Source organism: Streptomyces sp. NPDC050433, assembly GCF_044458565.1.
In the GTDB taxonomy this organism is placed as follows: domain Bacteria; phylum Actinomycetota; class Actinomycetes; order Streptomycetales; family Streptomycetaceae; genus Streptomyces.
The window spans coordinates 1-57,406 of the sequence record NZ_JBITIB010000022.1 but is presented as its reverse complement, the minus strand read 5'-3'; the positions used below and the strand labels follow the sequence as shown (position 1 = coordinate 57,406).

The following is a 57,406-nucleotide window of genomic DNA, read 5'->3' as shown; positions in this document are numbered from 1 at the left end:
TCGTGATCGGTGTCACCGGCCTGCTGTGGATTGTGGGCTGGGCGGCGGTGTACCGCGAGCCCGAGGAGCATCCGCGTGTTTCCGCGGCCGAACTGGCCCACATCCGCTCCGATCAGGGCGCGAAGACCTCAGCGGAGTCGGTCGGTGACAACGCGCCGTGGCGGGAGTTGCTGAGCGATCCTCAAGTGTGGGCGCTGATGACCGGCTATGTGTTCCGCTCGCTCGCCGGGGCGTTCTTCCTCACCTGGTATCCCAGCTTTCTGCTCGACGACCGCGGATTCTCCGAGAGGGATTTCGGCATGGTGGGCTGGATCCCGGCGCTCATCGCGATCGGCTCCACCGTGCTCGGCGGCATCGTGTCCGACCGGATGCTGGCGTCCGGAGCCTCCGCGAATTTGGCCCGGAAGGTTCCCATCGTTTCCGGGCTCGCCCTGAGCGCGTGCATCGGCTTCGCCCCGTTCATCGAGAGCAATCTGGTGTTGATGGTCGTACTCACCGTCAGCAGCGCCGCGCACTCGTTCGCGGGAGCGGCGATCCTGAGCCTTCCGGCGGAAGTGGCGTCCTCGTCGGAGTCCGTCGGCGCGGTGGCCGGCTTCCAGAACTTCGGCTCCCAGGTGGGCAACCTCCTCAGCCCCATCGCCATCGGACTGTTCCTGGCTTCCAGTAACGGGTCCTATGTGGGCCCCTTGCTCGGCGCGGCGGCGTGTTCTCTGGTAAGCGCCGCGATCTACCTGTTCTGGGTACGCGTCAAGCCCGTCACGCACCATCACGATCTTCCCGCGGAACTTCCCGAGCACGGTGAAAGGACCACCTCGTGACCACCTCGTTGAACGCCGGCCGCCTGGTCGAGCAGCTCAGCACCGTCATCGGGATCCCCGTCGTCCCGTACGACGAGGACGGCGCCGTCGACCATGACCTGACGGTCGCTCTGACCGCACGTCTGATCCACAACGGTTTGACCGCGCTGACGCCCAACGGCAACACCGGTGAGTTCTACGCACTCTCCCCGGACGAACGCCGCCACGTTCTGACGAGCGTCCTCTCGGCGCGCGGGAGCGCCACGACGATCGTCGCCGGAGTGGGGTTCGACCTCGGGTCGGCCATCACCGACGCACGCTTCGCCCGCGATTCGGGTGCGGACGCGATCATGATTCACCAACCCGTCCTGCCGTATCTGACGCCGAACGGCTGGGTCGAGTACAACGCGAGGATCGCAGCGGCCGTACCCGATATCGGAGTGCTGCCCTACCTCACCAATCGCGCGGTCACCGGTGCCCACATCACACGCCTGGCGGAACGGGCGCCGAACGTCGTCGGGCTGAAGTACTCCGTACCCGATCCGGTCGTGTTCGCCACGACGCGGGCAGAGGCGGCAGACGGGCTGCTGTGGGTCACCGGCCTCGCGGAGTCGTACGCCCCGGCCTACTGGCAGGCGGGGGCGCGGGCCTTCACCTCGGGCCTGGTCAACGTCGCTCCGGCCGTATCCCTTGAACTGCTCGAAGCGCTCCGGCGCGGTGATTACGACGTCGCCACGCAGGTCTGGCAGCAGATCCGGCACTTCGAAGAGCTGCGGGCCCGCGACGCCTCGGCCAACAACGTGTCGGTGGTGAAGGAGGCCATGCACCAGCTCGGGCTGTGCCGTCGCGATGTCCGTCCGCCCAGCCACCCGCTGTCCGACGCGCTCGCCCGCGAGGTCACCGAGTCCATGGCGCGGTGGCGCTCCGCGGTGCCCGAGTCGGCCGGGGAGCGTGCGGCGTGAGGATCGAGTCACTGCAGACCTTCCGCCAGCGGGTCGGCGACCGGCCCAGAGTGCTGGTCAAGATCAGCACTGAGGACGGGGTCGACGGATGGTCGGAGGTGTACAACCACGGCCCCGACCTGGCCTACCCGCCGCTGCTGGACTACCTGTTCGAGCAGATCAAGGGTATGGATGCCCGGTCCCCGAGCCGGGTCAACCAGTTCCTCCTGCAGTCGGGCCGCTTCCCCCAGGGGGCGCTGGGCCTCGCCGCCATCGCAGCCGTCGACCACGCGCTGTGGGACATCGCGGCCAAGGCTGTGGGTGTGCCGGTCTACCAGCTGCTCGGCGGTGCGGTACGCGACCGGGTGCGGGTCTACGCGGGTCTGTACTCCGCACCGGACATCGGCGAACTGCGGGACACCACCGCGGCGTTGCACGACCGGTTCGGCTTCACGGCGTTCAAGCTCAGCCCCTACCGGACGGAGCCGCACCGGACCCGGTTCGGGCTCGTGGTCCGCGAACTGGGCGAGTACTTCAGCGAGGTCCGCGACAGTCACCCTGCGGAGTGGGACTTCGCGTTCGACGCGCACGCGTGTCTGTGGGAACCGCGGCAGGCGATTGATCTCGGCGCCGCGCTCGCCCCCAACCAGCCACTCTTCCTGGAGGAGCCCGTACGGCCCGAGCACATCCCCGCCTGGGGCAGAATTCGGTCCGAGATCGCGGTGCCGCTGGCGACAGGTGAGTGCCTGTATTCCCCGCACGAGTTCCTGGCGCTGCTCGGCGCGGACGGAGCCGACATCGTGCAGCCGGACATCTGCGTGGTTGGGGGGCTCACACAGATGCTGAAGATAGCCACCATCGCCGACGCGCACTACGTCCCGGTCGCGCCGCACAACCCGCTCGGTCCGCTCGCGACCGCGGCGAATGTGCACTTCGCGGCAGCGACGACCAACTTCAGCATCCTTGAGTACAAGCCGGACGACGTGTCGTGGTGCCCCGACCCCTACCTCCCGGTCGACGGCCACCTCGAACTGCGCCCGGACCGCCCCGGGTGGGGTGTCGAGATCGACGAGGCCGCGCTCACGACCGACGACTGGATCAGCTGGAAGCGGAAGGTGCCGGTCCGATCCGACGGTTCGACGGCATGGATGTGAGGAGGGCGACCGCCGCGGTATGAGCGGCGCCGCACAGGGGCGTCGCGGGCACCCATGGGCACCCGCGCCGCCCTTGTGCGGGTCCGGCGATCGGCTCGCGCTCTCTGGCTCACGGTACGTGCGCCGTCAGCACCACCCCGCCCGGGACCAGCATCGCCTTGGGCGCCTCGCTCTCGGGCCAGCCCTCGAAGCTGCGCCGACCCGCCGTCTCCTCACCGTCGGCCAGCGAGAGGCTGCGCATGTCGTCGGTGCCCGCGATCAGGACCCGGTCGTCCGCCACCACAGCGACGCTGTCGGCCGCCCACTCCGCGGTCGTCCAGCGGCGGTCGCCGCGTCGAGTGCGAAGGTGCTGCTGGGGCTGTTGAGATGAAGTAGCTCGCCGTCGGCAAGGACGTCCAGGGAGTACGGGTACGCCCTGTTGATCACGCGCTCCCACATCAGCTTCCGGTCGTCGGCCGAGAACGCGCGGAACACGGCCCCGGGGAACAATGGAACAGCGGTTGCTGATCTTGCCGTCCAGCACAGCGTCCAACGGCTCTGCCGAGGTTCGGCAAAGCTCGGTTGAGCAGGCCGAGGCGTCCGGCGCAGATGACTGACAATGCCGGGATGACCCGACCCAGAATCCGTGTCGCCGCATACGTAATCCGGAACCGCGCCGCCCCCGAAGTTCTGGTGTTCGACCACGTCGGTATGCCCGAGGCCGGCACCCAAGTCCCTGCGGGAGGAGTCAGATCAGGCGAAGAACTGGAAGAAGCGGCCCTTCGAGAAGTCGCAGAGGAGACCGGTCTGCTGACAGCCACGGTCGTCCGACAGATTGCCGTGGAGAACAAGCCTCATCCCGATACAGGTCAGCCACGACGAACCAGTTTCTTTTTCCTTCAGGCACCAGCAGAAAACCCCGATGCGTGGGACCACCACGTCAACGGCGACGGAGATGACGCCGGCCTCACCTTCACCTGCCGGTTCCTCCCCCTTCCGCTGAAGCAACCACTGGCCGACGATCAAGACGCATGGCTGGGCCACATCGATCCGCGCTGGACCACCGTGAGCGGCGACAGTCAGTAATCAGAAGCCTGACCCATCCGCTGAATACGCGACACCTCAACATGCAGGCTTACCAGTCAACTGCCGCGGTCTGCGCCGAACCCTCAGCCGCGCCTGCTTGACGGAAGGTCTGTGTCGTCCAAGGCGGCTCGCGCCACCGACGTGAAGCTGCCGAGGCGCTCGGAGACCATGGTCACCTCGACGGCGTGACGCTCAACGAAGTTGACGTTGCGATCCAGGGCACCCGAGGAGTCGCGCCAGGCGAGAAGAGTCGTGTGCATCGAGTGGAGCCCTAGGTGGACGCTGTGGGCGGCCTGCTCCACTGACTCGGGTCCCTCTACTGCGAGGCTGGCCCAAGCTATCTGCACCAGAACCAACTGATCTTGCGCGATCTGGAGCCGCCGATCAGCCTCCGCCACATCTGGGGCATCGCCTACCAGCGCTCGTGCAGCCACCTTGAGAGCGCTGCGCGACTCGTTGGCTGGGGCTAGGAATGCGCTGTACGCGTCTCGCCGCAGTTGTCTGCGCCACTGGGCGTGCTCGACCTTGGCTTGCCCCTCCAACTGCCGCCGAGTCGACCCACTGGAGATCGCCGACGCCGCAACCGTGCCGAGAACGCCAACCGATGCACCCAGTAGCGCCGCAAGTCCCTGATCCATATGGGGGATTATTCACTCTGGCGACCACACACGGTCCCTGGCAGAGCGGGTTCCACGAGGAACTGGCGACAGTTTAGGCAGCCCCACCAGTATCAACCCCCATCAACCTCATGACCCGCCGACTCACCCACGAATCCACCCCCCACACGGCGCGGCACCTGAACCACAATGAACCCGGCAATACGGGATCAAACACCGGGACAAAACGCCCTCCAAAAGAGCGTTTTGTCCTGCCGAGGTTGTTTGGCGTCGATTCGCAGACCGAGCCGGTATGAGGCTCTCGGGACAGACGTGTCTGATGCGGGGCAAGGGATTCGCGTCGTCGTTCGGCGACCCGATTCGTCGCGTTCGCTCCTGTCTGATCCCAACGCGCCCCCGGTTGACCTCGTTTGCGCCCTGGGGAGGCGGCCTGCTCGACGGTACTACCGAAACATGACGCGACACCGCCCGTATCCCAGCGACCTCTCCGACGCCCGCTGGAAACTGATCGGGCCCACGCTCACCACCTGGCGGGCCGAGCGCAGAGGCAAGGGTCTCGACATCGGTCGCCCGCCTGAGCATGACCTGCGCCGCATCATGGACGCCATCCTCTACGTCGACCGCACCGGCATTGCCTGGCGTTACCTGCCCCACGACTTCCCGCCGTGGGAGACGGTCTACGGCTACTTCGCCGCCTGGCAGAAAGAAGGCGTCTTCGGCCAACTCAACGGTCTCCTTCGGCGCCTGGTCCGGGAAGCCGAAGGCCGCGACGGCGAGCCGACCGCCTGCGTCCTGGACGCGCAGAGCGTGAAGACCTCCGCGAACGTACCCGCGACCAGCCAAGGCATCGATGCCGGCAAGAAAATCGCAGGTCGCAAGGGCCATCGGGGTGGACACCCTCGGCCTGCTCCTGGCTGTCCGGGTCACCGCGGCGAGCATTTCCGACAACGTCGGCGGCATGCACCTGATGTCCCACATCGCTGCCACTCACCCGCGCGTGACCAAAGCATGGGCCGACACCGGCTACCGCACCAAAGCCATTGAACACGGCGCCCGCCTCGGCATCGATGTGGAAGTCGCCCAACGCGCCCCGGGCGTCAAAGGCTTCAAGGTGATCCCGCGACGCCGGGTCGTCGAGCGGACCTTCGGCCGGCTGATGCATCACCGCCGACTGGCCCGCGACTACGAAACCCACCCCCACCGTTCCGAAGCCATAATCCACGTCGCGATCATCGACCTCATAAGCCGGAGACTCACTCGCGAATCCACCCTGAACTGGCGCGACACCTGAACATCGAACCAAACAACCTCGGCAGGACAAAACGCTCTTTCAGCTTGCTCTTTTTCTTCCGGGCCTCGAGCGGCGACTCGAGCTGGGTCGCTCACCTGGGGGGTTCGCCGGACGTGAGGGCGGCCTTCCTCTGATCCTGTGCTCCGACCAAGGTGCACGTGACCAAGACGAAGGCCGTGGGGGTGAGTCTGCTACCTGATGCTGTCCGGAGGGAAGCGTTCGCGGAGGCGTCACGCTTCCGGGGAGAGTTCTACGAGTGTCTGACCGCTCGGCGCGACGAGTTGTCCGAGCTGGCAGACGCGGTGCTGTGTGCGGACGGTGCGGTGAAGTCCCCGGTGGACTTGACCCTGGTGCCCGAGCATCGGCGTGGGCACGGAGCGATGTACGGCGGCCTGAACAACGGCCTGATCGACGCCGAACGGCTGCGGACGGTGCTGGCCGGGCTGCCGCTGCCGCGTTTCGACGGCAGGCGCCTGGTCCTGGCGGTCGATGTGTCGCCTTGGCTTCGCTCGGACGCGCCATGCTCGGCGGAGCGCCTGTTCTGCCACGTCTACGGCCGGGCGAAGACACACTCGCGGTTCATCCCGGGCTGGCCCAACTCCTTCGTCGCCGTTCTGGAGCCGGGCGCCACGTCCTGGACTGCGATCCTGGACGCGGTCCGGCTCGGCCCGACGGACGGCGCGACCGCGATCACCGCCGGCCAGTGTCAGGCCGGGACCCTCACATCGTGATCGTCAGTGACGCCGGCCACGACGTCACGCGCCTGGCCTGGGTCCTGCGTGACCTGCCGGTCGAGCTGTCGGCCGCGTCCGTTCCGACCGCTTCATGCGCCTGCCGAAGCCACCGCGGACGCATGGCGTCAACGGCCGGCCGCCCAAGCACGGCCCGGAGTTCCGCATCACCAAGCCGGAGACCTGGCCCGAGCCCGGCGATCATCACGGTCACCGACACCACCAACTACGACAAGGCCGAAACCCGGGCATGGGACCGGGTCCACCCCCGGCTCACCCATCGTTCCTCATGGCTTGACCATGATGGTGAACTACCCTTGGTCGAGGGGACGTTGATCCGGTTGAGGTCGAGCACCTGTCGAAGGACCGGGACGCGCCGCCGGTGTGGCTGTGGTCCTCGAAGACCGGCGCCACCCCGGACGACGTGGGCCGCTTCTGGCAGGCGTTTCTCCGCCGATTCGACCTGGAGCACACCTTCCGCTTCGCGAAACAGACCCTCGGCTGGACCACCCCGAAACTCCGTACGCACGAGGCGGCGGACCTCTGGACCTGGATCCTGATCGTCGCCCACACCCAGCTCCGGCTCGCCCGGCCGCTCGCCGCGGACCTCCGCCGGCCCTGGGAGAAACCCACCACCTCCGACCGGCTCACCCCGGCCCGGGTCCGCCGGGGATTCAGGAACATCCGCGCCCACCTCGCCTGCCCGCCCCGTGTTCCCAAACCCCAGGGCGCCGGCCCCGGACGGCCACCCGGCGCCAAGAACAAATACCGGGCACCCCGCTACGACGTCGGCAAAACCGTCAAACGCCCCGAGACCCTCAAGGCCATCGGCAAGCCCGGAAGATCTTGGTAGATAAAGAACACGCTCAGCCAAGCGGAGGTCCCACGCGGGGCTGGGAACCATCACTTACTCACCCAGCGCGGGCCACGAGCAGCGGCTGGAAGAAGCCGGTCTCCTGCGGCGTCCGCCACCCGGAGCGGACGAACCCGGCTTCGGCCACGAGGCCGGCAAGCTGGTCCCGGCCGAGTGCCCAGTAGGTGGTCCGGCGGACCTGGACGTGCCATTCCCCGTCTGCCGGGCGGAGTTGGAAGTGCTCCAGGTCGTAGTGCTCGCCGTCGTCATGCCAGTGCCAGAGCTGGAAGGTGATGGTCCGTTCTTCGCCGTCGGCATGGTCGGCGATCCGGTGGACTTGTGGAGGTGTCGAAGCCGGGCGGTCTCGCAGCAGGTCGTCGTAGGGACGTGTGCTGACCAGCAGCTGGCCGGCGGGACGCAGAACGCGGCGCATCTCGGCCAGGGCGGCGTGCGCATCCTGCTCGGTGAGCAGATGAGGCAGCGAGTTGTCGGCGCAGACGACGGTGTCGAACCGGCCGTCGGGAAACGGGAGGCGCCGCATGTCGGCGGCGGCCGTGCGCAGGCTCAGGCTCCGGCGGGCGGCCTCACGGGCAGCGCGGGCGGCGGCGCGGGGGCTGATGTCGGTCCCGGTGACGCGGTGCCCGCGCAGCGCGAGGCCGATGGCCTGCGTGCCGATGCCGCAGGAACAGTCGAGCACCTCCGCGCGACCCTGGTCGATCACGGCGTCCAGCGCGTCCCCCTGCCGACGGATGCTCGCGTCCCAGTCCGAGTAGATCAGGTGGTAGTCATCGGCAAGTTCGTCGTAGAAGTGCGCCACCGATGTCTCGGGCATGGCCCGAGATTACCGTGCCTGTTTCTCCAGCGGTGCCTGCCATCCTGTGATCGACGCGAACGCCCTCGCTGACGACAGTGCCGTCGTTTCCCGTGAACATCTGCGAGCGCGCTGATCGTCAACCGCTGTTGAAACTCATAGACAAACGCTGCTGCTGAACGTGAACGAAGCCAGACGGGGCATCAGTGTCTGCGCGCCGGCCGTCAGAGCATCGCGTCAAAGACACCGGCTCTCGGTCCCGCCAGCACATCCGGTTCGTACGTCGTAGGCTGTGCAGGTTCGGGGTCCACACGTATCGACGCGTCACGCCTGAAGAGATCGGTCGCGCTTCCGAACCGTGCCTTCACCAGTGGCGGTGTGCGTTCCGCGATCGGCTCCGGCGTTCCGGTGTGCTGCACGAGTACGGGTGTGAGAAGCCGCGTTCATCCGTGTCGGAAGGTTGTGGCCTGCGTCCGGTGCGGACACGAGTTCGGGTGGGTCCGGCACGTGAACCGCCTCGTCGCAGTGGACTGTCTCCCGGAGGCGCAGCGGCCAGACTATGTCACCCCGAACCGAAGGGCCACGCCCTGCGACTACGCACAGATCTGCCGGCGATGCGGCGAGACGGACAGCGACGTCGTCACGAGCACGACTGGGATACCCCATGGTGGGGCGGCAGGTGCCGATGCTGCGGCCGGCGGTGGGTCGACGACGGGGACTGACCCGCCATGCCGTCGGGAAGCCCCGCGAGCGCGCGAGCCGGCAGCCTCGTCGGACGGCGGAGCGGGCTTCGTGGGCCACGCACGAGCCGCGGTCGGCGTCGGACACCCTGCCCTGCGATGCGGCTCCGGCACGCTGCCTGTCTCAGGTGCGGGCCGGCGGCGATTCGTCTGCCCGGCCCCGTACGAGACGCGGGGTCCGCCCCACTTCGGGGGCACCCGCGCGAGTCATTCCGACAGCCGTGAACGTCGCCGCAGCTGCTGTGGCGGCAGCAGTGAACGCGACGACCAGCCAGACACCCCCGACAGGGGCGTTCGCCTGCGGCGCTGCGAACCCTCCGGGCACCACGTACACCACGAGCCGGTCTCCTGCCTCCGCGTCGGCGGGGCACGCCTCCCCCATCGGGACGAAGTCAGACTCCCTGAGCGTCCGTTCGAGTTCCGTACCATCGAGCCGCTCCAGCGAGCACTCCCACCAGGATCCAGTGGCCTTCCCCGTCGGCGCGTTCCTCTCATGCCGAACGGCCTTCGTGACGACGGTCTCCAACGGTCTGCCCCACACGTCGAGCACGGCCTGGTCGAGAAACGTCAGCAACCCCACGGCCAGCAGACACTCCACGATTGCGGCCACCCCGAAGTGCCAAGGACCAAGACGGATGAAACACACGGCGATCAGGGCGAACCCCACGCCGAGGAGCAACAGCCCGGCAACGACGGCCACCGCCGGGTGAGGCCACCACGCGGGAACGAGCACTACCGCGACCACGGCCAGCCCGCATGTCAACACCGAAGCGGTGACCCCCACCAGCGCACCGGCCCCCCAAAGCCGTACTCTCCCGCTCACCGACACCTCCCCCACTGCCCAAACGTCCCGTGCTCTTCCCTTCCCGGCCTGCGGGCGGTCCGACCCAAGTGCCGAGCGACTATCCGATGCCATGCAGCAGGTTCTCGGAGGAGTTCTTCGGTTTCGGCGTCCATGTCGACGCCCCCGCCGAGGCGTTCGTTGATTTTCGCGAGGGTGGCGGCGGCGAGCCGGAGGGCGGGCATGTCGCCGGCGGCGTGGTGGGCGAGGGAAGTGGGCGTTGCCGTCGGGGTCCTTGTTGAGCCAGGAGCGTGTACGGGAGATGACGGAGTTGCGCATCTGCTTGTTGCCGGGCTGTCCGGGCCAGAGGGCGTCGTCGATGGCGTGGTGGTCGACGCCCGGGTTCAGGGCGAGGAAAGCGGCGAGTTCGATGCCGCGGCGGCGGTGGTTGGAGTCGAGCCGGCCGGTGGTGCCGTCGACCGCGATGGGCCCAGCAGCAGAACGGCCGGGCCGATGCCGCTGTCCGCTGCCAGCTCCGGTGCGGGCGCGGCTGGTGTGGCGACCGCGACGGAGGCCCCCCTCGGCGGGAACCCGGTGGTTCGTTCGTCACCGTCGCCCCAGGGCGACGGTGACGAACTCCCCAACCACCAGGCCCCATTCAGCCGAGTCGGGCAGTCAGTACCTCTGTTCCGGGGCGGGCGGTCAGCAGCGTGCTCTCGCCCGAGGGCCCGGAGAGCTGTACATGCCAGAGTCCCGTCGCGCCTTCGGCCCACACGGTCAGGTCGTCGCCGTCGCGCCGGGTGTGGAAGACCGCCGCGGTCGAGCCGTCGGGGGCGGGGATCCGCGTGGTCGCGTGGTCTCCGTCCGCCGGTTCGTGGACCCGCAGGGTGACTCCGTCCGCCCAGTCGTAGACCGCGCCTTCGGCGCTCCTCCCGAAGGGGACGACGGAGCCCGGCCGGGCGAACAGGGGCAGACTGTCGAAGCCGTACGTCTCGCGCCGCCAGACCGGGCCGCGCACCCGCTCGCCGGTGAGGAAATGGGTCCAGACGCCTTCGGGCAGGTAGTACTCCACCGTGCCGTTCTCGCTGAACACCGGCGCCACCAGCAGATCGCCCCCCAGCATGTACTGCCGGTCCAGGGTGTGGCACGACGGGTCGTCGGGGAATTCCAGCACCATCGCGCGCATCACCGGTGTGCCGTGCCGGGCCGCCTGCCGGGCCGCCTCGTAGAGGTAGGGCATGAGCCGGTGCTTGAGCCGGGTGAAGTCGCGGGTCACCGCGACGGCTTCCTCGTCGTAGTCCCAGGGCACCCGGTAGGACTTGCTGCCGTGCAGTCTGCTGTGCGAGGAGAGCAGGCCGAACTGTGTCCAGCGTTTGAACACGGCCGGTGTCGGCGTCCCTTCGAAGCCCCCGATGTCGTGGCTCCAGAAGCCGAACCCGGACAGCCCGAGGGAGAGCCCGCCGCGCAGCGACTCGGCCATCGCGCCGAACGTGGACTCGCAGTCGCCGCCCCAGTGCACGGGGAACTGCTGTCCGCCGGCCGTGGCGGAGCGGGCGAAGAGGACGGCCTCGTTCTCTCCTCGTTCCTCGGTGAGCACCTGGAAGACGGTCTCGTTGTAGAGCTGCGTGTAGTAGTTGTGCATCAGCTCCGGGTCCGAGCCGTCGTGCCAGACAACGTCGGTCGGAACGCGCTCGCCGAAGTCCGTCTTGAAGCAGTCCACGCCCTGCCGGGTGAGCGCGCGCAGTTTGTCGGCGTACCAGTCCCTGGCGCCGGGGTGGGTGAAGTCCACCAGCCCCATGCCGGCCTGCCACAGGTCCCACTGCCAGACGGCTCCGTCGGCCCTGCGCACCAGGAATCCCCGCTCGCGCGCCTCCTCGAACAGCGGGGACTTCTGCGCGATGTACGGGTTGATCCACACCGAGACCCGCAGGTCCCGCTCCTTCAGCCGGCGCAGCATCCCCTCCGGGTCGGGGAACACCTCGGGGTCCCAGGTGAAGTCGCACCACTGGTACTGGCGCATCCAGAAGCAGTCGAAGTGGAACACCCCGAGGGGGATGTCACGTTCGGCCATGCCAGTGACGAACCGGTTCACCGTCTCCTCGTCGTAGGAGGTGGTGAAGGACGTCGACAGCCAGAGCCCCAGGGACCAGGCCGGGGGCAGCGCGGGGCGGCCGGTGAGCGCGGTGTAGCGGTCGATGATCTCCTTGGGCGTCGGCCCGTGGATGACGAAGTACTCGACCGACTGGCCGGGGACGCTGAACTGCACCTGGCCGACGGACTCGGAGCCGATCTCGTAGCTGACCCGGCCGGGGTGGTTGACGAAGACGCCGTAGCCGCGGTTGGTCAGATGGAACGGGACGTTCTTGTACGCCTGCTCGCTGGCGGTGCCGCCGTCGGCCTGCCAGATGTCGACCGTCTGGCCGTTCTTGACGAAGGGCGTGAAGCGTTCGCCGAGCCCGTAGACCAGTTCACCTACGTCCAGGGCGAGTTGGCCCACCGAGTGGTGCTCTCCGTCGGGGGTGGTGGCAAAGCCCGTACCGCGCCTGCCCGCCGAGGTCAGCGGCCGGCCGCCGGCCCGGAAGTCGAGTCGCCACGGCGCATCGGTGTCCACCCGCAGGGACAGCGCGCCGCTGGTCAGTTCCACCGCCGAGCCGTCGCGGGTGATCTTGGGGGCGTGGTCGGGGCTGGAGTTCAGTGTGAAGTGGGGGCCGCGGTCGACGCCGCCCGTGTGGTGGCTGGAGCGGACGCCGATCACGCCCTCGGCGGGCGACCAGCATTCGACGGTCAGCAGCGGGCTGTTGAGGGTGTGTCCTCTGTTCTCGACATGCCGGACGGGGGCGTAGAGGGTGAGGCGGCCGTCCTCCACGCGGGTCTCGGCGACCTCGGTGGCGTACGACGCGCTGACGCCGTCGCGCATGAGCCAGTAGCCGTCGGTGAACTTCATCGGTGGTGCAGCTCCTGAGCGGTGGTTCGGGTGCCGGAGTGGGTGCGGTCACGGTCGCCCCCGCGAGCGGGGTGGCGGTCGCGGTGAGCGGCGATCAGGTCGCGGTACCACCCGTAGCTGTCCTTCGGGACGCGTTCCAGAGTGTCGTAGTCGACCCGGACGATGCCGAACCGCTTGCTGTAGCCGCGGGCCCACTCGAAGTTGTCCAGCAACGACCAGACGTAGTAGCCGCGTACGTCCACCCCTTGGTCCATGGCGTCGGCGAGCGCCGCGAGATGGTCGCGCAGGTAGGCCACCCGGTCGCTGTCGTGGATCTCGCCGTCGGTGTCGACCCGGTCGTCCTCGGACGAGCCGTTCTCGGTGATCAGCAGCGGCGGCAGGGCCGGGTAGCGCCCCTTCAGTCCGACCAGCAGATCGGTGAAGGCGTGCGGGACCACGGGCCAGCCCATGGTGGTGCGGCGTACGTCCTGGCGCCACGACTCCTCGGCGCGGATGTCCACGGCGGTACGGGTGGCCGGGTCCCGGTCCCGGTACGGGACCGCGGAGACGGTGATCGGCCGGTAGTAGTTGATACCGACGAAGTCCAACGGTGCCCCGACGAGGGCCAGATCACCGTCCAGCCGGTACGTCCCGTCCACCAGTTCGCCCCACGTCTGTGCCTCGTACGGAGCGTAGCGGCCCGCCAGCAGGGGCTCCAGCCAGACGTCGTTGTGCATCGTCTCCGCGCGCCGCACCGCCGCCAGGTCGGCCTCGCTGTCCGTGGCGGGCAGCAGGACGTCGGGGTTGAGCGTGATGCCGACGTCCGTGGCACCCGCCTCGCGCAGGGCGCGGACGGCGAGCCCGTGGCCCACCAGCAGATGGTGCGCGGCGGCGAGCGCGCCGCGGCCCTCGCGGGCGCCGGGGGCGTGAGCGCCGGCGCCGTAACCGACGAAGGCGCTGCAGTACGGCTCGTTGAGGGTGATCCAGCGGTCCACCCGGTCGCCGAGCCGCTCGGCGGCGATCCGGGTGTAGTCGGCGAAGCGTTCGGCGGTGTCCCGGACCCGCCATCCGCCCCGGTCCTCCAGGGCCTGCGGCAGATCCCAGTGGTAGAGGGTCGCGGCGGGTGAGATGCCGGCCGCGAGCAGTTCGTCCACCAGCCGGTCGTAGAAGTCGAGCCCCTCGGGGTTGCCGGGGCCCGTGCCGTCCGGCTGGACACGGGGCCAGGAGATCGAGAACCGGTAGCTGTCGACACCCAGTCCGCGGAGCAGGGCGACGTCCTCGCGGTAGCGGTGGTAGTGGTCGCAGGCGATGTCGCCGGTGGCGCCGTCGGCGACCCGGCCGGGCTCACGGCAGTAGGTGTCCCAGATGGACGGGGTACGTCCGCCCGCGTCGTGGGCGCCTTCGATCTGGTAGCTCGCAGTGGCGGCTCCGAAGAGGAAGCCGCTCGGGAAACGGGTGAATCCGCGGGTGTCGGCGGTGTCGGGGCCGGCCGGGGCGCTGCGCACCCGGCGGTCGTCGGTGGAACTCATCAGGGGGAGGTGCCTTCACTTGATGGAGCCGCCGGAGATACCGGCGGCGATGTACTTCTGGGCGAGGACGAGCAGGATCGCCGCCGGCAGGGCCGACAGCACGGCGGTGGCCATCACGGCGCCCCAGTCGCTGACATGGGCCCCGACGAACTGGTAGATGCCGAGGGTGATCGGCTTGACGTCGTCGGTGGTGTTGAGGGTCAGGGCAAACATGAAGTCGGACCAGGCGAAGAGGAACGTGAACAGCCCCGCAGTGATCAGCGCGTTGCGGCTCATCGGAAGCACGATGCGCACGAAGGCGGTGAATCGGTTCGCTCCGTCGACCAGCGCGGCCTCGACGACCTCGCCCGGTACGGACACCATGAACGCGCGCAGCAGCACGATCGAGAACGGCAGACCCAGCGACGCGTCAGCGAGGATCAGCCCCAGATAGGAGTTGACGAGGCCCAGTTCCGCGTAGGCGCTGTACAGCGCGTTGGCGATCACGATGCCCGGCACCATCTGGGTGATCAGCGTGGTGAAGACGATGCTCCGGCCGCCGCGCAGGCCGAACTGCGCCAGCCCGTACGCCGCAGGGGCGGCCAGCGCCAGACAGACCACGACCGCGCCGAGCGCCACGACGAGGCTGGTCAGCAGGGACTTGCCCTGGCTGCTGACGGCCGCGTCGAAGTTGGACAGGCTGAGGGAGGTGGGGAACCACTCGGTGGCCGTGATGCTCGTGTCCGGCTGGAGCGCGGTGTTGAGCATCCAGTACACCGGGAAGAGCAGGAAGCCGAGGATGAGCAGCGCGGCTGTGGTGTTCCAGGCGCCGCGCAGGGACGAGGGCCACTTCATCGGTGTCACTCGGATCACTTCCCCGTTCCGAAGTCGGCCCGGTTGGCCCGTAGGTAGAGCACGGCGAAGACCGCGCTGATGACGATGAGGACATTGCCGACGACGGCACCCTGTCCGAAGTCGAGCTGGAGGAAGGAGAGTTGATACGTGACAGTGCCCAGGGTCTGGGTGGAGTCGGCCGGGCCGCCCGAGGTCAGTGCCAGGATCAGGTCGAGGATCTTCACCGTGGACATGAAGCCGAGCACCAGCACGACGGTGATCACCGGTCGCAGCAGCGGCAGTGTGACACTGCGGAACGCGCGCCACGGGCTCGCGCCGTCCAGGGACGCCGCTTCGTAGAGCTGGCGCGGGATCTCCTGGAGTCCGCCGTAGAGGATCACCATGTTGAACGGGATACCGATCCAGATGTTGACCATGATCGCCGAGAGCAGTGCCACGCTGGGGCTGCTCAGCCACGGCACCCCGCCGTCGGCCAGGCCGACGGCCTGGAGTGCGCTGTTGAGGATGCCGTGGTCCTGGTCGAGCACGCGTCGCCAGACGACGGCGGACACCACCATGGGGACCAGCCAGGGCAGGAGCAGGACCGCCCGGATGACACCGGAGAGCCGGAAGCGCCGGGAGAAGAAGACCGCGAGCGCGAGGCCGATGGTGAACTGGCCTGCGAGCGAGCCGATGGTGAACACCGCGGTGTGCCACAGCGAGTCGGCGAACAGTTCGTTGGAGAACACGGCGCGCCAGTTGTCCAGCCCCGTGAAGGGCGCCTCGCCGGTGAAGTACGTCGTCGGTGTGTACCGCTGGAAGCTCATGACGATGTTGCGCACCAGCGGATAGCCGAAGAACAGCGTCATGTAGAGGAGCGCGGGCAGGACGAACAGCCAGCGCAGCAGTGAATGCCGGTCGGGGCGGGGTGTCCTGGGCGCGGGACGGACGGATTTCGCCTGGGCGCCGGTGCGGGAGTCGGAGGAGGAGTCCGCGGCGGGGTCGAAGGACTCGGCGGAGGGGACTGCGGTGGTCATGATGTCCTCACTTCTCCCCGGCCGATGCCTGGCGTTGGGCGTTTCTCAGGGCCTGTTCCGGCCCCGCCCCGCCGGTCAGCACCGACTGGAAGGCTCCGGCGAGTGCGTCGTTGACCACCGGCCAGCGGGTGCCGACCTCGGCGGTACGGGAGCGTGCCGTGGCCACCAGATCGACGAACGGGGCCAGCTCGGGGTACTTCTCGGCGTACGACGCCGCCGCGGACGTCCTGGTGGGCACGTTGTTCACCGACTCGCCCCACGCGAGCTGGTTCTGCTCGCTGTTCAGACAGGTGAGGATCTTCCCCGCGTTCTTCTCACGCCCGCTGTCGTCGCTCTTCGGCACGGCCATCACCGTGCCGCCGATCGGCGCGATCGCGTCCTGGCCGGCCTCGGGAACGGGGATGGTGGCAACGGCCCAGTCGACCTTGTCCTGCGCGCTGAGCACCGGCACCTGCCACGGCCCGTTGATCATCATGGCCGCACGGCCCGCGACGAACTGGTCGTTCACATCCTGCTGGTTCCAGTTGACGACCGACTTCGACACGGATCTGTCGCCCAGCAGCTCCTTCCACAGTGTCAGGGCGGCCTCGCCCTTGCCGTTGTCCAGCCGCGCCTCGTCGCCGCCGCCCGACCAGAAGAACGGCAGGAACTGGTAGACGCCGTCGGCGTTCGGGCTGGCGCTGAAGGCCATGCCGTACGTGCTGCCCGACGTCAGCTTCTTCGCCGTCACGCGCAACTCGGCCCAGGTGGTGGGCGGTTCGACTCCCGCCGCACGCAGCAGGTCCTTGTTGTAGAGCAGCGCGAGGGAGTTCACCGAGCGGGCCACAGCGTACTGCGTCCCGTCGTAACTCCCCAGCGAGATCGCGCTGTCGGAGAATCCGGCGGTGCCCAGGCCCACTTCGTCCAGGGGGCGCAGCCCACCGGTCTCCGCGAACTGAGGCAGTTCCGAGCCGTCCAGTTCCAGGATGTCGGTGAGCGAGTCGGAGGACGCCATCCGCAGTGCCTTCGAGGCGACGGTGTCCGCGGGCACGCTGATCTGTTCGACCTTCAGCCCCAGTGGCTTCGCGCAGCGGTCGAAGAACTTCTGGTTGGCGTCGTGCTCGGCCGCGTCAGTGGCCGAGTTGAGCACGGTGACGGTGCCCGGGTCGGGGGTGGCGGCGCACCCCGTCAGCCCCAGTGTCACTGGGGCGAGCGCGGCCATGGCGGTCGCGATCAACCGTATGCCTCTTGGGCGTTGCATGGTGGTGGGCTCTCCGTTCACGAGGACGGCTCCGAAGGAGGGCCGATCACGCTTCCTGTCGCCATCAGGGGGGCGATCAGCCGGTGTGGGGGTTGTTCTCCCGGGAGGACGGAGCCGTCGGTGCCCATGGCCCCGAGCGCGAGCCGGACCACGGCGGCGGACATCTCCGTCACGGGAAGTTCGATACGGGGCAGCCGCCGGCCGCCCGGGTCGTCGGGGAAGCTGCCGACGAGGACGACGGCCAGGTCCTCGGGCACGCGCAGTCCGGCGGCGGCGATCTCGTCCAGCAGGTGCGGCAGCAGGATCAGGTGCTGGACGACGAGCGCGGTGGGAGCGGGCCTGGCGGCCAGTGCCTCGCGCAGCGCGCGGGCCAGCTTCTCGGGCTCACCGCTGGAGGCCACGACCTTGATGTCGGCGGTGTTCTCGCGGGCCGCGAGCCGGGCGCCGGCCAGACCCCGCAGCGCGTAACCGCGCCGGGCGGCGATCTCGTGCTCGGCGGACGACAGGAAGAGGATGTGCCGGTGACCGGCCGCCACGGCCTCCCGCAGGGCGAGGGCGACGGCGGCCTCCCAGTCGAGATCGACCCAGGGCAGGCCGGGCTCGTCCTCGCTGCGGCCGAGCAGCGCGACGGGGAACTCCTTCTCACGCAGGGCGGCGGCGCGCTGGTCACGCTCCTCCACGGCCATCAGCACGGCCGCGTCGGCCATTCCGCTGCCGACGACACGGTTCATGGCCCCGACACCGTTCAGATCGGTGATCAGCACGACGTCGTAGCCGTGGTCGCGCGCCGCGTCGCTGATGTCTATGGCGAACGTGCCGTCGGTGCCGCGGTACTTGCCGGGCTGCCGTGGCACGGCCAGCGCCAGGACGTTGCTGCGGGCGCTGCGCAGTGTGCGGGCGCTTGCGCGCGGGTGGTAGCCGAGTTCCTCGACGGCGGCGCGGACCGCGGTCCGGGTCTCCTCGGAGATCTTGCGGGACCCGCTCAGCACGTACGAGACGGTGCTGGGGGCCACTCCGGCCCGCTGCGCTACGTCCTTGATGGTGGCCATGCCACTCCCCGGCCAGTGTCGAATCGATTCGTCGAAACGATTCGACAGCGTTTACGTGGGCGTCACATTAAGGCGGTCCGGAAGGGCCGGGCAAGAGCCGGGACGAGATTTGTTTCCTGTCATGCCAAATTCGGAGGACAACGGGCAAGCTCCCCGCGCGGTCCCGTACCAGGCGTCGCGGACCGGGCGGGACTCGAAGACACGACCTGGACCGCGATCCGGCGGCGGACCCGGGCGCGCTGGACCAGCAGACCGGCGACCTCGAGTACGAGCGCCATCTGGAACGGGACGCCTGAACCCGGCACGGACCCGCCCGCACACACGCTCAGAGGACGTTTGATGCAGCCGAATTAATGCTTATGCCCTAGTAGGTCCCTCGCCAGGCGGGTGTGGTCTCGTCCGTTATGCGCTTGGCGAGGTTGTCGGTCGACGCGACGTGGATCATGGCTTCGGAGCTGGTGGTGAGGGTCTCGTAGTCGCGGGCGAGTCGGCGGTGCATCATGATCCAACCGATACTCCGTTCCACTACCCAGCGCCTTTTCACGACGTGAAACCCTCGAACTCCAACCGCCTCAGATCCCCTGGGAGCTGCCCCGGCGATTAATCGCCGGAAGGCTCTGGTGTTGGTTGCGGCCTCGGGACGCCAGGCGGGGCGGTGGGCGCCCCAGTTGGCCCGGAGACCCCCGCAGGGCCGCTCGGCGGCGGGCCCATTGGGGTGTCTCCTGCCGTCGGGAGCGGACTTTGGCCTCGTGGCTCACCGGCCTCGTTGAGGAACCTCTCCTCATTCGGTGTGTAATCGGCAGGTGACTCGGGGCGCTCACTGGCTGGATCCGGCATATGTTCTCCTCTTGCTGATGGTCGGTCACCAGCGTGTGCTCAGTCGCGCGGGATCGGTTCGGCCGCGGTCGGCGCTCCTGCGGATGCGTCCTCGTGCAGAAGTTCAAGCACGTCGAAGTCGGCAGCTCTGACATAAAGACCGGCTGACCGGGTGACGGGCTCGGCGAAGCTCCCATCGGCGCCCATCCGCCATGACTCTTCCAGATATAGCTCAGCGGGCTGCGGATATGACGTTGTGTAAGAGTCGGGCGCATAGCGTCCGCCGGCCCAGGTGCCGTCCCGCAACCGCACGCGTATGTAACAGGGGCCACGGTCGCGGAACAAGTGATCCCAGGCTGTTGGCGTAGACCGGTATCGACCGCGCAACTGCCGCCGTTCCCACCAGGACACCGCGCCGGCCGCCGCTGCGGGAAGCATTGCGAAAAGGATCAACCCGACGATGCCTGCCAGGCGAGGCTGTTGGGCAAGGCCATGCCAGCGGTCACGATTCTCCCCGCCTACCAGATCAAGCAGCTCGGGGCCGGCGACGGCGACGTACAGAGCGTCCAACACGACTGATGCGACTACGGCACGCAACACCCGTTGTCCCAGATCGGCTTCCCGAGGAACCGGCCCCCGCCACCGCTCCCTGAGGAACTGGTACGTGATCCCAGGGAGAACGACAAGCACCAACAGAGCGACTTGGAGCACCGTGGAAGGAGCCTGCCCCATAGATCGCGCCTCCTTGGGCTTCTCTGTCCTCGCCGAAGCTCAGGCTAGCGCCGGCGAACTGTGCAGGCCGGGGAATCGACCGAACCCGTGCGGCTCGACATTCCCCTGGACAAGCAGCTCCAGAGGCAGCGCCGCGGTTGAGGGTGCGTCGCAGCACTCGGCGGGCTTGCGCTGCCTGCATTCCAGGGTCAGGCTCGGGTGGTCGGACGGTCGCGGTTGCACCACGCCGTGACCAGGAAAGTCGGACATACATGACTCAGCAAGGCTCTCTCGGGGGTACTGTGCGCGATCGACTCCTTGCCGCGGCCAGGTCACGGCTCCAAGACATCGCCGTAAGTGGCGACTTGCTCCTGATCGCCCAGCCGGAGGTGATCGAAGAGGTTCAGGGCCTCTTTGCGGTGGTGGCTGCCGACACGCAGGACATCGAAGCGCAGCGGACTCTCGGCTGTTTGTGTTGGTACCAGTGGGTCCATTCGTCCGGGGGGCAGATCGACGACAATCTGCACTGGGCCGCTGCTCTGATGCTTGCCCCTCACAAAGCCGGCCATGGACCATTTCCCGAGCCGCTTCTTCCGGTACTCGAACGCATCAACGAAGAACCAGAGCGTTCCGGAGAGGAGGGCGTTCAAGCGCTCAAGAACGCATTGAGCTCATTCCTGGATCAGCTCATGGGGGCAGCAGCCGAATTATGGAGTCGCAAGATCGCCACTGTAACGGAGGTGAACAGTGAACGGTCTGAATTTGTCGGAATCCGCGGAGAGGTCCTCTTCAACCGCTTCAGGCTCACCAAGAACGCGGAATATTTACAGCTGGCCATCACCGCCACGCAGGAAGCGGTCGCCACAACGCCGGAAGGTGTCGGCAGGCAGCTGCGGCATATGGAGCGACTCTGTCAGATGCTATATGAAAAATTTGTCTTGACAAGGAATCCCAAGGACGTGTCCACGGCGATTTCTGCCGCGCAGGAAGCGGTGAATACCGCGCCAGTGGGCGACGCAATCCGCGCTCGCTTCTTGAATCTGTTGAGTGTATTCCTCTCGGACAGAGCCCGGCTTACCGAGGGATTGGAGGACCTGAACGCAGCCGTGTCAGTGGGTCGAGAAGCCGTTACAGCCAGCCTCAACGACACGTCTCATCAATCCAGGTACCTCGCCAACCTCTGTGGAACCCTGACCGAGCGATACCGAAGGACAGCTGCCCTCGAGGATCTCGATGCAGCAGTGACCGCAGGAAGCAGCGCGATCAAGTCTGCGACTGACGAAGAATCTCGCGCCACGGCTAAACACAACCTCAGTATCGCAGCCGGTTTGAGAGCGAACGCAACAAGGGAGACATTCAACTACGAAGATCTCGCAGCCAACTCGACTGAGATCCTCAACGCCTATATCTCCGTATTGCGAAATGCGGCCGAGGATAATCCCGGCCAAAATCCAACATTACTCGGCAACCTGCTGGGTGCACGATTCGAAAGAACTGGCGCAATGGAGGATATCGACGAGTCAATCGCCCTCCTTCGGGAGGGGGTCGCCGACGCTCGCACGGGTGACCCCGACCGTGCGGCAGATTTCGCCAACCTCGGCGTGTCCCTATTCCGGCGCTTTGAGCAATCCGGCCGAGCCGGCGACCTGGACGCTGCGGTAGCAGTCACGGGAACAGCACTCACAAATGCACACGACGACCACCCGGCGCGAACCTTGTGGCTGCTCAACCTCGGCGATGCATTGCGAGCACGATCAGAGCGAAGGGAGACGGCCGACAACTCCATAGCGGATCTGAAGGCTGCGGCAGGGGCTACCCAAGAAGCACTGGGCCGTACATCCGAAGATGATCCCCAACGCGCCCGGGCTCTCGCCTCCCTGACCGCGATCTTCACTCAACGGTTTGAAAGAACAGAAGTTCTCGACGACCTGAACAGGGCGGTGTCTGCCGGAACAGCAGCAATCGCCGCAGCATCCAACGCTGATCCCACTGATCGTTCAGGGATCTTGAACAATGCAGGCCTCGCGCGATTCATCCGATTCAAGCAGGCAGGTGAGATCGAGGACGGAAATCAGGCCGCAACTATTCTCCAAGAAGCGGTTGACGCCACACCACAAGACCACCCCGCTCGCGCCCCTCATCTCCACAACCTGGGCGCTGCCCTGTCGGAGCGGGCGAAATGGCGCAAGGGCCGGGCAGATGAGGCATCGGCACTGGCTGACAAGCGCGAAGCGGCAGAGAAGTGCGCGGAAGCTGCACGGGTACCAGGCGCAGCGGCTTGGATACGTGTCCTCGCAGCTCGGCTTGCGGGATCGCTGCTCGCAGAGACGGACCCGTCGCGCGCAGCCGACCTCCTCGAAGCAGGCGTGCGACTATTGCCAGAAATCGCGCCACGCCAGCTCGACAGAGCCAGTCAACAGCAAATGCTCAGCACTTTCACCGGCCTGGCCAGCGAAAGTGCCGCATTGGCACTCGATGTCAGGACCGGGGGCACCAAACGTACCCGAGCTGAACGTGCATTAGGATTACTTGAAATGGGGCGAGCGGTATCACTCAGTCAGGTAATCGAGACTCGAAGTGATTTAACGGACCTCACCGAGCAGCATCACGAACTCGCAGCGAAGTACATCGCACGACGCGATCATCTAAGCGCTATCAGGGTCAGCGCCGCCTCAGCCTCATCCACAACGCACCAGATTGCAGCCGCATCACGGCAGGATTATCCTGAGGCGCAGAGGAAATCTGCTGAAGCATTCGACAGCGTACTCGAAGAGATCCGCTGCACGCCTGGGTTCGAAGGATTCGCTCTGCCTGCCCGGCCTGACGAACTTTCCCAATTCGGTAAGGACGGCCCCGTAGCCGTGATCAATGTCGCTGCTCATCGCTGCGACACCATCCTGATCAGGCCCAATGACGCTATCACTTCGGTAAGCTTGCCAGAAATCACGCCAATTATCGTGACTGATAAGGTTCGATCCTTCCACCTCGCACTGCATGCTATGCAGCGAAAGGATGGGAGCCGCGACGACAGAGAAGACGCACAGGAGAGCATCCACGAAATTCTCGAATGGCTATGGGATGCTATTGCTGATCCAATTTTAAGAGCGCTTGACCTCAATGGTCGGAATACAGCGGGCGACGTCGACGATTGGCCACATATGTGGTGGGTACCGTGCGGCCTCCTGAGCTTGCTCCCGATCCACGCCGCCGGATACCACCGACGAGAGTCCAATCCACCTGAAAGGGACCCCGATGGTTCAGGCCCTGCCCCACGTGCTGTAATTGACAGAGTAGTCTCCTCCTACGCTCCGTCCGTGCGCACTTTGGGCTACGCCCGGGAGCAGAATAAGCCTCCGGTAACTCCCGACCAGGCTTTGATCGTGGCTATGCCCACCACTCCCGGCATGAGTCCACTCCGTAATGCAGCAAAGGAAGCGTTGCTACTCAAGAGTGAATACTTCCCTGATGCCACCCTCTTCATCGAGGACGAAGCGAATCGTTGCTCCAGCACCTCACCCACTAGGGGCAATGTACTCAGGCAGCTCGCCCATTGTTCAGTGGTGCACTTCGCGTGCCACGGCATCAGCGACCTTACGGACCCCGCTCATAGCCGGCTGATCCTGCACGATCATGACAGCGACGCGCTCACGGTGGAAAGTCTTGCCGCCGAACATTTTCACGACGCAAGACTGGCTTTCTTGTCCGCCTGTCAGACTGCCCTCAATCGCAAGACCTCACTGATCGACGAGGCCATCCATATGACGTCGGCACTTCAACTCAGCGGTTTCCCGCACGTCATCGGAACTTTATGGGAGGTAGATGACCGGATCGCATATGAAGTTGCCGCCGACTTTTACTCCCGTCTGCGTGCCGACAACCACATCCTCGACACCAGAAAATCCGCGTGGGCCCTCCACCACACGGTCCGAACCCTTCGCGACCAGCTCCGCAACGTCCCCTCCATCTGGGCCGCGTACCTCCATGTCGGTGCGTAGGTTTATTGACCACGGGCGTTGTCCGAGCGCCTTCTGGAATGACGCGATGGTCGGTCTCGACGCGCGATTCCGAGGCGCGTACTTCGAGGTGCCCGCAAGGTCAGTACGTGAGTCGAAGGCACCGCCGTTGATGGTGACGGAGCTGTCCTCGTCGGCGTCTTCGTCTTCTCCAACTGCCTTAGCTGTTGACGCAGTTCGGTCAGCTCCGCGACCTCCCGCAGACGCTCCGCGTTCCGCAGTCGCCCGGTCCAGCGGTGGGCCCGGTTGAGATCCAGGACGTGGTGATCGAGTCAGAGACTACCGAGCACGGCCCTTGGCGGTCGGGCACCGTCTACTTCCACCTTGGGGATCTGCATGGGGAGACGGCCGACACCGCCGGGACGTCTTCGCAGAAGCGCTCGCTCCACCTGACCTCCCTCCTGTCGGAGAGGACGAACTGCACAAGCGATGCCGCGTGGACGATGCACAAGCTCAGACTGCTGCCAGGAAGGCGGTGAGGCCGTCCAGGAGCATGTTGCTGCCGAACTCGGACTGGTCGCGCTCCTCGGTACTCCCGAAGGTCTGGGACAGGGTGATCCGGGTGTGGTCGCCGGCGGCGGCAAGGTCGAGGGTCATCAGGACGAGCTCCTCGCGGCCCGGAACGCTCATGCCGATCACCAGTCGCTTGTTCTCAACGACCTCGGTGTAGCGGCCGGACAGCGGGACGCGGGTGCCGCCGGGGATGACCATGACGGAGCTCCAGGCACCGCCCGGCCGGACATCGAGGACGACCTCCTCGGCACTGGCCCACTGCCCGTACTGGTCGGCTCGGGTCCAGGCGGCCCAGACCTGCTCGACCGGCGCCTCCAGGGCGCGGGTGATGACGTAGTCGAAACCGGTGGTGGTCATGGCTGTCTCCTTCTGATCGATCCCGCAGTGCGGGGTCAAGATTCCCTTTCACAGAGAACGTCGGAGCCGATGGCACGTTCTCGACATCGCCCGGACACAGATCTGGGTCTGAGAATTCGGTCGACGTCCAGGGACTCGCCCGGATCGAAGTGAACGGTCGTCGGGATGGCACCCTCCGCCTACGGGTCGGGCCGCGGACGGTGTCGTACGTCGTCATGCCCAGCCCAACAAACCGGCCGACTACCGCGAGCGACGCGCGGTCGGGTGTGGGATCAACCGTCTCAAGGGGCATCGCGCCGTCGCCACGCGATACGACAAGCCGGCCGTCCTCTACGAGGCGACCATCCTCATCGCAGCGATCACCCAGTGGCTGTGACGTGCTGGTTCGACGACAGGCTGAACACCCGCACTCGGCGACCGCAGCTGGGATCGTTGGCCTCTCCGACCAGGTGCATCCCCAGTTTGGTCATGATCCGTTCGGATGCGTCATTGCCCACCTGAGCGACGCTGACGATCCGCTCCAGCCTTCGGTCTTCGAACCCGAACCGTACAGCGGCCGCGGCGGCCTCGGTGGCCAGGCCCTGCCCCCAGTGGGACCGGCCGAGCCGCCAGCCGACCTCAACCGCGGGCAGTAGCTCAGGCATGAAGTCGGGGACTGAAAGGCCGGTGAACCCGGCCAGTTCGCCAGTGGAGCGGATCTCCACGGCGAACAGCCCGAAGCCGTGCGCGTCCCACTCGCGCTCCATTGCCTCGATCCCGCCGCGAGTCTGCCGTTCGTCACGGACGCTGCCGTCGCCGATCCACCTCATGACCTCAAGGTCTGCATTGACAGCGGCCATCGGCACAACAGCTCGCCGCGCGGCGCAGCCACCCGATCGGGGCGCAGCGGAGAATCCGAACATGACGACGAACGCCTCAGGCACAGACAAGGTGGAAGCGGCCTGGAAGAGGCTGCTCGGCTCCGACCAGGTGAGCGCGGAGTTGGTCGCGGCGGCATACGCCGAGCCACGACTACGGCAGCTCTTCCCCTGGATCGGTATGTGGGAGCTGCATTTCAGTCGCTGTACTGAGCAGCGCTGGACGTGGGACGTGCCCTATATCGGCCCAACGGCGGCCGGCTCGGACCACGCCGGGCCGTACTACGTCGAGGGACCTTCACGGTCTCAGAAGATCGGTAGAGCTGATACGGCACAGGAGGCGGTCGCCATGGTCGTTGAGCGACTGCCGTCCCACTGCGGACCCGCGTTCAATGGCACACCCGAGCAACTCTCCACGCATGAGAGCACGTAAAGCTGTGATCGATTGGCTACCTCGGCAGCGCCCTCGCCCGGATCTCTCTCCCCTCCCGCCGGCGTCGGCGCGCCGCCGCCCCATCTGGTCGACTTCGCTCACGAGATCGACGAAGCCTGGTTGGAGGGCGTCACCACCGTGGGTCTGGCCTCCGGCGCCTCCGCCCCCGAAGTCCTGGTCGACGGCGTGCTGGAATCGCTCGCCGAGCGCGGCTACGACGATCTCGATACCGTGACGACCGCCCTCCCGCACGAGCTGCGTCGCGATCTGCGATCGCACCACAACTACCGTGCGGGAATGGACTTCGGGGTCGAAAACCGGCATTCGTATTGACGACCTCTCATCGCGTGGGGATGATCTGAGAGCGCTTTCTGTCGTGGACATGATCAGGAGGAACCTGATGTCCCCCACCCGATGGCTCGCAGGCATCGCTCCGCTCGGACTCATCGGCACACTCGTCTTCGGGCAAGTCGTGACCACCGCCGAACCCACCGAAGCCGTCACTCGGGTGACGGACAATCAGGAAGTGACGGACGGTCAGCCGTCCACGCTCGGCCGCCCCCTCGTCGGCGGCGCCGACCCGAGCGTCATCAAGGTCGGCGACCTCTATGTCTCCGCCAAGTCCGTTGACGGCGGCATCGCGGTACGGTCGGCGTCCACCATGGAGGGCGTCGCCACCGCGCCCAAGCATCAGGTGTGGCGGGACACCGGCGGCCTCGGCGAGGTCTGGGCGCCGGAGATCGTGCACCATGATGGTCAGTACCGCATCTACTTCGCCGCGGGCACCGGTGCGGCCCACCGGATGTACCACATCAGCTCGGTCAGCCCGGACACCGGCTACTCCGCCGCCACCAAGGTCGCTCTGCCCGACGACAAGTGGGCCATCGACGGGGTGCCGTTCACCTTCGGCGGCCAGCGGTGGTTCGTGTGGTCGGGCTGGGCCGGCGACACCAACGTCGAGCAGAACCTGTACATCGCGCGGATGAGCGGTCCCACGACGACCACCGGCGCCCGTTACATCATCTCGCAGCCGCGCGAGCCGTGGGAACGGGTAGTGGGCAACCCGTACATCAACGAGGCGCCCCAGCCGATCGTCGACCCCAGCGGGCAGTTGCACGTCGTGTACTCCGCGAACGGCAGTTGGAGCGACCAGTACTGCATCGCCGATCTGCGGCTGAGGGCAGGCGGCGATCCGACGTACGTGTGGGACTGGTACAAGAGCAACGGCTGCCAGTTCGGTTCGCACTCCTCGACCATGATGTCGGGCTGGGACCCCACACTGAACGTCGACGGTCCCGGCCACCACACGTTCGTCCTGCCGCGCGGTGACGTCGCCGCCGGCCCGCCGTCCGGCAACCGGTTCCCGACGATGTTCCACGCGGTCGCCAAGGGCACGCCGTACTCGTGGGCCAACCGTTACTGGTACAGCGGCACGGCTGTCTGGTGGGGCAACACCACCTATCGCCGGGCCAATGTCCCCGGCGCTCCCACCAACGTCGGGTACGGCCTCAAGTTCTTCGAATGACAACCCTTCCCCCGGCGCGCCCGGGGCCCGCCGCGCCCGCCTCCGCGCGGCGCCGGTGCGCCGCGGGCAGCCGGGCCGCTTCGTTGTCCGATGCCTCTCGCGAGTAGGAGCCCAGCCATGTTCGACCTGCCGCCGCTTTCCCGACGCCGCTTCCTCGGAACAGCGGGTGCGATCGGGCTCGCCGGTGCGTTCGGAGCCGTTCCGACGGGCACCGCCGCGGCAGCGGACGGAAGCCGCGTCGTACCCGTCAACTGGCCGAGCCTGGGCTCCTATTCGGGGTCGGACGCGGCCGGAACCCGCGTAACAGCCATCCTCGCCGGGAGTGCCCGTTACCTGATCGGACCCTGGTACGCCGCCACCTACACCCACTATCTTCCCGACGGCTACATCGACCTCCAGGGAACCGACGAGCGGGCTGTCCGGCTGCCCGCCATGGCCGCGGTCGCCGCCACCACGGCACTGGTCACCGGCACCTACGACCCCCGGACGCTGTCGGCCGCCAACGCCACCATCCGCACCCGCAACCTGATCCGGACCCTCGCCGCCCGGCACCTGGCCAACAACACCAATGCCGCGACCCGTTGGGGCGGCGGATGGCAGACCGCCCTGTGGGCGTACTACGCGGCTCTGGCGGGCTGGCTCTTCTGGGACGAGCTGGACGCCGCCGCGCGCGATCATCTCGTGGCGATGCTGGTGTGGGAAGCGGACCGGCTCACCACCGGCAACAGCCTCCACCTCATCGGCACCAGCGGCGATGAGCTGTACATGACCCGCCGGGACGGCACCGTCGTGACTCCCGGGGACAGCAAGGCGGAGGAGGACAACTGGAGCGCCGCCGCACTTTCCCTGGCCGCTTCGATGATGCCGAGCCATCCCGATGCCGCCCGCTGGACACGTCGTAACGTCGAGCTCCTGCTTGCCGCGGCGGCCAGGCCGGCGGACCTCACCGGCCGCGAGACCATCAACGGTATCCGGCTGTCATCCTGGTTGCGGGGAACGAACATCGCCGACGACGGAACGCTGGAGAACCACGCGCGGCTGCACCCGCTGTACATGGTGGCCTTCGACCAGAGTCTCTACCAGGGCTTCGTCTTCGGCCTCGCCAACCGGGCGGCGCCGAGGGCCGCTCTGCACAACATCAAGCAGACGTATTCCGCCCTGGTCGACAAGGAGTTCCCGCTGCCGGGCGGAGGCACAACTCCCATCTACCGACCGGGCTCCGCGGAGATCCACTACCCCGAGGGCAACGACTGGGGTACGCATTTCCCCTTCTACTTCGGCAACTTCGACCTGCTGGTCTCACTCACCGGCCAGGACCGTGGCATCACCCCGCGCGCCGCCGAGTGGGAGCGACTGCACAACGACGCCCAGCTCGCCCTCATGTCCCGCTTCGCCGACGGCCGAACCTACGGCGCCGCCGGGGAGAACACCTATTACGGGCGGGAGCACCGCATCGGTGCCATGGCGGGGCAGCTGTATCTCACGCTGTTCCTGGCCCGCAATTCGACCGGCAACCGACTGCGCTGGAGGTGAGACCGGCCCCAACCGGCGGTCGGCCGCCTCCTGTTGTGCGGTGTCGATCCGGCGGAGCCAACGTTCACAACCGGACTACGGCCTATTGGGGTGAAATGCCCGTGCCGTAGATACAGTCGAAGACCTGTACCCGGCCAGGGGGTGGCCGGCGGAGCAGGAGGGGGTACGCGTGCAGTCACGCTTCCGGCACAGTGTGAGCAGACCTTTTTTCATCACAGCCGTGGTGGTAGCCGTTTTCTTCGGCGCCGCACTGAGCGTCCAAGCGGCCAGTTTCGACAACATGTTCAAGACCGACAACACGGACTGGAACTGCCACGACGGTGAACCCGGCGAGAGCTTCCACTGTCGCACCGACAACGGCTACCTCACCTTCGGTATCGAGCCCGGCATGACGTCGACCGGCGACAGCGACGTGCGGGAGGCCATGCGCGACGAGTACGGCCCCACGGACCTCGAGGTGCATGAGCACCGTGGCAGCGACATCGTCTACAGCGGCTCAAGCGAGACAGACATCATCTTCGACTACAACGACCCTCCACTGCCTTCCAATGTGCTGGGCAGGACGTGGTGCAACGACGCGACCAGCGACTACGAATGCGACCAGCACTACATCAGCTTCGACAACAGCAACAGTGACCCGTGGAAGGCAACTGTCTGCCATGAAGCCGGACATGCGGTCGGCCTCACCCACGGCGAGTACGCATCTCCCGATCAGGGCAACGGCATCAGCGCCTTGGGCTGCGTACGCACCCCGCTCCAGAGCGGCTACCGGGACCTCGGGTCCCACAACGTCGGCCAGATCAACGGTGCGTACGCCAAACCGTGACCGGTCGCCCTCCATGGTGAGGAACCGAACCTGACGAGAGGTCGTCAAAGGGGCGAGCCGCGCCAAATCCTCCGGAAGGGGCATCCGACATGTTCCGTACGACCACCGAACGGGCTGCCGCAGGCGGCCACCGCTGGCTACCCGCATCCCGCCGCGGGCGCGTGACCGCCCTCGCCGTCGCGGTTGCCGTAGCGGCCGGAGGAACCTTCGCCGGTGTCGCCGCCACCGGCGACGACGGTGACAAGGGCCCGCGGGTTGTCGCGGCCGGCTCGGCCGAGGCATACGAGACGGTCACCGCGTCCGACTGGGTCACCCATGGGGACCATGCCGTCGTCCTCAGCGTGGTGCCCGGCAGTGAGCACAAGAGCTCCACCCCTGAGGACGAGAAGGACAACGGAGAGGGCCACGTCCCTCGTACCGCCACGATGAAGGTCGACGAGGTGCTGTGGTCCAAGCCCGGCGCTGAACCGGCACCGACCACCTTCGAGATGCAACTCCTCGGCTGGTGGTGGGAGGGAGACAGCCAGAGGGAGTTCGCCTGGCAGGGCGAGCCCCGGTTCGAGGAGGGGCACAAGTACATCGTCCTGCTGGTCAAGGGCGACGGCGAGTGGGGCGCCACCACGCATGCGATGCCGTACGACAACAGCAAGGTCGGCAACGGCGAGATCGCCGGCAGCGTCGTCTCCGCCCGCGGCACCGGCGAACTGGAGGGTCTGGCGAAGGACGCCGACGGCAAGGACGCCGCCGCGGTGAAGCAGCTTCTGAACGCGGCCCAGCCGGAGAAGTTGTCACCGAGGGCGACCAGGTCAGCACGCTCGCACGGCTCGACTCTCCGGGACGCACCGCCTGCCCCGTGGCGAGCCGTGGGTCTGCGACGCTGACGGGGCGTCGTATCACCGCCTCTGAGCCAGGAGCAGCCATGACGGACACCGCGCCGGGTCATCCCCGGCCGATCGCCCCGGTCGGGCATGTCGAGCCGGTACCCCGGCGTATCCGAGCCTTCGTGGGTGGGCGGGCGGTGATTGACACCGTACGGGCGCGGTACGTGTGGGAGTGGGCGGGCTACCCGCAGTACAGCATCCCGCTCGACGACGTGGCCGAGGGTGCCCTCCTCGACGAGGATCATGTCGAACGGCTGACGCCAGGCACGGCGCGGCGGCAGGCGCTGCTGGCCGGCGGTCGCTCGCGGCCCGCCGCGGCGTGGCTGTGGGGCGACGACGCGCCCGATGGCCTCGCAGGCACGGTCCGGTTCGAGTGGGACGCGCTCGACGCGTGGTTCGAGGAGGACGAGGAGGTCTTCGTCCACCCGAGGAGCCCCTACACGCGTGTGGACGCGCTCCGTTCGAACCGGGTGGTGCGCGTCGAGCGGGACGGCGTGGTACTGGCCGACGCGCCGTCATCGGTGATGGTGTTCGAGACCGGACTGCCCACTCGCTGCTACCTCGACCGCACGCACGTCGACTTCACGCGTATGACGCCCACCGACACGGTCACCGCCTGCCCGTACAAGGGCCAGACGAGCACCTACTGGTCGGTCGACACCGGCGCCGCCACCCATCAGGACCTGGCCTGGTCCTACGACTTCCCGACCCGCCAACTGACGCCCATCGCAGGCCTCGTCTGCTTCTACAACGAGCGGGTCGACATGTACATCGACGGAACGCCGCAGCCTCGGGCGGTCCCGGCACACTGACCCTGGCGATCCCCACGAGTGGCGGGAGGATCAGCCCGAGGGCCGCGAGGACTTCCAGTGCGCCGATCATCCTGATCCGGGCCGGGGCGAAGTCCTCGGTCCAGGCGAGGCCGGAGGCGGCCAGTTGTTGCGCGGTGCGGGCGAGCTAGAAACTTCAACCTTCGAGTGATCGTACTCCATATTCACTTCACGCTTAGATAAAACTCGGGATGCATTTACTTTTAGCTTGAGGTATACTAAGCGGAAGTGCGGTTCGGGAAGATCGATGTGCTGGAGTTCTCCCCGCATGCGGGGCTGACCATGACCTCGCCCCGGGAAGTGACACTGGAGACCCTGCGCCCGCAGGTCGACAGCCTGCTCTACGGGGCGGTCGCCGCCACCCAAGCCGTCCTGCCCGCGATGCTCGAAGCCGGTTCCGGCACGCTGCTGTTCACCACCGGTGGCGGTGCGATCAGCCCCTACCCAGTGCTCGCCACCGCCAACATCGCCCAGGCCGGGCAGCGGAATTGGGCGATCAACCTGCACAACACCCTTGGGGAGAAGGGCATTTACGCCGCCAACGTGGCCATCAACCTCATGATCGGCACAGCGGCCCAGGCCCCCGAAGGTGTCCCCTTCCGTGCGCCGGACGAGATCGCCCAGGATTACTGGGACCTGCACACCCGTTGCGACACGGCCGAACACCTCATCGGCTGACCGGCCCCGGGAGGCTGCAAGAGGTCGGCGAGGGCGGGGAGAACACCTCCCGCCTGTGGGAGATCCCGGTCCGGGCCGTGCCCGGCCGGAATGCGTCCCTCACTTCCGATAGCTGAGTATCGGTTGTGTTACGCTCCGAACAAGAGATAGTCAGTTATCACTTAGTGGTGGGCGCGCGCCCGCAGACGGCGGCCCCACCCCTCTTGGCGCACGCCAGCGAGGAGAGAAATGACCGCCCCCACCTCCGCACCGCAGCTGCCCTTCGCCCGCCCCAACGCCCTTGACCTGGCGCCCCTGCTCACTCTGCTGCGCGAACAGGGCCCACTCGCGCCGGTGACGACCCCAGCCGGTGACCCGGCCTGGCTGGTGACGGCCTACGACGAGGCCCGCGCGATCCTCGGCGACAAGCGGTTCGGGAAGTCGCACCCCGCTCCCGAGCAGGCGTCCAAGATCTCCGGTGCCGCGATCCAGTCCGGGCCCACGGGCACCTTCGAGGACGAGGAGCGCGAGCACGCACGGATGCGCAGGGTCCTCACTCCCGCCTTCTCCGCCCCGCGCATGCGGCGACTGATGGACCGGATCGAGGAGTTGACAGAGCGCTGTCTCGACGAGATGGAGCAGGCGCGCGCCCGCGCCCCGCGGTCGCCGGTGAATCTGCACGACTTCCTGTCGTTCCCGCTGCCCGTGCAGGTGATCTGCGAACTCCTCGGCGTACCGCAGTCCGACCGCGACCTGCTGCGCGACTGGTCCGACCGGATCGGCATGCTCGACGGCGGCGCCGACGCGCAGAAGGCCATGGCCGACTTCCAGGCGTACATGGGCCGGCTGGCCCTGACCAAACGCGAGCGTCCCGGCCAGGACGTCGTCACGGACATCCTCAAGGTGCAGGCCGAGGACCCGACCTTCACCGAGGACGACATGACCCGCCTCGCGGCGGGCCTGCTGTTCGCCGGCCACGAGACGACCTCGACCCGTATCGACTTCGGCACCCTGTTCCTGCTGAGCGATCCCGCGCGGCGGGACCGCTTCGCCGCCGACCCCGAGGGGCTGGTCCATTCCACGGTCGAGGAGATCCTGCGCATGTCCGCCCCCGGCGGCCTCGGCCTGATGCGCTACGCCCGCGAGGACGTCCAGGTCGGCGACACCACCGTCGCCCGCGGTGACGCCGTCCTCATCGCGATCAACGCCGCCAACCGGGACGACGCCGCGTTCGCCGAGCCGGACGCCTTCGACGCGTCGCGCTCCCCCAACGCGCACCTGGCCTTCGGCCACGGCGGCCACTACTGCATCGGCAACGCCCTGGCCCGCACCGAGATGCGGATCGCCTTCACCGCGCTGTTCCGCCGCTTCCCCGGCCTGCGTCTCGCGGCCGACCCGCACGCTCTGCCCGAGCACTCCGAACGGCTGACCGGCGGTGTGGCCGAGGTACCCGTCGAGTGGTGACCCCTTCCCGGCGCCCCCTGCCCTGGTAGAAGAGGAAGCGATCCCCGGTGGAGGAATCCCTGTTGAAGGTGGAGGAGACGGCATGAAGGTGGAAGTCGAGCAGTCCAAGTGCGTGGCGTCCGGGCAGTGCGCCATGACGGCGCCCACGGTCTTCGATCAGAACGACGACGACGGGACGGTCGTCGTCCTCGATCCCGTCCCGGCGGCCCCGGTGCACGGCCAGACGAGGCAGGCCGCGGCCATGTGCCCCGGCTCGGCCATCGTTCTGCACGACGCGCCGTAGTTCCGTAGAACACGTTGGCCCCGTAGAACCGGCCCCGGCGGAGGGTTTCTCCTCCGCCGGGGCCGGTTCAGTGTTCCGGGCTGTGGAGCGGGGGTACGGGGGTGGGCAGGGTGCTGGCGGCGGCCGGGGAAAGGCTGTCGAGCAGCAGCGTGACGTAGCGCTGCCAGCCGCTCGCGCCGGGCTCCATGGTCCACAACACGCTGAGCAGCATGACCATGATCCGGCGCATGTCCTCCGGCACCAGGTCGTCCCGGATCACGCCGGCCCGCTGGCCCCGCCGGACGAGGGGATCCAGGGCGTCGAAGAACCGTTCGCCGACGTCACCCGTCAGTACGCCGGCGTTCCTCGCGGCGGTCAGCACGTGGTAGTCGGCGATCGCGGACGACAGCGCGGCCTCCAGCACGACGGCCAGGCCGCGCAGGGGATCCTTGCTCTGCTCCGCCCGGCCGAGGGCGGGCACCATCTGCTCGGCGAACCGCTGATCCAGCACCGCGCGCAGCAACGCCCCCTTGTCGGGGAAGCGCCGGAACAGCGTCGCGATCCCCACACCGGCGCGCCGCGCGATCTCGTCCAGCGACGCGTCGGGGCCCCGCTCGCCGTACACCTCCCGCGCGGCCCTGACGATCTTCTCCGAGTTACGGGCCGCGTCGGCGCGCAGCGGCTTGGGGGTATCGGTCGGCATGCCACCATCGTAACAAGTGATAGTCAACCATCGCTTGATGTGCCGGTCCGGGCGGACCTCGTCAGCTGGCCACGGACGATGCCCACAGCGGGGCGGCGGATCGCAGGGCGGTGTTGTTGTGCAGGTGGAGTTGGAGCAAGGCGTTGGCGCCGGTCTGGAGTATCTCGGCCTGGAGCCGCTTCATCTCGTCGGAGGGCTCCAGGCCCAACTCCTTTTTGAGGATGCGGTACAGGTTCTGGTACGCCTCCAGGGCCGCTCCGCGGCGGCCGACGCGGTGCGGCCATGATCGAGCAGGTCAGGAAGCCCTCCTGAACGGCCCCTTACCTCCAGGTAAGTGGTGACTTCAGGGTCAGTACTTGGCAGACCGTCAGATCGGCGGAAGGATCGATTCAACCCCTGGGTGCGGCTGTCGATCCAGCCCCCATGAGCGGCTGATGACCGGTTCGCCGAAGAACGAACACAAACGGATGATGGAGAGGACAAAATGAACGATCACGCCCCCCGGCCCGCTTCGGACACACCTGTCACGGTCATCGGACTCGGCTCAATGGGGCAGGCGATCGCGGCGGCTTTCGTCGGGGGCGGCCACCCCACGACCGTATGGAACCGAACAGCTTCCAAGGCCGACGCGCTTGTCTCCAAGGGCGCGGTCCTCGCGAAGACCCCCGCCGAGGCGATCGAGGCCGGCGGACTCGTCGTGGTCTGCGTTCTGGACCGGGGCTCGGCCCAGGAGATCCTCGGCCCCGTCACCGACCAACTGGCCGGCCGCAGCCTGCTCATGCTGACCAGCCTGACCCCGACGGAGGCCAATGAGACCTCCGCGTGGGCGGCGGAGAAGAACATCGAGTTCCTCGGCGGGGCGATCATGGCCACCCCGGACCTGATCGGGAACCCAGAAGAGGCGTCGCTGCTGTACGCCGGTTCGTCCGCCGTGTTCGAGAGCCACAAGGCAGCCCTGGAGCTGCTGGGGACCTCGACGTACCTCGGAGACGTAGCCGCCCGTGCGTCGTTGCTGGAGACGGGCCTGCTGGCGTCGATGTACTCGATGTTCACGGGCTTCTTCCACGGTGCCGCACTCGTGGGCACGGAAGGGATCACGGCCAAGGAGTTCACCGCTCTGGCCGTGCCGTGGCTGAAGGCGATGACCACGTTCCTGCCCGGCCAGGCGGAGTTCATCGACAAGGGTGACTACACCACCGACGTGCAGAGCCTGGAATTCAACAAGGGCGGCCTGGACCACATCATTCACATCAGTGAGGACCAGGGCATCGGTACCAGCGTCATGAAGCCCGTCGCCGAGCTCATCGACCGCCAGATCGACCAGGGCCACGGCCCCGACAGCCTCGCCCGAATGATCGAGGGGATCAAGAACCCCAAGGCGTGAGCGTCCCGGCACGTACGTCTTGTTCGAGGAATGCCTGAGCAACGCCTGAGGGACGCGTGAGGGGCGCTTGAGAAGCGCTTGAGGGGCCGTCAGTTCGCTGACGACCCCTCTTCGTATGTCCGGAATGCGGACGCGGGGGACATCGACGCCTGGACGACCGTGATCCCGCGCGCCCGCAGACCCTCGACGATCCCGGGATCGGCCCCGTCGTCGGTCACCAGCGTCCAGTCCGGCCTGAGCGGGGTCCAGGCGTGGAAGGGGCGGCGGCCCAACTTCGCCGCGTGCGCCAGCACGTACACCCGGTCGGCCCGCCGTGCCATGAGTTCCTTGAGACGCGTCTGGCGCAAGTCGGCCTCGCAGATGCCGTGTTCGGGCGAGACACCGTCCGTACCCAGGAAGAGGCGGTCGAACGTCAGTCGTTCCAGGGCCGCTTCGGTCAGCGGTCCCACGAATCCCTGGCTGAGCGGGCGCAGCGTACCGCCGAGGCATTCGACATGGACGGTCTCGACGTCCGCCAGTTCCTGAAGGGCGGTCAGGCCCGTGGTCGCGACGGTCACGTCCTTCGCCGCGCGCAGTTCGTGGGCGAGCGCGCCGACGGTGGAGCCGGCATCGAGCAGCAGGGACTCCCCCGGTCTGACCTCCGCCGCCGCCCATCGCGCGATGGCCTGCTTGGCCTCGAACGCCTCGCCCGTACGCTGGCGCAGCGACGCCTCGGGGTGGGCGACCAGGGCCATGGCTCCGCCGTAGGTGCGGGCGAGTTGGCCGTCGATGGTCAGTTTCGCGAGGTCACGGCGGATGGTGGACGCCGTGACGCCGAACAGCTGGGAGAGCTCCTCCACACTCGCGAGTCCGGTGGTCGTGGCGAGGTGGACGATTCGGTCGCGCCGGGCCTTGGATCCGATCGCAGACATCAGTCTTCTGTCCTCAGTCTTCTGTCCTCAGGTGCGGACGGAACCGGTGATCAAGGGGCCGGGGTGGTGGACATCTCGGCGGCCTGGCGCAACGCCTCGACCATGCTACCGGCCTCGGCCCGGCCGGTGCCCGCGATGTCGAAGGCGGTGCCGTGGTCGACGGAGGTGCGGATCACCGGCAGTCCGACGGTGAGGTTGACGCCTGCTTCGATGCCCATGACCTTGACGGGGCCGTGGCCCTGGTCGTGGTACATCGCGACGATCAGGTCGTAGTCGCCGCGCGAGGCGAGGAAGAAGGCGGTGTCGGCGGGGAGCGGCCCGACGGCGTCGATGCCGTCGGCGCGCAGGACCTCGACGGCCGGGACGATCTTCTCCTCCTCCTCGCCGTAGCCGAACAGGCCGTTCTCTCCGGCGTGCGGGTTGATGCCGCACACCCCGATGACCGGGTTCGGCACCCCGGCGCGCACCATCGCCTCGTGTCCGCGGCGCACGGTCCGCTCGACGAGTCCGGGTTCGATGCGGTGGACGGCGTCGATCAGACCGATGTGTGTGGTGACGTGGATGACCTTCACCTTGGGGGTGGAGAGCATCATCGACACTTCTTCGACGCCGGTGAGGTGGGCGAGGAGTTCGGTGTGACCGGGGAAGAGGTGACCGCCGGCGTGCAGGGCTTCCTTGTTGAGCGGGGCGGTGCAGATGCCCTGCACATCGCCGCGTACGGCGAGTTCGGCGGCGACCCGTACGTACTGGTACGCCGCGTCGCCCGCGACGGCGGACAGCTGTCCCCACGGCAGGTCGGCGGGGAGCAGCCCGAGGTCGACGACATTGATGCGGCCGGGGGTGAACTCGGCTTCCGCCGGGGTCTCGACGGTCGCGATCTCACAGGTGACGCCGAGGATACGGGCAGCCTGGCGGAGGCGTTCCGCGTCCCCGATGACGACGGGACGGCAGCGGGCCACGGTGTCGGCGTGGAGCAGCGCCGGGACGATCACCTCGGGGCCGATGCCGGCGCCGTCGCCCATGGTGACCGCGATGATCGGCAGCGGCCGGTCGGCCGTCTCGGTCTGCGCCACGGACGCGGTCGTCGGGGCTGCGTTCACTGGTTTTCTCCTTGCGGTACGGATGACACGGGCGATGAAGGGACGGCTGGCGCGGGGACGGGCGGGGCGGAGTCGGACGCGGCGAACTCCACCGCCCGTGCGAGGGGGTGGAAGGAGTGGAAGGGGCGCAGGGCGCGGGCGATTCGCAGCAGGGACCCGGTGTCGCCGAAGCTTCCGGGGCGGGTGACGACGGAGCGGCCGTCGAGGGTGCGGCAGTGCACGGCTCCGTGGTGGATCTGTCCCACGGGCCTGAGCCGGCTGATCCCGAGGGCGTCCAGTACGCGCCGGGCCGTCTCGCCTCCGGTGAGGACGAGATCGGCGGGACGGTTCACCGCGGCGACGCTCCGGGCGAGCCCGGCCACCACCGGGCGGGCGGAACCGGGCCTGATGCCCTGGGAGTTGTCGACGCTGACGACCGTGATGCCGGACGGATCGACCGGAAGGGGGAGCGCCGCACCGGGCTCCGCGAGCAGATCGGGGGGCAGGGCGATATGGCGCACTCCTGCCTCGGTGAGTTGCGCGATCTGCGCAACTGCGATGGGTTCCGCCGTGCCGACGACGATCAGCAGCGGCCTGTCCCCCTCAGGAGAGCTGTCCCGTGACGGCGCGTCAGCGTCACCCAGCGCCCGGCCCAGGGCCGAGGCGAGTCCGCCCGTCCCCATGAGGCGTATGCCGGGGCCGAGTTGGAGCACGGCGGCGGTGATCGCGTCGAGGTCGGCGTCGGTCTCCGTGTCGCACACGGGACGCAGCCCCGCCTCGACGAGGTCGTGGAGCCGGCCGGTCAGATCCCGGCGGGGAGCGCGTACGGCGGCGAGCGGCACGGACGCCGTACGCAGGTCACCGAGCGCCGCCGCCACCGACCGCGGTACGGGTGAGGTCTCGGCGCGCCAGGCGTCCGTGGCGTGCAGCGGGATGCCGTGCAGATGGACGACACCGTCCCGTACGGTCCGCCCGGCCACCGGCAGCGCGGGGGCGATCACGAGGCCGTCCGCGCCCTGCGCGTAGGCGGCGGCCTCGGGCGCGAGGTTGCCGCGCAGCAGCGAGTCCGTCTTCTTGATCAGTACGGTGCCGGGCACGACGTCCCGTACGGCCTCCCGGACGGTGCGCGCGGCCTCCTCGGCGGTGAGCTGGCGGCTGTCGAGATCGAGGACGAGCGCCTCGCCCTCCGCCGGTGGCTCAGTGGCCGCCGGGCCCAGGACGATCCGGCCCGGCAGGTGCAGCGCCGCTGCCGTCTCTGCCGCGCCGGACAGGTCGTCGGCGAGGGCGAGCACACGGCGCGGTGCGGGCCCGCTGTGGGGCTTGACCAACACGCGTACCTCCTCCGGGCGGTCCGGGGTCGGGCCGCTTCGGTGCCTGATGATGACACAAGTTGCGCGAAGTGCGCGAGACCTCTTGCACGAAACACGCAATCGTGCCACCTTGTGCGGCGCGACACCTGTTGGTGCCGGACAGCCGGAACAGAGTCGGCTGAACCCGCCGCCAACAGCTTGAGCCGGTCGCTCCCAGAACCCCGAGAAGGTCGACGATGACCCCAACTCCTCACGGCGGTCCCCCGGACGCCACGGCCGCCACGGCCGCCCTGAACACTTCTCCGGACACCCCGAACGCCCCGCTGCGCGAGCCCTTCAGCCGCCGCACGCTGCTGCGCTGGAGCGCCGCCGGCGGCGCGGGCGTCGCTCTCGGCCCGCTGGCCGCCTGCGCGGGCCCCACCGGTGCCCCCGGCCCCGGCACGCTCACCCTCGGTCTGAACCGCTCCCTGGTGAGCCTCGACAACAAGCTCAACCAGTTCGACGCCGCCGTCACCGTCCAGCGCGCCGTACGGCAGGCGCTCACCCGTATCGGCCCCGCCATGAAGCCGCAGCTCGTCCTCGCCGACCGGTTCGAGATGACCGAACCCACCGCCTGGACGGTGCGGCTGCGCGAGGGCGCGTGCTACTCCGACGGCTCCCCCGTCACCGTCGAGGACGTCGCCACGGCCCTGCGGCTGTACGGGAAGGTCAACGGCTCGTTCCTCCTGGGTCTCTTCCCCGAGATGCCCACCGTGGAGAAGACCGGCGCCCGCACCTTCCTGCTGCACACGCGCAAGCCGGTGCCGGTGCTCGACCGGCTGATGGCCAACATCCACGTCACCCCGGCAGCGGCCAACCGGCCCGAGGAGTTGCAGAGCGGTCTGGGCTCCGGCCCGTACCGCGTCCTCAAGGCGAACTCCGGCGCCGGTGAGTACACGCTGGGCCGCAATCCGAAGTACTGGGGAACGCCCGCCCGGATCGAGACCGTACGTGTCCGGTTCGTCCCCGAGGAGTCCAGCCGGGTCGTCGCACTGCGCAGCGGTGAACTCGACGTCGTCGACACCCTCACCCCGGACTCGGCCGAACAGCTCACCGGCCTCCCCGGCGTCCGCGTCGAGGAGACCTCCGGTGTCCGGATGTGCCAGCTCTTCTACAACTTCCGCAAGCCCGCCGGCCATCCGCTCGCCGACCCTCGGGTGCGGCAGGCCCTGACGTACGCGATAGACGGCCGGGCCCTGGTGGACGACGTCCTGAGCGGCCTGGCCGAGGCCGCGCGGGGCGTGGTGCCGCTCGCCCTGGACGGGGCGGTGCCCACCGGCTCGTACACCTACGACCCCGGTAAGGCCCGTGCGCTGCTGAAGTCCCTGGGTGCCACGGACCTCCGGATGAAGATCATCTGGGAGTCCGGCGAGTTCGCCGCGGACACCTCGGTCATGGAGGCAGTCGTCGACATGCTCAAGAGCGTCGGCGTACGCGCCTCGCTCCAGCAGTTCCAGCCCGGCGGCAACATCCTCACCTGGCGTCAGGGCCGGGCGGGCGACTGGGACGTCATCGGCAACGGCTACGGCAGCCCCACCGGCCTGGCGCTCACCATGCTCCAGGGCATGTACGGCGGGACGGAGGCGAAGGAACGCACCCGCGACGCGTTCATGGGGTACGTCCTGCCGCATGTCGAGCGGCAGCTCACCACGGCCTCCACCCAGGTGGACGACGCCGAGCGCGCCAGGCAACTGGCGGCGGTGCAGAAGACCATCTGGGAGACCTGGCCCAGCATGTGGGCCTTCGCCCCCAAGACCCTGCTCGCCCGCAGGACACGGGTCAGGGACCTGTCCCTGCTGCCGATCAACTCCTACGACCTGTCCGCAGTGCGGCTGGAGGGCTGAGCCGTGCCGAAATATCTCGCCCGCCGGCTCGGCCAGAGCCTGCTGACCGTCTTCCTGACCCTGACGACCGTCTTCCTGCTGGTACGTCTCGCCCCCGGCGACCCCGCGTCCGCGTACGCCGCCCCGAACGCCACGTCCGCCGATCTCGCGCGGATCCGCGAACAGTTCGGGCTGGATCAGCCACTGTTCACGCAGTACGGCATCTTCCTGCGCGACCTGTTCACCGGGAACCTCGGCACCAGCTACTCCTTCCGCGCCCCCGCCCTGGACGTGGTGCTGGAGCGGATGCCGTACACCATCACGCTCGCCGTCTCCGCGATCGCCGTCACCGCCCTGGTCGCCGTGCCGCTCGGCGTGTGGATGGCGCGGCGCGCCGACACCAAGCGCGAGCTGGGCGCCAACGTCCTGACCATCACCGGTCAGTCCATGCCGGACTTCTGGACCGGGGTGATGCTGCTGACGGTCTTCGCCGTGCTGCTGCCCGTGCTGCCCGCCTCCGGCTTCACGTCCTGGAGCGGCCTCGTCCTGCCCACGGTCACCGTCGCCATCCTCCAGCTGGCGCTCATCTCCCGGCTGGTACGGCGCGAGATGACCGCCGCGCTCAACTCCCCGTACATCATGGTCGCCCGCTCACGCGGCTTCTCCGAACGCGCCCTCACCTGGCGCTACGCCCTCGCCAACTCGGGCGTCCCGCTGCTCACCGCCATCGGTACGCGCTTCGCCGCGCTGCTCAACGGCGTCGTCGTGGTCGAGGTCGTGTTCGGCTGGCCCGGCGTCGGCTCGCTCGTCGTCCGCGCCCTGGAGACCCGCGACTATCCGCTCATCCAGGCCACCGTTCTGGTCACCGCGACCCTCGCGATCCTCGTCCAACTCCTCGTCGACCTCGCCTACCCGCTGCTCGACCCGCGGGTGCGCCTCGGAAAGGCGGCCTGAGACATGACCACCACCCTGCGTCCCGCCGCCTCCTCCGGCGGCTCATCCCCCGGTGGCCCGTCCTCGGGCGCCCGGCCGAGCGCGGTCACCGCGCGCGATCTCGCCCGTGCCACCGCCACCCGCCAACAGCGCGGCTCCCGGATCAAGTTGTGGGCGGGGGCGATCTGCACCGCGCTCGTCGTCCTGCCCGTGATGCTGGCGGGAGTGCTGCCGCTGCCCGGCGCCGACGCACAGGATCTGTCGCGGCGCCGGCTGCCCCCGCTCAGCGAGGGACATCTGTTCGGCACCGACCAGCTCGGCCGCGATCTGCTCTCCCGCATCCTGCACGGCGGCCAGGTGTCGCTGACCGTCGGCATCCTCGCCGTCCTCGTCTCGGGGGTGATCGGCATCGCGGCGGGCGCCGCCGCCGGATTCTTCGGCGGCTGGGTCGACACGGTCGTCTCGCGGCTGCTGGAGGCCCAGCTCGCCCTGCCCCTGCTGATGATGCTGTTGCTCGTCGTCGCGCTGTTCGGTCCCTCCGTCACCGTCATCACCTGTGTGATCGCGATCGCCCAGTGGCCGGAGGTCGCGCGGCTCACCCGCTCGCTCGTCCTCGTGGAGCGCGAGAAACCGTACGTCGCGGCAGCCCGCGTACTCGGACTGCGCGGCTGGTCGGTGCTCCGCCGCCATGTCATCCCTAATGTCATCCGCCAGGCCAGCCTCGTCGTCCTGCTGCTGCTCGCCCAGGCCGTCCTGCTGGAGAGCGCGCTCAGCTTCCTCGGCGCCGGTCCGCAGCGGCCGTTCGCGACCTGGGGCCGGATCATCTCCGACGGTCAGGACTACATCACCACCTCATGGTGGCTGGTGACCCTGCCCGGCCTGGTCATCGCCCTGCTGGTGGTCGGCGTCAACCTGGTCGGCGACGGACTGCGCGACCGTACACGTACGACGAAGGCGCCGCGCGGCGCGCGCGTACCGCGTGGCACACGCCCGGCCCGCTTCAAGAAGGGAGCCTGAGCCATGACGGATGTTCCGCTCCTGGACGTGCAGAACCTGCAGATCGAACTCATCACCCCGCACGGCGTCGTCCGCGCCGTGGACGGTGTCAGCTTCACCGTGAGCGAGGGTGAGACCGTGACGCTCATCGGTGAATCGGGGTCCGGCAAGTCCACCACCGCCATGGGTGTGCTGCGGCTGCTGCCCGAAGGGCTCGCGGTGCTGTCCGGCACCGTGCGCGTCGCGGGCCGGGACGTCGTCGCCGACCCCGGCGCGGCCCGTGAGGTACGGGGCCGCACCGTGTCGCTGATCCCGCAGGATCCGATGACGGCCCTCAGCCCGGTCCATACGATCGGCCGCCAGCTCGGTGACGCGCTGCGGCTGCGCCATCCGGAGATGTCGCGCGCCGATGTCAGGGAGAAGGGGACCGATCTGCTCGCGCAGGTCCGTATCCCCAAGCCGGAGACACGCTGGAAGGCGTACCCGCACCAGTTCTCCGGCGGCATGCTGCAACGCATGCTCATCGCCGTGGCCCTCGCGGGTGAACCGCGGCTGCTGATCGCCGACGAGCCGACGTCCGCGCTGGACGCCACCGTGCAGGCGGGAGTCCTCGATCTGCTGATGGAGCTACAGGAACAGGAGTCGATCGGGATGCTGATGATCACGCATGACCTGGGGGTGGCCCGAGTCGTCTCCGACCGTATCCATGTCATGAGGGAGGGCAGATTCGTGGAGTCGGGATCCGCTCAGCACATCGTGGACCGGCCGGTCGAGCGGTACACCCGCGATCTGCTCGCCGCCGTGCCCCGGCTCGGCGCCTGGGACGAGGACGCGCCGCCGGAGGGCGCCGTGGCGGACGCGGAGTCCGGGACGAGCGCGCGGGAGGTGTCCCGGTGAACAGGACCAGTAACGCCGGTGGGGCCGGTGCCCGGTCCGATGAGCCCGGCAAGGGGGCCGACGACCGGCCGTTGCTGAGCGTCGAGGACCTCGTCGTCGAGTACCAGACCGCCCAGGGCCCGTTCCGGGCCGTCGACCAGGTGAGTTTCCAGCTGTCGCGCGGCGGGTCGCTCGCCGTCGTCGGTGAGTCGGGGTGCGGCAAGTCCACGCTCGCCCGCGCCCTCGTAAGGCTGCTGAAGCCCAACTCGGGCCGGATCGTGCTCGACGGCACGGACATCGCCACCCTCCCCGAGCGGCGGCTGCGCCCGCTGCGGCGGCGGGTGCAGATGGTCTTCCAGGATCCGTACGGTTCCCTCGACCCGCATCTGACCGCCGAGGAGATCGTGGCCGAGCCGCTGCGCCTCTCGGGCGTCCGGGACAAGGCGGAACGGGCCAGGCGAGCGGCCGGGTTGATCGACCGCGTCGGGCTGCCGGCGACGGCGCTGCGGCGCCGGCCGCCGGAGTTCTCCGGCGGGCAGCGCCAGCGCATCGGCATCGCCCGCGCGCTCGCGTCCCGGCCGGAGGTGCTGGTGTGCGACGAGGCGACCTCCGCCCTCGATGTCTCCGTACAGGCCCAAGTACTTGAGCTGCTGCGGGAGTTGCAGGACGAGACCGGCATCGCCTATCTCTTCATCGCCCACAACCTCGGGGTGGTCCGCGAGATCAGTACCGATGTCGTGGTGATGCACTCCGGTCGGATCGTCGAGACAGGCCGGACGGGCGCCGTACTGGCCTCACCCGCCGAGCCGTACACGCGGGCGCTGCGCCGCGCCGCGCTCGATCCCACCGCGATCCGGGGGGTGAAGCCCCGGCATCTGCTCAGCGCCACGGGCGCGGCCACCACGGCCACCGCGGACAGCTCGGTCAGCGCCCCTGTCGGCGCGGCGGCCGGCGCCGAAGGCAGTACCCCAGTCAGCCCAGCAGTCAGCACCGCACCGGAAGGCAATCGCTCGTGACCACCGGCATCGGCACCGGCATCGACCTGCCGCACATCCCCGTTCCGCTCTCCCGTCTCGTCCTCGGCACCATGACCTTCGGTGACACCGTCGACCGGACGGGCGCCGCGGCCATGCTCGACACCGCGCTCGACGCGGGTGTCACCGGCGTCGACACCGCCAACGGATACGCCGGCGGCGAGAGCGAACGTATCCTCGCCGCCCTGCTGCCCGGCCGCCGCGACCGGATCGTCCTGGCGACGAAGGCCGGGATCCCGCACCCGGACCAGGGCGAGCACGCACCGCTGTCCGCCGCCGGGATGCGCGCCGCGCTGGAGGGCAGCCTGGGGCGCCTCGGTACGGACCACGTCGACCTCTTCTATCTGCACCAGCCGGACCGGTCCACCCCGCTCGCGGAAACCCTCACCGCCGTCGCGGAGTTCGTCGCCGAAGGCAAGATCCTCGCCCTCGGTGTCTCCAACCACGCGGCCTGGCAGATCGCCGAACTCGTGCGTACGGCCGACGAGGTGGGGGCGCCGAGCCCGGTCGTGGCCCAGCAGTTGCACAATCTGCTCGCGCGTCGCCTGGAGGAGGAGTACGTCGAGTACGCCGCCGTCACCGGCCTGCGCACCATGGTCTACAACCCGTTGGGCGGAGGCCTGCTGACGGGCCGTCACAACTTCACCCAGACCCCGGACTCCGGCCGGTTCGGTGACTCCAAGCTCGCCGCGATGTACCGCCAACGCTACTGGGACGAGCGCCTGTTCGACGCGGTCGGACAGCTCGGCCGGATCGCCGACGAGGCCGGCGTCCCCCTCACCGAACTGGCACTGCGCTGGCTGCTGGACCGGCCCTCCACGGACGCGCTGCTGCTCGGCGGCTCACGCACCGAACACCTGCGGGCCAACATCGCCGCCGCGCAGGCCGGACCGCTGCCCGCCGAGGTGACGGCCGCCTGCGACGAGGTCGGCGCCGCGCTGCGCGGTCCGATGCCCGCGTACAACCGCTGACCCCCGCCTTCCGGCGACGGCACCTCGCCCTCGCACTCAGGGCACCGACCGCTTCACAAGGAGTTCTCCCCATGACCCGCGACATGTCCGGCACGCCGGCGGCCTTCGCCGCCGCGCTCCGCGCCCGCGAGCAGCTCATCGGCTACTGGTCCGTCCTCGACTCCCCGGTCTCCACGGAGCGCATCGCACGTCTCGGATACGACTACGTGGCGCTGGACGCCCAGCACGGTCTGATCGAGTACTCCGGCCTGCTGGCGTCCCTCACCGCCATCGACACCAAGGGGAGCACCGCCGTCGGTCTCGTCCGTACCGAGGCCAACGACCCGGCGCCCATCGGCCGCGCGCTCGACGCGGGGGCGGCCGGTGTCATCGTCCCGCTCGTCGACACCGCCCGTGACGCGGCCGACGCGGTGGCCGCCGTACGCTACCCGCCGCTCGGCCGCAGGTCGTACGGCCCGATGCGCTCCGCGCTGCGGATCGGCCCGAACCCGGCCGACGCGCACGAGCAGACGGTCGTCCTCGCGATGATCGAGACGGCGGAGGGCCTGGCCAACGTCGAGGAGATCTGCGCCACCGACGGCCTCGACGGTGTCTACGTCGGCCCTTCCGACCTGCGTATCGCCATCGGCGGCGCCACCTCCACCGACCCGGCGGTGGACGACGAGTTCGAGGCCGCGCTCGTCGCGGTGCGGGAGGCGGCAGCCGCCGCCGGGATCGCCGCGGGCATCCACAACGCCGACGGAGCCTCCGCCGCCAGACGGCTGGCCCAGGGCTTCACGTTCGCCACCGTCTCCAGCGACCTGACCCATCTGGAGCAGGTCGTGGGCGCCCACCTGGCCGCCGCCCGTTCCACCGGAGAAGCCAAGTGACCACGACACCCGCCACCGCACCCGTCGACGCCGACGGCGTCATTCGCCCCTGCCCGGAGGAACCGGGCCGCGCGGAAGCCCATCTGGCCGCGCCCGCCGCGCAGAACCATGCCGCGAACCTGATGGTGCTGCCGGGCGGGGACCTGGGCTGCGTCTGGTTCGGGGGGACGCAGGAAGGCGTCGCGGACATCTCCGTATGGTTCTCCCGGCTCGTACCGGGCGGCGACACCTGGTCGGCGCCGGTCCGGCTCTCCGACGACAGCACCCGCTCCGAGCAGAACCCGGTGCTGTTCCCCACTCCCTCGGGCGAGTTGTGGCTGCTGCACACCGCGCAGCGCGCGGGCCACCAGGACACGGCCGAGGTACGGCGGCGGGTCAGCCACGACAACGGCGTGACCTGGGGCCCGTCCGCGGTGCTGTTCCCGGCCACGGCCGGCGGCGGGGTCTTCGTACGCCAGCCGGTGACCGTCCTGCCGTCCGGGCGTTGGCTGCTGCCCGTGTTCCGCTGCGTCACGGTCCCCGGTGAACAGTGGTCGGGCGGCCAGGACACCAGCTCGGTCATGGTCAGCCACGACGCGGGAGAGACCTGGGACGAGCGGCCGGTGCCCGGCTCCACGGGGCTGGTGCACATGAACGTCCATCCGCTGCCGGACGGTTCGCTGGTGGCGCTGTTCCGCAGCCGCCGGGCGGATTCCGTGTACCGCTGTACGTCGCGGGACGAAGGGGAAACGTGGACGGAGCCCGAGCCGTTGGACGTGCCCAACAACAACTCGTCGGTCCAGTTCGTCCCGTTGGGCGACGGGCGGCTCGCTCTCGTACACAACGCCAGCAGCGCCGCCGACGCCACCGAGCGCAGGGTGTCGCTGTACGACGAGATCGACGACGACGGTCTGAGTGGTGACGCCGGGACACCCGCCGCGTCTCCGGAGCCCGCGGAGCCTTCGGAGGCCGCAGGGGTGGCAGAAGCCGCGGGAGCCGCGGGAGCCGCGCCGTTTGGCGCCGCGTTCTGGGGCGCTCCCCGTGCCCCGCTCACCCTCTCCGTGTCGCCGGACGGCGGCCGTACCTGGCCGGTGAGCCACGACCTGGAGACCGGCGACGGCTACTGCCTCACGAACAACTCCCGCGACGGTCTCAACCGCGAGCTGTCCTATCCGTCCATCGCCCAGAGCCGGGACGGGGCGCTGCACATCGCCTTCACCCATCACCGGCGCACGATCAAGTACCTGCGCCTGAGCGCCGATTGGACGGACGGGACACTGGGCGCCTGAGGGGACCACAGTGCTTCGGAGCACACCCCCGTGGCCCTCCGCAAGAGTGCCCCTCCGGACGTATTCGGGCCGCAGAGCGACGCCGTCCTGGATGCGGAGTTAAAGATTCAGCCATTTCGAATGCACGGGTAATCCATTCGAAAGCGACGCAAACGCACCAGTCGCGGAAGCCGTACCGCCCCGCTCGGGCGCCCCACCGGACGCAGCACACACCGGTCTGCCGGGCGCCCGACCGGACGGCGAACCGCGTGTGTTCGCGATGTGACCCTTCGCAACGCTCACGCAAAGAGACGGCAAACAGACTCAAACCTGCCGCCCTTCCGAGGAGTTCCCGGTATGGAACGCGCAAGTCCGGCAGCCCGCACGCGCTTTGCAGCAACGCCACGAAGCGCGGGCGCGCGCCGCCGGCTCGGGGCCGGGAGCGAGCCGGCCGCGTAGAAAGCGATTCTCCGCCCGCGGACCGGAAGTCGACCTTGCGTCGGGAGCGGCGGCGGTCAACCATTCCATCCGCACAGCTTGACAGGTCCACGCCTAGCAACCGCCGGGTGTGGACCTGCGCGCACGGCCGCCCGCCCCACCCGACGGGCTGTCCATCCCCCATACCTTCGGAGGATCTCGTGACCTTCTCACCCCTCACCGGCATGTCCAGACGAGCACGGCTCCTCGCGGTGGCGTCCGGTCTGGTGACCGCCGTCGCCCTCGCCACCCCCTCGGCCGTCGCCGCCCCGGCCCCCGAGGTCAAGGCGACCGCCTCGCAGCTCGCCGACGCCAGCTCCGCCGTGCTCGAAGCGGACGTGGCCGGCACCGCCTGGTACACGGACGCGAGCACGGGCAAGATCGTCGTGACCATCGACAGCACCGTGTCGAAGGCCGAGCTGGCCGAGGTCAAGAGCGCGCTGGCGGACTCCAAGGCCGACCTGACGGTCAACCGCACCAACGGCAAGTTCAGCCCGCTGATCGCCGGCGGTGAGGCCATCACCACGGGCGGCAGCCGCTGTTCGCTCGGCTTCAACGTGACGGTCGGCGGCGTGGCCCACGCGCTGACCGCCGGTCACTGCACCAACATCAGCAGCAGCTGGTCCATCGGCACGCGCACCGGTACCAGCTTCCCGACCAACGACTACGGCATCATCCGCCACTCCAACCCGTCGGCGGCGGACGGCCGGGTCTACCTGTACAACGGCACGTACCGGGACATCACGGGGGCCGGCAACGCGTTCGTGGGCCAGTCCGTGCAGCGCAGCGGCAGCACCACCGGCCTGCGCGGCGGTTCGGTCACCGGGCTCAACGCCACGGTCAACTACGGTTCCAGCGGCATCGTGTACGGCATGATCCAGACCAACGTCTGCGCCGAGCCGGGCGACAGCGGCGGCTCGCTCTTCTCGGGCAGCACCGCGCTGGGTCTCACCTCCGGCGGCAGCGGCAACTGCAGCGTGGGTGGTACCACGTTCTACCAGCCCGTCACCGAGGCCCTGAGCGTCTACGGCGCCACGATCATCTAGTTCATCTCTCCGGGGTTCGCCACAGTTCAGGAGGCACCTCTCCATGATCCGTTCCCGTCACCGCGGTACCTCGCGGTTGCTGGGAGTCTGTCTGGCGGTCGGATTCGCCGTACAGACCGCGTTCACCGCCGCACCCGTATCCGCCGCCGCTCCCGCGGCTGACGTCTGTGCCGTCAAGTCGAAGCCCACCGGCAAGGTGCTCCAGGGCTACTGGGAGAACTGGGACGGTGCCGCCAACGGCGTGCATCCGCCCCTTGGTTGGATACCGATCACCGACAGCCGTATCCAGAGCAACGGCTACAACGTGATCAACGCGGCGTTCCCCGTCATCCGCTCGGACGGCACCGTCCTGTGGGAAGACGGGATGGACGCGACGGTGAAGGTGGCGACCCCGGCCGAGATGTGCCAGACAAAGGCGTCAGGGCAGACGATCCTGATGTCCATCGGCGGCGCGACGGCCGGCATCGACCTCAGCTCCAGTGCTGTGGCCGACCGGTTCGTCGCGACGCTGGTGCCGATCCTGAAGGAGTACAACTTCGACGGGATCGACATCGACATCGAGACCGGTCTGGTCGGCAGCGGCAACATCAACACGCTCTCCGCATCACAGGCCAACCTGATCCGCATCATCGACGGTGTACTCGCGCAGATGCCCTCGAACTTCGGGCTGACCATGGCACCGGAGACGGCCTACGTCACGGGCGGCAGCGTCGCGTACGGCTGCTCCGGCGACTCCTACTCCGCGGGCACCGTCCAGGGCTTCACCGCCCAGACGGACTGCCTGAACAAGGGGCTGGTGATCCAGGGCACCACCATCAAGGTCCCGTACGACAGACAGGTCCCCGGCCTTCCGGCCCAACAGGGCGCGGGCGGCGGCTACATGAGCCCGAGCCTGGTGGCCCAGGCCTGGAACACGTACGGCAACGGCCTCAAGGGCCCGATGACGTGGTCCCTCAACTGGGACGGCTCGAAGAACTGGACCTTCGGCAACAACGTCAAGGCGCTCCAGGGCCGTTGACCCTCACGGTGACGCACGATGCACAACCGGCGCACCAGGTGAGTACGCACCCGCACCGGGTTGAGCATCGGCGCCCAGGCACCGGCCGCACCTCATGTCGGGTCCACTCGCTGGAGCTTGGTCCAGCCGGTCCAACCGCGCTTCTCCAGCAGCTCGATCAGCCGGCGGGCCGGCGGAGCGGTGTCGAACGCCAGCGTGTCCATCAGCCTGGCGAGCGGTGGCTCGATGTCGGTGTCATCGACGTAGTCCACGCCCTGCTCGTCGGCCATCCGCGTGAGGTAGGCGGCCAGTTCGTCGGCCAGCTCGACCAGTCGCGGGTCGTCGTCGGTCCGGTCGAGTGCCTGGCCGAGGGTGAGGTAGAAGCCCACCAGCCGCGGGTCGCTGATCTGCTCCCGTTTGCGTGCCATCCATTCCGGCACTCGCTCGGGTGAGTGCGCGGCCAGCGGGATCCAGCCGTCGCGTTCGACCCTGACGATCCGCTCGTCGACGCCGAGCTCCCGGAGCCGGCCGAGATACTCGACCACCTCCGGGGGCAGCGCCAGGCTGTCCCCGGAGGCGAGGCGGGCGATCCGTTCGCGGTGTCGGCGCAGCTCCCGGATCTGCGCCCGCAGCTGCTTGTCGATGTCCGCGACGGCGGCGGCGAACTCTTCCTCGTCCGCCCGGAGCAGTTGACGTACGCGCGCCAGGGGGACGCCGGCTTCGGCGAGGGTGCGGATCCTGATCAGTTCGACCACGGCGCCGGCGCCGTATCTGCGGTAGCCGGAGTGATCCCGCTCCGGCTCAGGCAGCAGCCCCTTGGCGTGGTAGTGCCGCACGGCGCGCACCGTCACTCCGGCGTACGCGGCCAGCTCGCCGATGGTCAGCATCGGCCCAGTCTCCCAGGAGCCGCTTACGGGGTCGGCCCGCCGAGCCGGCGGCACGCGCTCCGGATGATCTCCGCGATTTCCGGGGCGTGGGTGAAGACCAGCCGGTGGTCGGCTTCGAGCCAGGCCGTGGAGATCTGCGGCCGGTCACGGACGAGCCGTGCGATACCGTCCCGCCAGAGCCGGTTGTACCGCGATGCACGCTCCGCTTCGGCGCTGTCACCGGCCATCGAGGTCGACATGATCATGCTGATGGGACGGTCGATCTTCCGGTACCGGTCGAGGATCACGGACCGGACCGCGTCGATCTCAAGGTTCAGGCCGAGGATGTCCTGTGCGGTGAGCAGCACCTGACGCGCGGTGCCGTTGGCCCGCCCGGTCTGTTGCCGCGTCACCTGGTCCTCCCACATAGCGCGGAAAAGGGGCAGGTCCGCGTCGGTGATGAACGGTTCGGGCAACGGGTTCGCCCCGTCGATGAGCACAAGTCCGGCGATGGCGTCGGGATGCTCGGAGGCGTAGTGCAAAGCCAGGTCCGCGCCCAGCGAGTAGCCCACGAGCACGGGCGGCGAGGGCAGCTGGAGGCGGCCCAACTCCGCCATCACAGCGCCGAGATCGCTCAGGAACCCGTCGAAGGAGTACCGGTCGGCGGCCGAGGCGAGGCCATGGCCCCGGAGGTCGAACGTCACCACGTCGTGGTCGCGCCGAAGGAGCCCGGTCAACTCGTGCAGGTCGGACCGGGTCACGCTCAGCCCGGGACACAGGACCAGCGGCCGGCCCCGGCCGCCGCGGGAGACCGGGAGGGTGACGTCGTCGTGGTGGACGGTGAAGTGCCTCATCGTCCGGTGGCCTCGTCCGGCGTCCTCGCTCGCATTGGTTTGCGTCGTCATGCCGACCATGGTGAGAGGTTGCCCCTGCGTCAGGGTCAACCGCCGAGGGGGACGACGAATCACTCCGATGACCGGAGAGCCTGTCGCGCCGTCAGGCGGAGGCCCGTTGGCTCCGGTTCAGCGCGCTGCCGCGGGCGCGGCGCCGTCCCGCCGTGGCCGGGTTTCGGCAGGGGCGTCGGTCATGCCGAGGCGGAGGTGTTCCACGTGGTAGAGGGCCTGGTCCAGAAGGCCGGCGACGTGGTTGTCGTGGAGGGCGTAGACGACGGAGCGGCCCTCGCGGGTGCCGGTGACCAGGCCGAGGTTGCGCAGCAGGCGCAGTTGGTGGGAGCAGGCGGACTGTTCCATGCCGACGGCCGCGGCCAACTCGGTCGCCGCGCAGGGCCCTTCGCGCAGTCGGGCCAGGATGAGCAGACGCGACGGCGTGGCCAGCGCCTGGAGGGTGGTCGCGACCTGTGGTGCGTTCTCCGGGGTCAGGCGGCTGCGCGGCGTCGCGCTGTCGTCAGCGTCGCTGGTGTACGCCTCGTTGTCCGGTGTGTTCGCTCCGTGGCCCATGGGCTCCATCTTACGGAATGAACACATGAATAGCTGTTCAAGCATTCCTGTATGGTGGGAGTCACGCCCTCCTCCCGCGAAGGACTTCCCCTGCCATGACCTCCACCCTGACCAAACCCGCACCTCACCCTCCCGCGAAGGCCGCCACGCCCCGGCGGCGCACCCGCGTCCTGGCGCTGCCCGAGGCCCGCTGGGCGACGGCTTCCCTGGCGCTGTTCCTGATCGCCCTCCCGCTGGACCTGCTCGGAGCACCCGCCTGGACATGGGGGCCGCTGTTCGCCGCCACATACATCACCGGTGGTTGGGAGCCGGGTTGGGAGGGCCTGAAGGCCCTGAGGGACAAGTCCCTGGATGTGGATCTGCTCATGGTGGTCGCGGCCCTCGGCGCCGCCGCCATCGGGCAGGTCCTCGACGGGGCACTCCTGATCGTCATCTTCGCCACCTCCGGCGCCCTGGAGGCGATCGCGACCGCCCGTACGGCGGACTCCGTGCGCGGCCTGCTCGATCTCGCGCCCAGCACCGCCACACGGCTCCTGGGCGACGGTACCGAGGAGAGCGTGGCGACCGAGGACCTGGTCGTCGGCGACACCGTCGTGATCCGCCCCGGTGAGCGGATCGGGGCCGACGGCCGTGTCCTTGAGGGAGCGAGCGAGGTCGACCAGGCCACCATCACCGGTGAACCCCTCCCCGTGGCCAAGGAGGCCGGTGACGAGGTCTTCGCCGGCACCCTCAACGGCACGGGGGCGCTGCGGGTCGAGGTCGAGCGGGACGCCTCGGACTCCGTGATCGCCCGCATCGTGAAGATGGTCGAGGAGGCCTCCGAGACCAAGGCCCCCACACAGTTGTTCATCGAGAAGGTCGAGCAGCGGTACTCGATCGGCATGGTCGTCGCCACCCTCGCCGTGTTCCTGGTCCCCCTCGCCTTCGGCGCCGAGCTGACCGCTTCACTGCTGCGGGCGATGACCTTCATGATCGTCGCCTCGCCGTGCGCCGTGGTGCTGGCCACCATGCCGCCGCTGCTCTCGGCGATCGCCAACGCGGGCCGGCACGGTGTGCTGGTGAAGTCCGCCGTGGTCATGGAGCGGCTCGGCCAGGTCGACGCGGTCGCCGTGGACAAGACCGGAACACTGACCGAGGGCACCCCGCGCGTCACCGACATCCGGCCGCTTGACGGGTCCGGCCTGGACGAGGACGGCCTGCTCACGCTCGCGGCGGCGGCCGAGCACCCCAGCGAGCATCCGCTGGCCCGCGCGGTGGTGGACGCCGCCCAGGCCCGCGGGCTTGTCCTGCCCACCGCCCGCGACTTCGACTCCGCCCCCGGTATCGGCGTCACGGCCACCGTGGGCGGCGACACGGTCGCGGTGGGCGCCCCCGCGCGGCTGCTGAACGGGCACCAGGGGACGGGGACATCGCCGGCCGCCGTCCTCGCGGGTGGGCTGGAGGAGGGTGGCCGCACCGCCGTGCTGGTCACGGTGAACGGCACACCGGTCGGCGTGCTGGGCATCGCGGACCGGCTCCGGCCCGACGCCGCCGCGACCGTTACGGCCCTGACGAGGCTCATCGGCAGCACCCCGGTGCTGGTCACCGGCGACAACCCGCGCGCCGCCGCGCGCCTCGCCGCCGAGGTCGGCATCAGCGACGTACGCGCCGGGCTGCTGCCCCAGGACAAGGTGGCCGCCGTCCGGGAGCAGGAGAAGGCCGGACGTAAGGTCCTGGTGGTCGGTGACGGGGTCAACGACGCTCCCGCGCTGGCCGCCGCCCACACCGGCGTCGCGATGGGCCGAGCCGGGTCCGACCTCGCGCTGGAGACCGCCGACGCGGTGATCGTCCGCGACGAACTCGCCACCGTCCCCACGGTCGTCGCGCTCTCCCGTCGCGCCCGCGCCCTCGTCGTACAGAACCTGGTCATCGCGTCGGTGTTCATCACCGGTCTGGTGGTCTGGGACCTCGTGGGGAACCTGCCGCTGCCGCTCGGTGTCCTCGGCCACGAGGGGTCCACCGTCATCGTGGGCCTCAACGGCCTGCGGCTGCTGCGCGAGAGCGCCTGGCAGCGCGCCGGCACCGAAGCCACCATGTGAGCCGCCGCGCGACCCAGTCCTCACGGTGAGGCTCCACGTACGGCGGCGCCCGTCACCTCGCTCGCGGCGAGTGCCGACACGACAGCCGGCGGGGGTGTGCGGGCGCCGCCGGACCGGGACTCGAAGTCCCTGTCCGGCGGCGCGGGGAGTGGGCGGGTGAATATGAGCAGGCGTCAGAGAGCTTCTGCCGTACTGGAGTTGTCCCGAGCCTTGTCGGACGGGGCCGCCCCGTCCGCCGCGGCAGGCGCCGGGGCAGGGCTGGTGCGCAGCGTGAGCCAGGCGATGACCGCACCGGCCGCGGCGATGGCGGCGGCACCCACGAACGCGGCCGAGAATCCGTCGGTCAGGGCGACGGGGTTGCCCAGTTCCTTCGCCCCGTACGCGGAGGCCACGGCGGTCATCGCGGCCAGGCCGAGTGCCGAGCCCACCTGGTAGCTGGTGTTGACGATGCCGGAGGCGAGACCGCCTTCCTCGGGACGCGCGCTGGACAGCGCGGTACCCAGGGAGGGGATGAACGCCAGGGCCATACCCGCGGCGGCGAGGAGCGAGGCGGGCAGGACGTCGACCCAGAAGTTGCCGTCGGGACGGGCGAAGGACAGCCACACCATGCCCGCCGCGAGGGCGAACAGGCCGGTCACGATCAGCGGTTTGGGACCGAAGCGGCCGATCATCCGGGGCGCCAGGACGATCATCATGATCATGATGGCGATGGTCATCGGCAACAGCGCGGATCCGGAGGCGAACGCGCCCAGGCCCAGGACCTGCTGGAGGTAGAGGTTGAGGAAGAACCACATCGGGATCCAGGCACCGGCCATGAGGAGTTGGGCGATGTTGGCGCCGGCGAGGTTGGGGGCGCGCCAGATGGCCAGCCGCATCAGCGGCTCGCGGCGCTTGGCCTGGATCGCGACGAACGCGCCGATCAGCACCACACCCGCGGCCAGCACCAGCCAGGTCTCGGCCGAGGCCCAACCGGTCTCCGGGGCGCGGACGATGGCATACACGGCGATGGCGAGACCGGCTGTGACGGTGACGGCTCCGGCGAGGTCGATCGAGCCGCGGCGTGCGGGGGCGGAGGGCATGACACGCGGGGTCAGGGCCAGGACGATCACCGCGATGGGGATGTTGATGTAGAACACCCAGGGCCAGCTGGCGTACTCGGTGATGACGCCGCCGAGGAACACACCGGCCGTACCGCCCGCCGGCGCCGCGGCGCCGTACAGGGCGAGCGCCTTCGTCAGCTCCTTCGGGTTGCCGCCGAAGAGCATCATCAGCAGCGTCAGGGCGGAGGGCGCGATCAGTGCGGCGCCGACACCCTGGAGCGCCCGGCCGGTCAGCTCGACCCAGACCTCGCTCGCGAGGCCGGCGGCGAGCGAACCGGCGGCGAGGACGATCCATCCGGCGGTGAAGAGCCGCTTGGCGCCGAAGAGGTCGGAGAGGCGTCCGCCAAGGAGCAGGAGTCCACCGAAGGCGACGACGTACGCGTTGAAGACCCAGGACAGGTTCTCCTGCGAGAAGCCCAGGTCGGTCTGCATCTTGGGAAGCGCGACGCCGATGATCGAGGTGTCCATGATCACCATGAACTGCGCGAGGGCGATCAGCGCGAGCGCCGTCCAGCGGCGCGGATCGGCCGGAGCTGTGGGTAATGACATGGTGTTCTCCTATACGGGAGGGGGGTATGCCGACTCTGAATGAAACAGCATACCCATAGGGGGTATTTCCTGTTCGGTGTGAGGTCTTCAAAAGCACAGAAAGGGGCGGGAGTTGGAACTTCGCGGCCTTCCGCTCCGAGCACGGGAGGAGATCAGGAGCGGACCAGCCGGGCAATCGCCTGGGACGCCTCGCCGACCTTCTCCTTGGCCTGGTCGCCACCTTGACCGATGGCTTCGGACACGCAGCAGCTGAGGTGCTCGTCCAGCAGGGCGAGCGCCGTCGAGCGGAGGGCGGCCGTGGTGGCGGAGACCTGGGTGAGTACGTCGATGCAGTAGGTGTCCTGCTCGACCATCCGCTGGAGCCCGCGCACCTGGCCTTCGATCCGGCGCAGCCGCCGGAGGATGTCGTCCTTCTGTTCTTTGTAGCCCGGCATTGATGCCTCGTCTCGCGGTCTGGTCCGGGGGGCCGGGGCCGGCATCGGCCCCGACCGCCGGGAGCAGCGGATTCAGGATGCGGCCTTGAAGCTGCGGAGTCGTAGGGAGTTGCCGACGACGAAGACGGAGGAGAAGGCCATGGCGGCGCCGGCGATCATGGGGTTGAGGAGTCCTGC

General features: G+C 68.7%; 48 protein-coding genes and 5 pseudogenes (1 of these 53 cut by a window edge). 29 read left to right on the top strand and 24 right to left on the bottom strand.

The window, feature by feature from the left end:
* The 3 genes in view from ACIBLA_RS25535 to ACIBLA_RS25525 are tightly spaced (each overlapping or abutting the next) and all read left to right on the top strand, a layout consistent with a single transcriptional unit that may run on beyond the window.
* Positions 1-818: the 3' portion of an MFS transporter gene (locus tag ACIBLA_RS25535; RefSeq protein WP_399199990.1), read on the top strand. Its footprint begins 484 nt before the window's first position; the window shows 818 of its 1,302 coding nt (coding positions 485-1,302); the start codon falls outside the window, past its left edge; its stop codon occupies positions 816-818.
* Positions 815-1,759 (top strand): dihydrodipicolinate synthase family protein, encoded by a 945-nt coding sequence (locus ACIBLA_RS25530; protein WP_363245529.1) that lies wholly within the window; start codon positions 815-817, stop codon positions 1,757-1,759. The genes ACIBLA_RS25535 and ACIBLA_RS25530 overlap by 4 nt, the downstream gene beginning before the upstream one ends.
* Positions 1,756-2,892: a mandelate racemase/muconate lactonizing enzyme family protein gene (locus ACIBLA_RS25525; RefSeq protein WP_399199988.1), complete on the top strand. Its 1,137-nt coding sequence runs from the start codon at positions 1,756-1,758 to the stop codon at positions 2,890-2,892. The genes ACIBLA_RS25530 and ACIBLA_RS25525 overlap by 4 nt, the downstream gene beginning before the upstream one ends.
* A 109-nt stretch (positions 2,893-3,001) precedes the next feature.
* Here ACIBLA_RS25525 and ACIBLA_RS25520 read toward each other — a convergent pair whose 3' ends face one another.
* Positions 3,002-3,172: a hypothetical protein gene (locus ACIBLA_RS25520; RefSeq protein WP_363245527.1), complete on the bottom strand. Its 171-nt coding sequence runs from the start codon at positions 3,170-3,172 to the stop codon at positions 3,002-3,004.
* A 326-nt stretch (positions 3,173-3,498) separates the two neighbouring features.
* On the opposite strand from ACIBLA_RS25520, the gene ACIBLA_RS25515 reads away from it, so the two are divergent.
* On the top strand, positions 3,499-3,957 hold the full coding sequence (locus ACIBLA_RS25515; protein ID WP_399200045.1) for an NUDIX domain-containing protein: 459 nt from the start codon (positions 3,499-3,501) through the stop codon (positions 3,955-3,957).
* 83 nt (positions 3,958-4,040) lie between these two features.
* Here the strand turns inward: ACIBLA_RS25515 and ACIBLA_RS25510 are convergent, their stop codons facing one another.
* Positions 4,041-4,595, bottom strand: coding sequence for a hypothetical protein (locus ACIBLA_RS25510; RefSeq protein WP_363245526.1), 555 nt, complete (start codon positions 4,593-4,595; stop codon positions 4,041-4,043).
* A 432-nt stretch (positions 4,596-5,027) separates the two neighbouring features.
* Here ACIBLA_RS25510 and ACIBLA_RS25505 point away from each other — a divergent pair.
* Both ACIBLA_RS25505 and ACIBLA_RS25500 read left to right on the top strand, forming a co-directional pair.
* Positions 5,028-5,865: pseudogene (locus tag ACIBLA_RS25505) on the top strand (IS5 family transposase).
* Positions 5,866-6,047: 182 nt separating this feature from the next.
* A pseudogene (locus tag ACIBLA_RS25500) lies at positions 6,048-7,449 on the top strand (NF041680 family putative transposase).
* Positions 7,450-7,507: 58 nt separating this feature from the next.
* On the opposite strand, the gene ACIBLA_RS25495 reads toward ACIBLA_RS25500, so the two are convergent.
* The 10 genes and pseudogenes from ACIBLA_RS25495 to ACIBLA_RS25450 all read right to left on the bottom strand — a co-directional run bounded on the left by ACIBLA_RS25495 (position 7,508) and on the right by ACIBLA_RS25450 (position 19,920).
* Positions 7,508-8,281: a class I SAM-dependent methyltransferase gene (locus ACIBLA_RS25495; RefSeq protein WP_363245524.1), complete on the bottom strand. Its 774-nt coding sequence runs from the start codon at positions 8,279-8,281 to the stop codon at positions 7,508-7,510.
* 843 nt (positions 8,282-9,124) lie between these two features.
* On the bottom strand, positions 9,125-9,823 hold the full coding sequence (locus tag ACIBLA_RS25490) for a hypothetical protein (RefSeq protein WP_399199987.1): 699 nt from the start codon (positions 9,821-9,823) through the stop codon (positions 9,125-9,127).
* 616 nt (positions 9,824-10,439) lie between these two features.
* Positions 10,440-12,725, bottom strand: a complete 2,286-nt coding sequence (gene yicI, locus ACIBLA_RS25485; RefSeq protein WP_399199986.1) for an alpha-xylosidase — start codon at positions 12,723-12,725, stop codon at positions 10,440-10,442.
* Positions 12,722-14,233 (bottom strand): GH1 family beta-glucosidase, encoded by a 1,512-nt coding sequence (locus ACIBLA_RS25480; RefSeq protein WP_399199985.1) that lies wholly within the window; start codon positions 14,231-14,233, stop codon positions 12,722-12,724. Before ACIBLA_RS25480 ends, yicI begins: the two co-directional genes overlap by 4 nt.
* A 15-nt stretch (positions 14,234-14,248) precedes the next feature.
* Positions 14,249-15,067: a carbohydrate ABC transporter permease gene (locus ACIBLA_RS25475; protein WP_363245519.1), complete on the bottom strand. Its 819-nt coding sequence runs from the start codon at positions 15,065-15,067 to the stop codon at positions 14,249-14,251.
* Between the two features lie 14 nt (positions 15,068-15,081).
* Positions 15,082-16,083 carry a sugar ABC transporter permease gene (locus ACIBLA_RS25470; protein ID WP_363245517.1) on the bottom strand — a complete coding sequence of 334 codons (1,002 nt, stop codon included), beginning with the start codon at positions 16,081-16,083 and terminating at the stop codon, positions 15,082-15,084.
* A 7-nt stretch (positions 16,084-16,090) separates the two neighbouring features.
* The gene (locus ACIBLA_RS25465) at positions 16,091-17,323 is read right to left on the bottom strand and encodes an extracellular solute-binding protein (protein WP_399199983.1); all 1,233 of its coding nucleotides are present in this window, start codon (positions 17,321-17,323) and stop codon (positions 16,091-16,093) included.
* Positions 17,324-17,340: 17 nt separating this feature from the next.
* Positions 17,341-18,372, bottom strand: coding sequence for a LacI family DNA-binding transcriptional regulator (locus ACIBLA_RS25460; protein WP_399199982.1), 1,032 nt, complete (start codon positions 18,370-18,372; stop codon positions 17,341-17,343).
* 364 nt (positions 18,373-18,736) lie between these two features.
* Positions 18,737-18,958 (bottom strand): annotated as a pseudogene (locus ACIBLA_RS25455) (transposase); the annotation flags it as partial.
* Positions 18,959-19,248: 290 nt separating this feature from the next.
* A complete protein-coding gene (locus tag ACIBLA_RS25450; RefSeq protein WP_363245514.1) occupies positions 19,249-19,920 on the bottom strand; it encodes a DUF6338 family protein in 672 nt (223 codons plus the stop codon).
* Between the two features lie 344 nt (positions 19,921-20,264).
* Here ACIBLA_RS25450 and ACIBLA_RS25445 point away from each other — a divergent pair, with 344 nt between their 5' ends.
* Positions 20,265-23,894 (top strand): CHAT domain-containing protein, encoded by a 3,630-nt coding sequence (locus ACIBLA_RS25445; protein ID WP_399199980.1) that lies wholly within the window; start codon positions 20,265-20,267, stop codon positions 23,892-23,894.
* Positions 23,895-24,365: 471 nt separating this feature from the next.
* Here the strand turns inward: ACIBLA_RS25445 and ACIBLA_RS25440 are convergent, their stop codons facing one another.
* Together ACIBLA_RS25440 and ACIBLA_RS25435 are read right to left on the bottom strand one after the other, a co-directional pair.
* Positions 24,366-24,782: an SRPBCC domain-containing protein gene (locus tag ACIBLA_RS25440; protein ID WP_399199979.1), complete on the bottom strand. Its 417-nt coding sequence runs from the start codon at positions 24,780-24,782 to the stop codon at positions 24,366-24,368.
* A 359-nt stretch (positions 24,783-25,141) separates the two neighbouring features.
* Complete coding sequence (locus tag ACIBLA_RS25435; RefSeq protein ID WP_399200044.1) at positions 25,142-25,621, bottom strand: GNAT family N-acetyltransferase; 480 nt, start codon at positions 25,619-25,621, stop codon at positions 25,142-25,144.
* Between the two features lie 61 nt (positions 25,622-25,682).
* On the opposite strand from ACIBLA_RS25435, the gene ACIBLA_RS25430 reads away from it, so the two are divergent.
* The 10 genes and pseudogenes from ACIBLA_RS25430 (at position 25,683) to ACIBLA_RS25385 (ending at position 34,071) form a co-directional block, all read left to right on the top strand.
* Positions 25,683-26,072: a DUF6193 family natural product biosynthesis protein gene (locus ACIBLA_RS25430; protein WP_399199978.1), complete on the top strand. Its 390-nt coding sequence runs from the start codon at positions 25,683-25,685 to the stop codon at positions 26,070-26,072.
* A 66-nt stretch (positions 26,073-26,138) separates the two neighbouring features.
* Positions 26,139-26,405 (top strand): annotated as a pseudogene (locus tag ACIBLA_RS25425) (hypothetical protein); the annotation flags it as partial.
* A gap of 67 nt (positions 26,406-26,472) precedes the next feature.
* Complete coding sequence (locus tag ACIBLA_RS25420) at positions 26,473-27,597, top strand: glycoside hydrolase family 43 protein (protein WP_399199977.1); 1,125 nt, start codon at positions 26,473-26,475, stop codon at positions 27,595-27,597.
* A gap of 117 nt (positions 27,598-27,714) precedes the next feature.
* The gene (locus ACIBLA_RS25415) at positions 27,715-29,130 is read left to right on the top strand and encodes a hypothetical protein (protein ID WP_399199976.1); all 1,416 of its coding nucleotides are present in this window, start codon (positions 27,715-27,717) and stop codon (positions 29,128-29,130) included.
* 220 nt (positions 29,131-29,350) lie between these two features.
* Positions 29,351-29,956: a hypothetical protein gene (locus ACIBLA_RS25410; RefSeq protein WP_363245510.1), complete on the top strand. Its 606-nt coding sequence runs from the start codon at positions 29,351-29,353 to the stop codon at positions 29,954-29,956.
* An 89-nt stretch (positions 29,957-30,045) separates the two neighbouring features.
* Positions 30,046-30,837: a hypothetical protein gene (locus tag ACIBLA_RS25405; protein WP_399199975.1), complete on the top strand. Its 792-nt coding sequence runs from the start codon at positions 30,046-30,048 to the stop codon at positions 30,835-30,837.
* Positions 30,838-30,875: 38 nt separating this feature from the next.
* On the top strand, positions 30,876-31,649 hold the full coding sequence (locus ACIBLA_RS25400; RefSeq protein WP_399199974.1) for a DUF427 domain-containing protein: 774 nt from the start codon (positions 30,876-30,878) through the stop codon (positions 31,647-31,649).
* Between the two features lie 246 nt (positions 31,650-31,895).
* Positions 31,896-32,345, top strand: coding sequence for a hypothetical protein (locus ACIBLA_RS25395; RefSeq protein ID WP_399199973.1), 450 nt, complete (start codon positions 31,896-31,898; stop codon positions 32,343-32,345).
* Between the two features lie 228 nt (positions 32,346-32,573).
* Positions 32,574-33,788 (top strand): cytochrome P450, encoded by a 1,215-nt coding sequence (locus tag ACIBLA_RS25390; protein ID WP_363245506.1) that lies wholly within the window; start codon positions 32,574-32,576, stop codon positions 33,786-33,788.
* An 82-nt stretch (positions 33,789-33,870) separates the two neighbouring features.
* The gene (locus ACIBLA_RS25385) at positions 33,871-34,071 is read left to right on the top strand and encodes a ferredoxin (protein WP_363245505.1); all 201 of its coding nucleotides are present in this window, start codon (positions 33,871-33,873) and stop codon (positions 34,069-34,071) included.
* Positions 34,072-34,138: 67 nt separating this feature from the next.
* On the opposite strand, the gene ACIBLA_RS25380 is transcribed toward ACIBLA_RS25385, so the two are convergent.
* Positions 34,139-34,753, bottom strand: a complete 615-nt coding sequence (locus ACIBLA_RS25380) for a helix-turn-helix domain-containing protein (protein WP_363245504.1) — start codon at positions 34,751-34,753, stop codon at positions 34,139-34,141.
* Positions 34,754-34,814: 61 nt separating this feature from the next.
* Positions 34,815-35,018: pseudogene (locus ACIBLA_RS25375) on the bottom strand (BTAD domain-containing putative transcriptional regulator); the annotation flags it as partial.
* A 219-nt stretch (positions 35,019-35,237) separates the two neighbouring features.
* Here ACIBLA_RS25375 and ACIBLA_RS25370 point away from each other — a divergent pair.
* The gene (locus ACIBLA_RS25370) at positions 35,238-36,137 is read left to right on the top strand and encodes an NAD(P)-dependent oxidoreductase (protein WP_399199972.1); all 900 of its coding nucleotides are present in this window, start codon (positions 35,238-35,240) and stop codon (positions 36,135-36,137) included.
* A gap of 89 nt (positions 36,138-36,226) precedes the next feature.
* Here the strand turns inward: ACIBLA_RS25370 and ACIBLA_RS25365 are convergent, their stop codons facing one another.
* The 3 genes from ACIBLA_RS25365 to ACIBLA_RS25355 are packed head-to-tail and all read right to left on the bottom strand — an operon-like array spanning position 36,227 to position 39,458.
* Entirely contained in the window at positions 36,227-37,048 is an 822-nt protein-coding gene (locus tag ACIBLA_RS25365; protein ID WP_363245502.1) for a DeoR/GlpR family DNA-binding transcription regulator, read from the bottom strand.
* 50 nt (positions 37,049-37,098) lie between these two features.
* Entirely contained in the window at positions 37,099-38,148 is a 1,050-nt protein-coding gene (gene pdxA, locus ACIBLA_RS25360; RefSeq protein WP_363245501.1) for a 4-hydroxythreonine-4-phosphate dehydrogenase PdxA, read from the bottom strand.
* Positions 38,145-39,458: a four-carbon acid sugar kinase family protein gene (locus ACIBLA_RS25355; protein WP_399199971.1), complete on the bottom strand. Its 1,314-nt coding sequence runs from the start codon at positions 39,456-39,458 to the stop codon at positions 38,145-38,147. The genes pdxA and ACIBLA_RS25355 overlap by 4 nt, the downstream gene beginning before the upstream one ends.
* 215 nt (positions 39,459-39,673) lie before the next feature.
* Here ACIBLA_RS25355 and ACIBLA_RS25350 point away from each other — a divergent pair, with 215 nt between their 5' ends.
* The 10 genes from ACIBLA_RS25350 to ACIBLA_RS25305 all read left to right on the top strand — a co-directional run bounded on the left by ACIBLA_RS25350 (position 39,674) and on the right by ACIBLA_RS25305 (position 50,766).
* Positions 39,674-41,320, top strand: coding sequence for an ABC transporter substrate-binding protein (locus ACIBLA_RS25350; protein ID WP_399199970.1), 1,647 nt, complete (start codon positions 39,674-39,676; stop codon positions 41,318-41,320).
* Positions 41,321-41,323: 3 nt separating this feature from the next.
* Positions 41,324-42,253, top strand: a complete 930-nt coding sequence (locus tag ACIBLA_RS25345; protein WP_363245498.1) for an ABC transporter permease — start codon at positions 41,324-41,326, stop codon at positions 42,251-42,253.
* 3 nt (positions 42,254-42,256) lie between these two features.
* Positions 42,257-43,249 (top strand): ABC transporter permease, encoded by a 993-nt coding sequence (locus tag ACIBLA_RS25340; protein WP_363245497.1) that lies wholly within the window; start codon positions 42,257-42,259, stop codon positions 43,247-43,249.
* 3 nt (positions 43,250-43,252) lie between these two features.
* Complete coding sequence (locus ACIBLA_RS25335) at positions 43,253-44,125, top strand: ABC transporter ATP-binding protein (RefSeq protein WP_399199969.1); 873 nt, start codon at positions 43,253-43,255, stop codon at positions 44,123-44,125.
* Positions 44,122-45,120 carry an ATP-binding cassette domain-containing protein gene (locus ACIBLA_RS25330; RefSeq protein WP_399199968.1) on the top strand — a complete coding sequence of 333 codons (999 nt, stop codon included), beginning with the start codon at positions 44,122-44,124 and terminating at the stop codon, positions 45,118-45,120. The genes ACIBLA_RS25335 and ACIBLA_RS25330 overlap by 4 nt, the downstream gene beginning before the upstream one ends.
* The gene (locus ACIBLA_RS25325) at positions 45,117-46,109 is read left to right on the top strand and encodes an aldo/keto reductase (RefSeq protein WP_399199967.1); all 993 of its coding nucleotides are present in this window, start codon (positions 45,117-45,119) and stop codon (positions 46,107-46,109) included. The genes ACIBLA_RS25330 and ACIBLA_RS25325 overlap by 4 nt, the downstream gene beginning before the upstream one ends.
* Positions 46,110-46,180: 71 nt before the next feature.
* Positions 46,181-46,978 carry an HpcH/HpaI aldolase/citrate lyase family protein gene (locus tag ACIBLA_RS25320; protein WP_399199966.1) on the top strand — a complete coding sequence of 266 codons (798 nt, stop codon included), beginning with the start codon at positions 46,181-46,183 and terminating at the stop codon, positions 46,976-46,978.
* Positions 46,975-48,246: an exo-alpha-sialidase gene (locus ACIBLA_RS25315; protein ID WP_399199965.1), complete on the top strand. Its 1,272-nt coding sequence runs from the start codon at positions 46,975-46,977 to the stop codon at positions 48,244-48,246. The genes ACIBLA_RS25320 and ACIBLA_RS25315 overlap by 4 nt, the downstream gene beginning before the upstream one ends.
* A 641-nt stretch (positions 48,247-48,887) precedes the next feature.
* On the top strand, positions 48,888-49,748 hold the full coding sequence (locus ACIBLA_RS25310) for a S1 family peptidase (protein ID WP_363245531.1): 861 nt from the start codon (positions 48,888-48,890) through the stop codon (positions 49,746-49,748).
* A 43-nt stretch (positions 49,749-49,791) separates the two neighbouring features.
* Positions 49,792-50,766 (top strand): glycosyl hydrolase family 18 protein, encoded by a 975-nt coding sequence (locus tag ACIBLA_RS25305; RefSeq protein ID WP_399199964.1) that lies wholly within the window; start codon positions 49,792-49,794, stop codon positions 50,764-50,766.
* A gap of 92 nt (positions 50,767-50,858) precedes the next feature.
* Here the strand turns inward: ACIBLA_RS25305 and ACIBLA_RS25300 are convergent, their stop codons facing one another.
* The 3 genes from ACIBLA_RS25300 to ACIBLA_RS25290 form a co-directional block, all read right to left on the bottom strand.
* Positions 50,859-51,632 (bottom strand): MerR family transcriptional regulator, encoded by a 774-nt coding sequence (locus tag ACIBLA_RS25300; protein WP_399199963.1) that lies wholly within the window; start codon positions 51,630-51,632, stop codon positions 50,859-50,861.
* Positions 51,633-51,655: 23 nt separating this feature from the next.
* Positions 51,656-52,516, bottom strand: coding sequence for an alpha/beta hydrolase (locus tag ACIBLA_RS25295; RefSeq protein ID WP_399199962.1), 861 nt, complete (start codon positions 52,514-52,516; stop codon positions 51,656-51,658).
* Positions 52,517-52,633: 117 nt separating this feature from the next.
* Positions 52,634-53,068, bottom strand: coding sequence for an ArsR/SmtB family transcription factor (locus ACIBLA_RS25290; RefSeq protein ID WP_399199961.1), 435 nt, complete (start codon positions 53,066-53,068; stop codon positions 52,634-52,636).
* A 95-nt stretch (positions 53,069-53,163) separates the two neighbouring features.
* Here ACIBLA_RS25290 and ACIBLA_RS25285 point away from each other — a divergent pair, with 95 nt between their 5' ends.
* A complete protein-coding gene (locus ACIBLA_RS25285) occupies positions 53,164-55,146 on the top strand; it encodes a heavy metal translocating P-type ATPase (RefSeq protein ID WP_399199960.1) in 1,983 nt (660 codons plus the stop codon).
* Between the two features lie 173 nt (positions 55,147-55,319).
* Here ACIBLA_RS25285 and ACIBLA_RS25280 read toward each other — a convergent pair whose 3' ends face one another.
* Complete coding sequence (locus ACIBLA_RS25280) at positions 55,320-56,795, bottom strand: MFS transporter (protein WP_363245486.1); 1,476 nt, start codon at positions 56,793-56,795, stop codon at positions 55,320-55,322.
* Positions 56,796-56,947: 152 nt separating this feature from the next.
* Positions 56,948-57,229, bottom strand: coding sequence for a metal-sensitive transcriptional regulator (locus ACIBLA_RS25275; RefSeq protein WP_363245485.1), 282 nt, complete (start codon positions 57,227-57,229; stop codon positions 56,948-56,950).
* Positions 57,230-57,406 lie beyond the last annotated feature (177 nt).

Bases quoted from the DNA above. Each gene is read 5' to 3' on its own strand.
- ACIBLA_RS25275 (WP_363245485.1), bottom strand. From the start codon at position 57,229: ATGCCGGGCTACAAAGAACAGAAGGACGACATCCTCCGGCGGCTGCGC.
- ACIBLA_RS25370 (WP_399199972.1), top strand. From the start codon at position 35,238: ATGAACGATCACGCCCCCCGGCCCGCTTCGGACACACCTGTCACGGTC.
- ACIBLA_RS25300 (WP_399199963.1), bottom strand. From the start codon at position 51,632: ATGCTGACCATCGGCGAGCTGGCCGCGTACGCCGGAGTGACGGTGCGC.
- ACIBLA_RS25385 (WP_363245505.1), top strand. From the start codon at position 33,871: ATGAAGGTGGAAGTCGAGCAGTCCAAGTGCGTGGCGTCCGGGCAGTGC.
- ACIBLA_RS25470 (WP_363245517.1), bottom strand. From the start codon at position 16,083: ATGACCACCGCAGTCCCCTCCGCCGAGTCCTTCGACCCCGCCGCGGAC.
- yicI (WP_399199986.1), bottom strand. From the start codon at position 12,725: ATGAAGTTCACCGACGGCTACTGGCTCATGCGCGACGGCGTCAGCGCG.
- ACIBLA_RS25305 (WP_399199964.1), top strand. From the start codon at position 49,792: ATGATCCGTTCCCGTCACCGCGGTACCTCGCGGTTGCTGGGAGTCTGT.
- ACIBLA_RS25380 (WP_363245504.1), bottom strand. From the start codon at position 34,753: ATGCCGACCGATACCCCCAAGCCGCTGCGCGCCGACGCGGCCCGTAAC.
- ACIBLA_RS25405 (WP_399199975.1), top strand. From the start codon at position 30,046: ATGTTCCGTACGACCACCGAACGGGCTGCCGCAGGCGGCCACCGCTGG.
- ACIBLA_RS25285 (WP_399199960.1), top strand. From the start codon at position 53,164: ATGACCTCCACCCTGACCAAACCCGCACCTCACCCTCCCGCGAAGGCC.
- ACIBLA_RS25320 (WP_399199966.1), top strand. From the start codon at position 46,181: ATGACCCGCGACATGTCCGGCACGCCGGCGGCCTTCGCCGCCGCGCTC.
- ACIBLA_RS25420 (WP_399199977.1), top strand. From the start codon at position 26,473: ATGTCCCCCACCCGATGGCTCGCAGGCATCGCTCCGCTCGGACTCATC.
- ACIBLA_RS25340 (WP_363245497.1), top strand. From the start codon at position 42,257: ATGACCACCACCCTGCGTCCCGCCGCCTCCTCCGGCGGCTCATCCCCC.
- ACIBLA_RS25400 (WP_399199974.1), top strand. From the start codon at position 30,876: ATGACGGACACCGCGCCGGGTCATCCCCGGCCGATCGCCCCGGTCGGG.
- ACIBLA_RS25450 (WP_363245514.1), bottom strand. From the start codon at position 19,920: ATGGGGCAGGCTCCTTCCACGGTGCTCCAAGTCGCTCTGTTGGTGCTT.
- ACIBLA_RS25480 (WP_399199985.1), bottom strand. From the start codon at position 14,233: ATGAGTTCCACCGACGACCGCCGGGTGCGCAGCGCCCCGGCCGGCCCC.
- ACIBLA_RS25495 (WP_363245524.1), bottom strand. From the start codon at position 8,281: ATGCCCGAGACATCGGTGGCGCACTTCTACGACGAACTTGCCGATGAC.
- ACIBLA_RS25510 (WP_363245526.1), bottom strand. From the start codon at position 4,595: ATGGATCAGGGACTTGCGGCGCTACTGGGTGCATCGGTTGGCGTTCTC.
- ACIBLA_RS25415 (WP_399199976.1), top strand. From the start codon at position 27,715: ATGTTCGACCTGCCGCCGCTTTCCCGACGCCGCTTCCTCGGAACAGCG.
- ACIBLA_RS25460 (WP_399199982.1), bottom strand. From the start codon at position 18,372: ATGGCCACCATCAAGGACGTAGCGCAGCGGGCCGGAGTGGCCCCCAGC.
- ACIBLA_RS25430 (WP_399199978.1), top strand. From the start codon at position 25,683: ATGACGACGAACGCCTCAGGCACAGACAAGGTGGAAGCGGCCTGGAAG.
- ACIBLA_RS25335 (WP_399199969.1), top strand. From the start codon at position 43,253: ATGACGGATGTTCCGCTCCTGGACGTGCAGAACCTGCAGATCGAACTC.
- ACIBLA_RS25310 (WP_363245531.1), top strand. From the start codon at position 48,888: ATGTCCAGACGAGCACGGCTCCTCGCGGTGGCGTCCGGTCTGGTGACC.
- ACIBLA_RS25475 (WP_363245519.1), bottom strand. From the start codon at position 15,067: ATGAAGTGGCCCTCGTCCCTGCGCGGCGCCTGGAACACCACAGCCGCG.
- ACIBLA_RS25440 (WP_399199979.1), bottom strand. From the start codon at position 24,782: ATGACCACCACCGGTTTCGACTACGTCATCACCCGCGCCCTGGAGGCG.
- ACIBLA_RS25290 (WP_399199961.1), bottom strand. From the start codon at position 53,068: ATGGGCCACGGAGCGAACACACCGGACAACGAGGCGTACACCAGCGAC.
- ACIBLA_RS25350 (WP_399199970.1), top strand. From the start codon at position 39,674: ATGACCCCAACTCCTCACGGCGGTCCCCCGGACGCCACGGCCGCCACG.
- ACIBLA_RS25365 (WP_363245502.1), bottom strand. From the start codon at position 37,048: ATGTCTGCGATCGGATCCAAGGCCCGGCGCGACCGAATCGTCCACCTC.
- ACIBLA_RS25390 (WP_363245506.1), top strand. From the start codon at position 32,574: ATGACCGCCCCCACCTCCGCACCGCAGCTGCCCTTCGCCCGCCCCAAC.
- ACIBLA_RS25465 (WP_399199983.1), bottom strand. From the start codon at position 17,323: ATGCAACGCCCAAGAGGCATACGGTTGATCGCGACCGCCATGGCCGCG.
- ACIBLA_RS25515 (WP_399200045.1), top strand. From the start codon at position 3,499: ATGACCCGACCCAGAATCCGTGTCGCCGCATACGTAATCCGGAACCGC.
- ACIBLA_RS25280 (WP_363245486.1), bottom strand. From the start codon at position 56,795: ATGTCATTACCCACAGCTCCGGCCGATCCGCGCCGCTGGACGGCGCTC.
- ACIBLA_RS25295 (WP_399199962.1), bottom strand. From the start codon at position 52,516: ATGACGACGCAAACCAATGCGAGCGAGGACGCCGGACGAGGCCACCGG.
- ACIBLA_RS25435 (WP_399200044.1), bottom strand. From the start codon at position 25,621: ATGGCCGCTGTCAATGCAGACCTTGAGGTCATGAGGTGGATCGGCGAC.